Annotated in this window: 48 protein-coding genes and 8 pseudogenes (2 of these 56 only partly in view); 8 read left to right on the plus strand and 48 right to left on the minus strand. The window is 64.1% G+C overall.

Annotated features, from left to right (window positions below; all coding sequences use genetic code 11):
• The 5 genes and pseudogenes from ACVWYI_RS21975 to yajC form a co-directional block, all read right to left on the minus strand.
• A pseudogene (locus ACVWYI_RS21975) lies at positions 1-109 on the minus strand (phytoene/squalene synthase family protein) (it extends 757 nt beyond the left edge of the window).
• On the minus strand, positions 106-489 hold the full coding sequence (locus ACVWYI_RS21980) for an Mth938-like domain-containing protein (RefSeq protein ID WP_247446617.1): 384 nt from the start codon (positions 487-489) through the stop codon (positions 106-108). The pseudogene ACVWYI_RS21975 and the gene ACVWYI_RS21980 overlap by 4 nt, the downstream one beginning before the upstream one ends.
• A gap of 60 nt (positions 490-549) precedes the next feature.
• Positions 550-1,569, minus strand: a complete 1,020-nt coding sequence (gene secF, locus ACVWYI_RS21985; protein ID WP_247349153.1) for a protein translocase subunit SecF — start codon at positions 1,567-1,569, stop codon at positions 550-552.
• A 10-nt stretch (positions 1,570-1,579) separates the two neighbouring features.
• Complete coding sequence (secD, locus tag ACVWYI_RS21990) at positions 1,580-3,184, minus strand: protein translocase subunit SecD (protein ID WP_247349155.1); 1,605 nt, start codon at positions 3,182-3,184, stop codon at positions 1,580-1,582.
• A gap of 47 nt (positions 3,185-3,231) precedes the next feature.
• The gene (gene yajC, locus ACVWYI_RS21995; protein ID WP_247349156.1) at positions 3,232-3,597 is read right to left on the minus strand and encodes a preprotein translocase subunit YajC; all 366 of its coding nucleotides are present in this window, start codon (positions 3,595-3,597) and stop codon (positions 3,232-3,234) included.
• 180 nt (positions 3,598-3,777) lie between these two features.
• On the opposite strand from yajC, the gene ACVWYI_RS22000 reads away from it, so the two are divergent.
• Complete coding sequence (locus ACVWYI_RS22000) at positions 3,778-4,782, plus strand: ATP-binding protein (RefSeq protein WP_456663192.1); 1,005 nt, start codon at positions 3,778-3,780, stop codon at positions 4,780-4,782.
• Positions 4,783-4,917: 135 nt separating this feature from the next.
• Here ACVWYI_RS22000 and ACVWYI_RS22005 read toward each other — a convergent pair.
• Positions 4,918-6,208, minus strand: a pseudogene (locus ACVWYI_RS22005) (peptidoglycan DD-metalloendopeptidase family protein).
• Positions 6,209-6,413: 205 nt separating this feature from the next.
• Positions 6,414-7,064, minus strand: a complete 651-nt coding sequence (locus tag ACVWYI_RS22010) for a protein-L-isoaspartate(D-aspartate) O-methyltransferase (protein ID WP_247349468.1) — start codon at positions 7,062-7,064, stop codon at positions 6,414-6,416.
• 223 nt (positions 7,065-7,287) lie between these two features.
• Here ACVWYI_RS22010 and ACVWYI_RS22015 point away from each other — a divergent pair, with 223 nt between their 5' ends.
• The gene (locus ACVWYI_RS22015; protein WP_008547195.1) at positions 7,288-7,659 is read left to right on the plus strand and encodes a response regulator; all 372 of its coding nucleotides are present in this window, start codon (positions 7,288-7,290) and stop codon (positions 7,657-7,659) included.
• 19 nt (positions 7,660-7,678) lie between these two features.
• On the opposite strand, the gene surE is transcribed toward ACVWYI_RS22015, so the two are convergent.
• From surE to ACVWYI_RS22075, 12 genes and pseudogenes are all read right to left on the minus strand, one after another.
• Positions 7,679-8,446 (minus strand): 5'/3'-nucleotidase SurE, encoded by a 768-nt coding sequence (gene surE / locus ACVWYI_RS22020; protein ID WP_456663193.1) that lies wholly within the window; start codon positions 8,444-8,446, stop codon positions 7,679-7,681.
• Positions 8,447-8,545: 99 nt separating this feature from the next.
• A complete protein-coding gene (locus ACVWYI_RS22025) occupies positions 8,546-8,908 on the minus strand; it encodes a hypothetical protein (RefSeq protein WP_247349160.1) in 363 nt (120 codons plus the stop codon).
• 94 nt (positions 8,909-9,002) lie between these two features.
• Positions 9,003-10,497, minus strand: a pseudogene (gene serS / locus ACVWYI_RS22030) (serine--tRNA ligase).
• A gap of 182 nt (positions 10,498-10,679) precedes the next feature.
• Complete coding sequence (tatC, locus tag ACVWYI_RS22035; protein ID WP_354106499.1) at positions 10,680-11,492, minus strand: twin-arginine translocase subunit TatC; 813 nt, start codon at positions 11,490-11,492, stop codon at positions 10,680-10,682.
• A complete protein-coding gene (gene tatB, locus ACVWYI_RS22040; protein WP_456663194.1) occupies positions 11,489-12,052 on the minus strand; it encodes a Sec-independent protein translocase protein TatB in 564 nt (187 codons plus the stop codon). Before tatB ends, tatC begins: the two co-directional genes overlap by 4 nt.
• 86 nt (positions 12,053-12,138) lie before the next feature.
• On the minus strand, positions 12,139-12,372 hold the full coding sequence (locus tag ACVWYI_RS22045; RefSeq protein WP_247349164.1) for a twin-arginine translocase TatA/TatE family subunit: 234 nt from the start codon (positions 12,370-12,372) through the stop codon (positions 12,139-12,141).
• A 166-nt stretch (positions 12,373-12,538) separates the two neighbouring features.
• A complete protein-coding gene (gene scpB / locus ACVWYI_RS22050) occupies positions 12,539-13,291 on the minus strand; it encodes an SMC-Scp complex subunit ScpB (protein WP_247446608.1) in 753 nt (250 codons plus the stop codon).
• Positions 13,292-13,312: 21 nt separating this feature from the next.
• Positions 13,313-14,152 (minus strand): segregation and condensation protein A, encoded by an 840-nt coding sequence (locus ACVWYI_RS22055; RefSeq protein WP_247446607.1) that lies wholly within the window; start codon positions 14,150-14,152, stop codon positions 13,313-13,315.
• Positions 14,149-15,177, minus strand: coding sequence for a beta-N-acetylhexosaminidase (nagZ, locus tag ACVWYI_RS22060; RefSeq protein ID WP_456663195.1), 1,029 nt, complete (start codon positions 15,175-15,177; stop codon positions 14,149-14,151). Before nagZ ends, ACVWYI_RS22055 begins: the two co-directional genes overlap by 4 nt.
• Before the next feature lie 46 nt (positions 15,178-15,223).
• Positions 15,224-16,793, minus strand: a pseudogene (locus ACVWYI_RS22065) (SPOR domain-containing protein).
• A 142-nt stretch (positions 16,794-16,935) separates the two neighbouring features.
• Positions 16,936-18,727 (minus strand): annotated as a pseudogene (gene argS / locus ACVWYI_RS22070) (arginine--tRNA ligase).
• Positions 18,728-18,736: 9 nt separating this feature from the next.
• On the minus strand, positions 18,737-19,945 hold the full coding sequence (locus tag ACVWYI_RS22075; protein ID WP_456663196.1) for a deoxyguanosinetriphosphate triphosphohydrolase: 1,209 nt from the start codon (positions 19,943-19,945) through the stop codon (positions 18,737-18,739).
• A gap of 149 nt (positions 19,946-20,094) precedes the next feature.
• On the opposite strand from ACVWYI_RS22075, the gene erpA reads away from it, so the two are divergent.
• Entirely contained in the window at positions 20,095-20,424 is a 330-nt protein-coding gene (gene erpA, locus ACVWYI_RS22080; RefSeq protein WP_007610737.1) for an iron-sulfur cluster insertion protein ErpA, read from the plus strand.
• A gap of 9 nt (positions 20,425-20,433) precedes the next feature.
• Here erpA and ACVWYI_RS22085 read toward each other — a convergent pair whose 3' ends face one another.
• Positions 20,434-22,764 (minus strand): ATP-binding protein, encoded by a 2,331-nt coding sequence (locus ACVWYI_RS22085; RefSeq protein ID WP_456663197.1) that lies wholly within the window; start codon positions 22,762-22,764, stop codon positions 20,434-20,436.
• Between the two features lie 134 nt (positions 22,765-22,898).
• On the opposite strand from ACVWYI_RS22085, the gene xth reads away from it, so the two are divergent.
• Entirely contained in the window at positions 22,899-23,696 is a 798-nt protein-coding gene (gene xth, locus ACVWYI_RS22090) for an exodeoxyribonuclease III (RefSeq protein ID WP_354047949.1), read from the plus strand.
• A 15-nt stretch (positions 23,697-23,711) separates the two neighbouring features.
• Here xth and ACVWYI_RS22095 read toward each other — a convergent pair whose 3' ends face one another.
• The 5 genes from ACVWYI_RS22095 to ACVWYI_RS22115 all read right to left on the minus strand — a co-directional run bounded on the left by ACVWYI_RS22095 (position 23,712) and on the right by ACVWYI_RS22115 (position 29,963).
• Entirely contained in the window at positions 23,712-24,536 is an 825-nt protein-coding gene (locus ACVWYI_RS22095; RefSeq protein ID WP_247349174.1) for a tetratricopeptide repeat protein, read from the minus strand.
• Positions 24,523-26,247, minus strand: a complete 1,725-nt coding sequence (ilvD, locus tag ACVWYI_RS22100; protein ID WP_354047951.1) for a dihydroxy-acid dehydratase — start codon at positions 26,245-26,247, stop codon at positions 24,523-24,525. Before ilvD ends, ACVWYI_RS22095 begins: the two co-directional genes overlap by 14 nt.
• 1,333 nt (positions 26,248-27,580) lie before the next feature.
• Positions 27,581-27,793, minus strand: a complete 213-nt coding sequence (locus ACVWYI_RS22105) for a hypothetical protein (RefSeq protein WP_456663198.1) — start codon at positions 27,791-27,793, stop codon at positions 27,581-27,583.
• Between the two features lie 153 nt (positions 27,794-27,946).
• Entirely contained in the window at positions 27,947-28,123 is a 177-nt protein-coding gene (locus tag ACVWYI_RS22110) for a hypothetical protein (RefSeq protein ID WP_247349180.1), read from the minus strand.
• Positions 28,124-28,226: 103 nt separating this feature from the next.
• Entirely contained in the window at positions 28,227-29,963 is a 1,737-nt protein-coding gene (locus ACVWYI_RS22115) for an adenylate/guanylate cyclase domain-containing protein (RefSeq protein ID WP_354047957.1), read from the minus strand.
• Between the two features lie 318 nt (positions 29,964-30,281).
• On the opposite strand from ACVWYI_RS22115, the gene ACVWYI_RS22120 reads away from it, so the two are divergent.
• The gene (locus ACVWYI_RS22120) at positions 30,282-32,471 is read left to right on the plus strand and encodes a lytic transglycosylase domain-containing protein (protein ID WP_456663199.1); all 2,190 of its coding nucleotides are present in this window, start codon (positions 30,282-30,284) and stop codon (positions 32,469-32,471) included.
• A gap of 167 nt (positions 32,472-32,638) precedes the next feature.
• Here ACVWYI_RS22120 and ACVWYI_RS22125 read toward each other — a convergent pair whose 3' ends face one another.
• From ACVWYI_RS22125 to eno, 13 genes and pseudogenes are all read right to left on the minus strand, one after another.
• Positions 32,639-33,607, minus strand: a complete 969-nt coding sequence (locus ACVWYI_RS22125; protein ID WP_456663200.1) for a tripartite tricarboxylate transporter substrate binding protein BugD — start codon at positions 33,605-33,607, stop codon at positions 32,639-32,641.
• Between the two features lie 86 nt (positions 33,608-33,693).
• Positions 33,694-34,935 carry a threonine synthase gene (locus ACVWYI_RS22130; protein WP_354047962.1) on the minus strand — a complete coding sequence of 414 codons (1,242 nt, stop codon included), beginning with the start codon at positions 34,933-34,935 and terminating at the stop codon, positions 33,694-33,696.
• Between the two features lie 45 nt (positions 34,936-34,980).
• Complete coding sequence (lpdA, locus tag ACVWYI_RS22135; RefSeq protein ID WP_354106507.1) at positions 34,981-36,402, minus strand: dihydrolipoyl dehydrogenase; 1,422 nt, start codon at positions 36,400-36,402, stop codon at positions 34,981-34,983.
• A 140-nt stretch (positions 36,403-36,542) separates the two neighbouring features.
• The gene (locus ACVWYI_RS22140) at positions 36,543-37,898 is read right to left on the minus strand and encodes a pyruvate dehydrogenase complex dihydrolipoamide acetyltransferase (RefSeq protein ID WP_456663201.1); all 1,356 of its coding nucleotides are present in this window, start codon (positions 37,896-37,898) and stop codon (positions 36,543-36,545) included.
• A 62-nt stretch (positions 37,899-37,960) separates the two neighbouring features.
• The gene (locus ACVWYI_RS22145) at positions 37,961-38,413 is read right to left on the minus strand and encodes a nucleoside deaminase (RefSeq protein ID WP_247446590.1); all 453 of its coding nucleotides are present in this window, start codon (positions 38,411-38,413) and stop codon (positions 37,961-37,963) included.
• 2 nt (positions 38,414-38,415) lie between these two features.
• Entirely contained in the window at positions 38,416-38,718 is a 303-nt protein-coding gene (locus ACVWYI_RS22150) for a DUF5076 domain-containing protein (RefSeq protein WP_456663202.1), read from the minus strand.
• 3 nt (positions 38,719-38,721) lie between these two features.
• On the minus strand, positions 38,722-40,104 hold the full coding sequence (locus tag ACVWYI_RS22155) for a pyruvate dehydrogenase complex E1 component subunit beta (RefSeq protein WP_456649907.1): 1,383 nt from the start codon (positions 40,102-40,104) through the stop codon (positions 38,722-38,724).
• 29 nt (positions 40,105-40,133) lie between these two features.
• Complete coding sequence (gene pdhA / locus ACVWYI_RS22160; RefSeq protein WP_456663203.1) at positions 40,134-41,156, minus strand: pyruvate dehydrogenase (acetyl-transferring) E1 component subunit alpha; 1,023 nt, start codon at positions 41,154-41,156, stop codon at positions 40,134-40,136.
• 316 nt (positions 41,157-41,472) lie between these two features.
• Positions 41,473-41,791 (minus strand): annotated as a pseudogene (locus ACVWYI_RS22165) (FtsB family cell division protein).
• Between the two features lie 105 nt (positions 41,792-41,896).
• Positions 41,897-42,448: an NADPH-dependent FMN reductase gene (locus tag ACVWYI_RS22170; protein WP_247446588.1), complete on the minus strand. Its 552-nt coding sequence runs from the start codon at positions 42,446-42,448 to the stop codon at positions 41,897-41,899.
• A 176-nt stretch (positions 42,449-42,624) separates the two neighbouring features.
• Entirely contained in the window at positions 42,625-43,623 is a 999-nt protein-coding gene (locus ACVWYI_RS22175) for an MBL fold metallo-hydrolase (protein ID WP_456649905.1), read from the minus strand.
• A 118-nt stretch (positions 43,624-43,741) separates the two neighbouring features.
• Positions 43,742-44,875, minus strand: coding sequence for a zinc-binding dehydrogenase (locus tag ACVWYI_RS22180; protein WP_456663204.1), 1,134 nt, complete (start codon positions 44,873-44,875; stop codon positions 43,742-43,744).
• A gap of 33 nt (positions 44,876-44,908) precedes the next feature.
• Complete coding sequence (gene eno, locus ACVWYI_RS22185) at positions 44,909-46,192, minus strand: phosphopyruvate hydratase (RefSeq protein ID WP_456663205.1); 1,284 nt, start codon at positions 46,190-46,192, stop codon at positions 44,909-44,911.
• 174 nt (positions 46,193-46,366) lie between these two features.
• Here eno and ACVWYI_RS22190 point away from each other — a divergent pair, with 174 nt between their 5' ends.
• A complete protein-coding gene (locus tag ACVWYI_RS22190) occupies positions 46,367-47,344 on the plus strand; it encodes a Vgb family protein (RefSeq protein WP_456663206.1) in 978 nt (325 codons plus the stop codon).
• 51 nt (positions 47,345-47,395) lie between these two features.
• Positions 47,396-47,848, plus strand: coding sequence for a preQ(1) synthase (queF, locus tag ACVWYI_RS22195; protein ID WP_456663207.1), 453 nt, complete (start codon positions 47,396-47,398; stop codon positions 47,846-47,848).
• A gap of 21 nt (positions 47,849-47,869) precedes the next feature.
• On the opposite strand, the gene ACVWYI_RS22200 is transcribed toward queF, so the two are convergent.
• From ACVWYI_RS22200 to ACVWYI_RS22230, 7 genes and pseudogenes are all read right to left on the minus strand, one after another.
• Complete coding sequence (locus ACVWYI_RS22200; RefSeq protein WP_456663208.1) at positions 47,870-49,102, minus strand: HlyD family secretion protein; 1,233 nt, start codon at positions 49,100-49,102, stop codon at positions 47,870-47,872.
• Complete coding sequence (locus ACVWYI_RS22205) at positions 49,095-49,550, minus strand: hypothetical protein (protein WP_456663209.1); 456 nt, start codon at positions 49,548-49,550, stop codon at positions 49,095-49,097. The genes ACVWYI_RS22200 and ACVWYI_RS22205 overlap by 8 nt, the downstream gene beginning before the upstream one ends.
• Before the next feature lie 219 nt (positions 49,551-49,769).
• Positions 49,770-50,978, minus strand: coding sequence for an MFS transporter (locus ACVWYI_RS22210; protein WP_456663210.1), 1,209 nt, complete (start codon positions 50,976-50,978; stop codon positions 49,770-49,772).
• Positions 50,978-51,841 (minus strand): 3-deoxy-8-phosphooctulonate synthase, encoded by an 864-nt coding sequence (gene kdsA / locus ACVWYI_RS22215; protein WP_456663211.1) that lies wholly within the window; start codon positions 51,839-51,841, stop codon positions 50,978-50,980. Before kdsA ends, ACVWYI_RS22210 begins: the two co-directional genes overlap by 1 nt.
• A gap of 124 nt (positions 51,842-51,965) precedes the next feature.
• Positions 51,966-52,292 carry an NIPSNAP family protein gene (locus tag ACVWYI_RS22220; protein ID WP_247349208.1) on the minus strand — a complete coding sequence of 109 codons (327 nt, stop codon included), beginning with the start codon at positions 52,290-52,292 and terminating at the stop codon, positions 51,966-51,968.
• A 232-nt stretch (positions 52,293-52,524) separates the two neighbouring features.
• Entirely contained in the window at positions 52,525-52,848 is a 324-nt protein-coding gene (locus tag ACVWYI_RS22225) for a nuclear transport factor 2 family protein (protein ID WP_456663212.1), read from the minus strand.
• 61 nt (positions 52,849-52,909) lie between these two features.
• Positions 52,910-53,301, minus strand: a pseudogene (locus ACVWYI_RS22230) (RidA family protein); the annotation flags it as partial.
• A gap of 47 nt (positions 53,302-53,348) precedes the next feature.
• Here ACVWYI_RS22230 and ACVWYI_RS22235 point away from each other — a divergent pair.
• Positions 53,349-54,182: an ArsR/SmtB family transcription factor gene (locus tag ACVWYI_RS22235; protein ID WP_456663213.1), complete on the plus strand. Its 834-nt coding sequence runs from the start codon at positions 53,349-53,351 to the stop codon at positions 54,180-54,182.
• 78 nt (positions 54,183-54,260) lie between these two features.
• On the opposite strand, the pseudogene ACVWYI_RS22240 reads toward ACVWYI_RS22235, so the two are convergent.
• The 3 genes and pseudogenes from ACVWYI_RS22240 to tpiA all read right to left on the minus strand — a co-directional run.
• Positions 54,261-55,893: pseudogene (locus ACVWYI_RS22240) on the minus strand (CTP synthase).
• Positions 55,894-56,060: 167 nt separating this feature from the next.
• Entirely contained in the window at positions 56,061-56,447 is a 387-nt protein-coding gene (gene secG, locus ACVWYI_RS22245; RefSeq protein ID WP_247349211.1) for a preprotein translocase subunit SecG, read from the minus strand.
• A gap of 201 nt (positions 56,448-56,648) precedes the next feature.
• Positions 56,649-57,045, minus strand: partial view of a triose-phosphate isomerase gene (gene tpiA, locus ACVWYI_RS22250; protein WP_456663214.1) — the 3' portion only. The gene runs 362 nt beyond the window's last position; 397 of the gene's 759 nt are visible here — the last part of the coding sequence; its start codon lies beyond the right edge, outside the window; its stop codon occupies positions 56,649-56,651.

A 57,045-nucleotide genomic window follows, 5' to 3' on the forward strand; every position in this document is an offset into this window, starting at 1 on the left:
TCGGGGGGGCAGGCGCGAACAGGGCCGCGGCATAACGGGAAAAGTCGTGGCTGCGCACGAGGTCAGCGCAGAAGGCAGCGGAATCCGGCGGCGGCGCGGAACTGCTCATGGCACGGCGATCAGCGCGGCCGCGACGCGGCGCCGTTCGCCCATCATGATGTTGTAGGTGCGCACGGCAGGTCCGGTCTGCATCGTGTCCAGCACCACCCTCACCGCTTTCAGCGCCTGGCGCAGCTCCGGCGGCGGCAGCCAGACACCGGTTCCCGTCCCGATCAGAAGCGTGTCGATGCTATTGGCGGAGGCGAACACCCGCTCAAGCGAATAGCGGTCGATCCGCGCCGGGTCGGTCACGTCCCAGGCCCAGATCGCGTCAGGCAGGCAGAGCAGCGAGCCCCGATGCGACATGCCGGCAAAAGCGAAGCCGCCCTTGCCATAGGCTTCGATCGGCGCCGAGCGCGGGAAATGCGGTGCGTTGGAATCGCCGGCCATGAGCTTCGTCCGAATAGGCCTATCGCCCTCGCAAACGCCCGCGAGGACGTGCGGTTCGGATCATGCCTTGTTTTTCTTCGCCGGCGCAGCCGTATCGCGCGCATCTTCGCGATGCTCGCCGACGCCGAGATAGATCAGGATCGGCGCCGCGATGAAGATCGAGGTGTAGGTGCCAACCAGCACCACGCCGAACATCATCACCGCGGTGAAGCTGTGGATGGCATGACCGCCGAACAGGAGCAGGGCCAGCAGCGCCAGCGTCACCGTGAAGTGGGTGATGATCGAGCGCGACAGCGTCGAGTTAATGGACTCGTTGAGGAGCTGCGGCATCGGCATCTTCTTGTAGCGCCGCAGCATTTCACGGATGCGGTCGTAGATGACGACGGTGTCGTTCAGCGAATAGCCGAGAATGGTCAGAAGTGCCGCGATGCTGGTCAGGTCGAAATCGACCTGGCTGATCGACATGAATCCGATCGTCAGCACGATGTCGTGCACGTTGGCGATCATGGCGCCGAGCGCGAACTGCCACTCGAAGCGGAACCAGAGGTAGACCAGGATCGAGACGATCGCGAGCATCAGGCCGAGCATGCCGTAGGCCAGCAGCTCGCCGGAGACGCGCGGTCCCACCACCTCGACGCGGCGATAGTCGACGGAATCGCCGAGCGCGGAACGAACCTTCTGCACGGCCTCCTGCTGCGCGGCGTCACCGCCCGGCTGCTCCGCGACGCGGATCAGGACGTCGGCCGGACCGCCGAACTGCTGCAGCTGGACTTCGCCGAGGCGCAAACCATCCAGCGTTGTACGCATAGCCGCGATATCGGCGGTGCCGGACTTGGCCTGCACTTCGAGCAGCGTGCCGCCGCGGAAGTCGATGCCGAAATTCAGCCCGTGGGTGAAGAACAGCGTGATCGCGACGATCGACAGCGCTGCCGAGATCGGGAAGCTGATGCGGCGGAAGCGCGTGAAGTCGAAATGGGTATTGTCGGGGACGATGCGCAGCGACGGCAGCCAGCCGAACGCCGCAACCACGGTGAGAATGGCAATGAGGACGCCGAGCCCGATGAGAATGGTATGATTCACGATCAGGCTCCTAGATCGGCACGCTCTGCGGCCGCTTCCACCGCACCCATCCAGCGACGATCAGCCGGGTCAGGGTGAAGGCGGTAAACACCGTGGTGATGATGCCGATGCCGAGCGTCACGGCGAAGCCGCGCACCGGACCGGTGCCGATGTAGAACAGCACCGCGGCGGCAATGAAGGTAGTGATGTTGGAATCGAGGATGGTCGCGAGCGCCCGCTTGAAGCCGGCGTCGATCGCCGAGATCGCGTTGCGGCCGCCACGCAATTCCTCGCGGATGCGCTCGTAGATCAGCACGTTGGAATCGACCGCGATGCCGACGGTGAGCACGATGCCGGCGATTCCGGGCAGCGTCAGCGTCGCGTTGAGCAGCGACAGCAGGCCGAAGATCATGGCGACGTTGATGGCCACCGCGATGTTGGCGAACACGCCGAACAGCCGATAGGTCAGGAGCATGAAGATGATGACCAGGATCGAACCGACATAGGCCGCAAGCTCGCCCTTCTCGATCGAGTCCTGGCCGAGGCCCGGACCGACGGTGCGTTCCTCGACCACGGTGAGCGGAGCCGGCAGCGCGCCGGCGCGCAGCAGGATCGCGAGATCGTTGGCCGATTGCACGGTGAAGCTGCCGGAGATCTGGCCCTGGCCGCCGGTGATGGGCTCGCGGATCACAGGCGCGGAGATCACCTTGTTGTCGAGCACGATCGCGAAGGGCAGCCCGACGTTCTCTTGCGTGGCCTGCGAGAATTTGCGCGCGCCTGACGTATTGAACTTGAAGCTGACGACGGGTTCACTGGTGCGCTGGTCGAAGGTCGCCTGGGCGTCGGTTAGGTCGCCGCCCGCAACCAGCACCTGCTTCTTGACCACGTAGCCGGGCGGCGGCGGCGTGGCGCTCGGCAGGAACTCGGAGTCCGGCGGCAACGCGCCCTGCTGCGCTTGGTCCGGCGGCACCGAAGGATCGACCATGCGGAATTCCATCTTTGCAGTCTTGCCCAGCAATTCCTTCAGGCGGGTCGGGTCCTGGAGGCCGGGGACCTGCACCAGGATGCGATCGTTGCCCTGGCGCTGGATGACGGGCTCGACGGTCCCGAGCTCGTTGACGCGACGTTCGACGATCTGGATCGACTGCTCGATGGTCTTGCGCATGCGCTCGATCATCGCGGCCTGCGGGATGGCGAGCCGGATCAGGCCGCCGCCAGCATCCGTCACCTCGAGGTCGCGCTGACCGCTGGATCCGACCAGTCCGCCCAGCGGCTGGGCCAGCTCGCGCAGCTTGGCGAGCGCGGCCTGCTGGTCGGATTCCTTGGTGATCCGAACCTCGGCCGCGTCGTTGCGCACGGTGACGCCGCCGGTGAACCCGATCTTGGCATCGCGCAGCGTCCGGCGAACGTCGTCGCGGACCTGATCGAGCCGCTCCTTCTTCACATAATTGCCGTCGACCTCGAGCAGCAGATAGGAGCCGCCTTGAAGATCGAGGCCGAGCACGAGTCGGCGCTGCGCCCAGGCGGGCCAGGTCTTGACCTGCGCTTCGGGAAAGAAGTTCGGGACCGCGCAGAGGCACACGATCAGCGCCGTCAGGATAATCCCGAGCGCCTTCCACCGCGTGAAATACAACATCGACTGGACCTGTCAGATCAGGAGATTTGAGGGACTCGCGGAAGCGCTTACTTCGCCGCGGCGTCGTCCTTGGCGCTTTCCTTGGATTCTTTGGCCGGCTCGCCCTTGGCGCGCACGCCGGAGACCATCGAGCGCATCTGCCGCACGCGCACGCCGTCAGCAATTTCGAACTCGATCTGGTCGTCGTCGACGACCTTGGTGACCTTGCCGACGAGGCCGCCCGTGGTCACGACGGTGTCGCCGCGACGGATGTTCTTCACGAGATCGGCGTGGTCACGGACCTTCTTCTGCTGCGGACGCAGAATCAGGAAGTACATGATCACGAAGATCAGAGCGAACGGCAGCAGCGACATCAACATGCCGCTGGTGTCGCCGGCGCCCGCAGCCTGGGCATACGCAGGGGTAATCAGCATTCGGACGATCCTCGAGAGAACGGGGGAAAACCGGTCAGGCCCAAATGGCGACCGGTTCGGTCAAATTCGCGCGGACTATAGCGGTCATTGCCCCAATTGCAACGCTGCCAGACCGTCGATTTGGCCACCTTGCGGAGCGCGCTCAGGCCCGATAAGGCTGCATTCTCAGGAACTTCGGACATGCCCCAAAAACCAAGCAAAAGCCCGGCCGGCAAAGGCCCCCGCACCGCTGCCAGGAAGCCTGCCCGCGTCGCGGCAAAACGTCCCAAGGCGGCCTCCAAGGCAACTGCCAAGGCAGCTTCCAAGGCGACCCCTGACCTCTCCCAGGAGCGCGTCGTTCGCGCGCTGGAGACGATCGCGGCGCACCTCTCCGCCCAAGGCAAGCTCGCCGTCGAACGCGAAGCGTTCAAGCAGGCGGATGCTTTCGTCTGGCACCCGGACGGCCGCCTCGCGGCGGTGCCACGGGTCAGCCGCGTCGAGCTGTTCCTGCTCAAAGGCGTCGATCGGGTGCGCGACATCCTGATCGAGAACACCGAGCGCTTCACCAATGGCCTGCCCGCCAACAACGCGCTGCTCTGGGGCGCGCGCGGCATGGGCAAGTCATCGCTGGTGAAGGCGGCGCATGCCAGCATCAACGCGGGGCGCAAACCGGCCGACAGACTGAAGCTGATCGAGATTCATCGCGAGGACATCGAGAGCCTGCCCGCACTCATGGAGCAGCTCCGCGCCTCGTCCTTCCGCTTCATCGTGTTCTGCGACGACCTCTCCTTCGACGGCAATGATGCATCCTACAAGTCGCTCAAGGCGGTGCTCGAAGGCGGCATCGAGGGCCGGCCCGAGAACGTCATCCTCTACGCCACCTCCAACCGCCGCCATCTGCTGGCGCGCGAGATGATCGAGAACGAGCGCTCGACCGCGATCAATCCCGGCGAAGCCGTGGAGGAGAAGGTCTCGCTGTCGGATCGGTTCGGCCTCTGGCTCGGCTTCCACCGCTGCAGTCAGGACGAATATCTCGCCATGGTGCGCGGCTATTGTAGCCATTTCGGCGTCAAGGTCGACGACGAGGCGCTGGAACGCGAGGCACTGGAATGGTCCACGACGCGCGGCTCGCGCTCGGGCCGCGTCGCCTGGCAGTTCGTGCAGGAGCTTGCGGGACGGCTCGGCGTGAAGCTGACGGCGAAGTAATCAGTCGGAAACTGTCGCCCGGCCCATCGCTGTCATTCCCCGCGCAGGCGGGGAATCCAGTATTCCAGAGACGGTTGTGATTAATCGAGAGGCTGCGGCGTACTGGACGGATTCAGTGCCGAGGCAACGCAGGCCTCACGCCCCATTCAGGAATTGAAGCGGGTCAACCGGGCTCGATCCCTTACGGATCTCGAAGTGGAGCTGCGGCGACGCCACCTCCCCGGATTGACCCGACTTGGCGATGACCTGGCCGCGCTTGATGGTATCTCCGCGCTTCACCATCAGCTCGCTCGCATGGGCATATGCGGTGACGTAGCCGTTGGAGTGCCGAACCAGGATGAGATTGCCATAACCTTTCAGCTCGTTGCCGGAATAGGCAACGACGCCGTCTTCGGCCGCCTTGATGGGCGTCCCCTCGGGCACGGCGAGATTGATGCCGTCATTGGACTTGCCATTGGTCTTGGCGCCGTAAGTCGTGACCACTTTTCCGCGCACCGGCCAGCGGAAGGTCGGCAGCGCGCTGGTGGTCTCCGCAGCTTTCGCCGGAGCTTCCGCGGTCTTCTCTTCGACATTGGCCGTGGCCTGCGCCAGGCGCGCGCTCTGCACCGGCGCGGCGACGGCCGCCATCTTGGTCGCAGGCGCAGGAGCGACCGCGACGGGCTGTAGCGTACCCACGACGGGGGCGGATCCGACCGGAGCCGCGGCAACCGGCGCCGCGAGGGCGGCAGTCCTGGCACCGGGCACGGCCAGCCGGGTGCCGAGCTTGAGCTTTGCAGACGGATTGAGGCCGTTGGCGCGGGCCAGTTCAGCCGCCGAGATGTGGTTCTTGCGGGCGATGCTGACGAGCGTGTCGCCGTGGTTCACGAAGTGCGTGCTCGGCGGCACGGCAACGGCAGCAACCGGCTTCGCAGCAGGCGCCGCCGCAACGGGAGCCATGAGCGGCGCGGGCGCAGCGGCTGTGGCCTGGTGCGGGATGATCAGCTGCTGGCCGGGCGAGAGCGAGCGCGGGCCCTTATAGCCGTTGGCCGCGAGGATCGCCTGCGGCGTGACACGATAGCGTTTGGCGAGCAACTCAAGCGTATCGCTGGTGCCGACGATGATCTTGGTTCCACCGACCGGCTGGGCGGCGGCAACCGAGCGCGGCGGCACGGTGGCCGTGGTCTCCAGATGCGGCTGCGCCGGGGGTGCGTAGGACCCCATGCCACGTCCGCCTCCAGACACACCCGCCAGCTGCCGCAACCGGATAGGATTGCGGCGCGGACACCGCCGGCGGCGACAAGGGCTGCGACTGGTAGTAGCCGGACTGCGTCTGCGGCCGCGAATATTGCGGCAGCTCGCGCTGCGGCGGCGGTGCCTGCTGCACCGAACCGGTCGATTCCTGCGCGAAGGGGTTGGAGAAGTTCGACTGGGACATGCGCGACGACATGTCGGCGCTGCACCCTGCGAAGCTGAAGGAGATCAGCGCCAGCACCGCGACCTGCGGTACGCGGCGCGAGTAAAGCAACTCGGCGACAGCGGACATGGTTACTCACTCGTACGCAACAGAACTGGTCTTTTAAGTAAACACGCGCCGAGTAAATAACGGCTTAACCCTCCCAATAAGATGTTGGCCGCACAGCCAATCCGGAATTCTACAGCTCCCGCGCCACGCCGGGCAGCGCCGGCACGAAGCGGACGTCGACGAGTTCCTTGCGCTCGATCCCGGCCTCGGTCCGGCTCAGGCGGATCAGCGTCTGCACGCCCTGATGCGGGCCGACGGGCGCGATCAGGATGCCGCCCACCTCCAGCCGCTCGATCAGGTTGTCCGGAATCTGCTCCATCGCGGCCGTGACGATGATGCGGTCGAACGGGCCGATATTGGGCGGCAGATTGAGTCCGTCGCCCAGCATCACCTCGACATTATGACAGTTGAGCTTTTCAAGCCTGATACGTGCGGCGTCCGCGAGCTTGCGGTAGCGCTCGACGGTCAACACCTGGCCGGCGAGCCGCGACAGCACCGCGGCCTGGTAGCCCGAGCCGGCGCCGATCTCGAGCACACGGTGCTTCTTCTGGAGCTGGAGCTGCTCGGTCATGTAGGCGACGACGAAGGGCTGGCTGATGGTCTGCCCGCAGGCGATCGGTAGCGCGGTATCGCGATAGGCCCCGTCGCGATCGGCTTCGTCCACGAACTGCTCGCGCGGCACCTCCTCCATGGTCCGCAGGATCGCCTGGTCGCTGATACCCCGGCGCCTCAGCGTGAGCTGAAACATCATCTTTTCCGGCGGGTGCTGATGGGAGGTCATTGCCTGCTTATGCTGTTTTGGGGATCCGGGATGCGAACCCGGGGCGCGAGAATCCTGTTCCGGTTCAGGAACCCGTGATACGCTTCTGCTGGCGTATCTGACCACAAATCGGCTTGCAACGGGCGAGCCTCGATGGCCATTTCAGACATCCGATCGTCGAAACGCGCATTGCGTCGATTCATGTTATCTGCGAACGTTTTTAGCAATGGGCAAGGACTCTACCATGACCGCGACGGGGCTTTCAGGCCGCTCTGTATTCCTCGTCGAAGACGAGGTGATGATCAGGATGATGGTCGCGGATATGCTCGAAGAGCTGGGCTACAAGGTCGCGGCTGAGGCGGGCGACATCACCGAAGCCATGCGGCTCGCCCAGGCAACCGAGTTCGACATCGCCATTCTCGACGTCAACGTCAACGGCAAGGTCATCTCGCCGGTCGCCGATGTCATCAAGGCGAAAGGCTGCCCGTTCATCTTCGCCACCGGCTACGGCTCCTCCGGGCTCCCCGAGCAGTACCGCGATCGGCCGGCGCTTCAGAAGCCGTTTCAGCTCGACGCGCTCGGCAAGACCATCGAAGCCGCGCTTCGCGGCGGCTAGGCCTTAAGTTCCAGCAGACTTACTTCAGCGTCGCACTCAGCGCCTCGGAAAACGCTTCGTTGGTGCGGTCGAGCCTGAGCGGCGTGACGGAGACGTAGCGTCCGCGCAGCGCCGCGAGATCGGTGCCTTCGGCGGGCGTATCAATCATCGCCGCGCGCTCGAAGCCGATCCAGAAATAGGGATTGCCGCGGCCGTCCTTGCGCTCGTCGATCCTGAGGAAGCCGAGATTGCGCTTGCCCTGCCGCGTCACGCGGATGCCCAGCACATCTTCCGGCGCGCAAGCCGGGAAGTTGACGTTGATGACCGTGTCCTTCGGGATGCCGGCGGCGATCACCTTGCGCAGGATGTCGGGGCCGAATTTGCGCGCTGTGTCCCACAGCGGCCGGTCGCGGGTCTCGACGCTGAATTCCTGCGACAGTGCGAACGACGGCAGCCCCAGGATGGTGCCTTCCAGCGCACCGGCGATGGTACCGGAATAGACCACGTCCTCAGCGACGTTGCGGCCCTTGTTGACGCCCGACAGCACGACATCGGGCAGCTTGGCGCCGAGGATATGGCGCGCGCCCATGATGACGCAGTCGGTCGGCGTGCCGCGCACGGCGAAGTGCCGCGGGCCGACTTCGCGCAGGCGCAGCGGATCGTTCAGCGATAGCGAATGCGACACGCCGGACTGGTCGAGCTCGGGCGCGACCACCCAGACGTCATCGGACAATGAGCGTGCGATCTCCTCGAGCACCTTGAGGCCGGGAGCGTGGATGCCGTCGTCATTGGTGCAGAGAATGCGCATGCGAAAGGTCGATTCCTGAAACGGGTCTGATCCGTCTTATCCGGCTGGGGCCGATCAGGCAAACCGGCCGATCGGGGCCGGCGGCCGTTCCCGGTTCTGTTAGCGGCGAACGCGCCATTGCGGCAGGAAGCGCGCCAGCCGGCCCTCCGCGTGCAGCTTCATCGCCGGCACGACCGGGCTCACGATTGGAGCCTCGATGACGCCGAGCGCCTCCAGCTGTTCAACGAACGGGTCCGCCACCGGCGCCTGCGGAAAGCGTTCCCGTGCCATCGTCAGCGCGTTGTCGAAATCCGCCGCATTCACGCCGGGCTTGGCCCGCCGGCTCTGGACCAGATCGTCGTCCCATAGCCGCGCGATCGCGATGTCGAGCACGCCACGCAGCCGCTGATCGACAGCCTGGATGCCGGCCCCTGTCACCGCCCATTGTCTGCCCACCCAGAAGATGTCGCGGTGCAAGGCCATGAACGAGGGGTTCGCGTTGTCGGGTGGCCGGCAGGATAACCGGCCGCGCGATCTTCGCAACCAAACGTTTCTGAGTTTCAGATTGGCAACACGCCTACTCGCGCGCGACCACCTTGATCCCGCCCATATAGGGCTGGAGCACGCTGGGGACCGCGATCGAGCCGTCCTCCTGCTGATAGGTCTCCATCACGGCGATCAGCGCGCGGCCGACTGCGGTCCCGGAGCCGTTCAGCGTGTGCACAAAGCGGGGCTTCCCGTCCGGCCCACGCGAGCGCGCATCCATGCGGCGGGCCTGGAAATCGCCGCACACCGAGCAACTCGATATCTCGCGGAATGCGCCGCCCTCACCTTGACCCGGCATCCAGACCTCGATGTCATAGGTTTTTTGCGACGAGAAACCCATATCTCCTGCGCACAGCGTCATCACACGATAGTGCAGGTCGAGCTTCTGCAACACCTGTTCGGCGCAGGACAGCATCCGCTCCAGCTCGTCCTTGCTCACCTCCGGCGTCGTGATCGAGACCAGCTCGACCTTGGTGAACTGGTGTTGGCGTATCATGCCGCGGGTGTCGCGCCCGGCCGCGCCCGCCTCGGCGCGAGAAACACGGCGTCAACGCGGTGAGCCGCATCGGCAGCTGATTCTCGTCAACGATAGATTCGCGGACGAGGTTGGTGAGAGGGACTTCCGCGGTGGGAATGAGACCAAGGCGCTCGGCGTTAAACAGCTTTCGCAGATGGGCGGTCAACCGACTCATCTGAACATTTAATGCTGCTATCTCGACAGTAAGGTCGCGACGGTTCTCGACCGCTCCCGTATCAAGTACGCCCTGAATCTCTTCCCTTCTCGCCTTCGCTCTGGAAAACTTTCCTAGACATTCCTCAACTTCGACCGACTTGGCGTCGTCAATCTCAGTAGGGCGAGAGACGAAGAACTGGTCGTCCTCGAACTTCGGCAGTTGCCCGGTCCCGAACATCACAGCGTCACGCACCAAGAGCGGCGGATTCACTTCGGCATACCCGTGCTCGGTGGTGTGCAGGTCGAGCATGAACTGCCCGATCGCCCGCTCGAGCCGTGCCAGTCCCTTTTTCAGCACAACGAAGCGCGCGCCCGAGAGCTTTGCCGCCGCCTCGAAATCCATATAGCCGAGCGCGGTGCCGAGATCGTCATGCAGCTTCGGCGCGAAGCCGTAGTTGCGCTTGTTGCCGAACACGTGGCGCTGCACGTTGCCGTGCTCGTCGACGCCATCGGGCACTTCATCGAACGGAATGTTCGGGATCGCGGACAGCTCCATTGTCAGCAACTCGTCGGCAGCCTTCGCGGCCGCCTCGAGCTCCGGCATCGTGGTCTTCAGCTCGGCGACCTCCGCCATCAGCTTGGCCGCGCGCGTCTCGTCCTTGGCCTTCTTGGCATCGCCGATCTCCTTGGAGGCCGCATTGCGCCGCGCCTGCGCCTGCTCCGAGGCCAGGATCGCCGCCCGCCGCTTCTCGTCGATCGCGAGCAGCGACGCCGACAACGGCTTCAGGCCACGCCGGGCGAGGCCGGCGTCGAAGGCTTGCGGATTGTCGCGGATCGATTTGATGTCGTGCATGGCCGTGGTCCTGGATCAGCGCGCAAACATACAACGGTGAACGTTGTAAGTCAGCGCGTCTCCTAGCATGGCTATCATCATCCGCGAAGGCGGATGATCCAGTATTCCAGAGAGGTCAATGATTCCCCGAGAGGCCGCGGCGTACTGGATTCCCCGCCTTCGCGGGGAATGACATCTCGTCCCTACTCCGCCGGATTAGCCGGGGTCGATACGTCAGTGCCGGTGGCCGCCTTTGAAGCTGCCGCCTTCTTCTCCACAATGCTCACCGCGATGATCGAGCCCTCGTAGAGCGCGAGCAAGGGGATCGCGAGCGAGCACTGGCTGAGCACGTCGGGGGGCGTCAGCACGGCCGCGATCACGAAGGCGATGACGATGAAATAGCGGCGCTTCTCGCGCAGCATTTTTGCCGAGACGATGCCGATCCGGCCCAAGAGCGTCAGGATCACCGGGAGCTGGAAAGCGATGCCGAAGGCAAAGATCAGCGACATCATCAGCGACAGATATTCGCCGACCTTGGGCAGCAGCTGGATCTGCGCGGTCTCGTCGCTGCCGGCCTGCTGCATGCCGAGCGAGAAGCGGACCAGCATCGGCAGCACGACGAAATAGACCAGCGCTGCGCCCAGCACGAAGAAGAACGGGGTCGCGACCAGATACGGGACGAAGGCATTCTTCTCGTGCTTGTACAGGCCAGGCGCGACGAATTTGTAGATCTGGGTTGCGACGATCGGGAACGAGATGAAGCCGGCGCCGAACAGTGCAAGCTTGAGCTGGGTGATGAAATATTCCAGCAGCGCCGTATAGATGAATTTGGAGTTCTCGGGGCCCGCGACCCACACGAACGGCCAGACCAGCACGTTGTAGATTTGCTTGGCGAAGAAGAAGCACAAGATGAAGGCCACGCCGAAGCCGAGCAGCGCCTTGATCAGCCGCGACCGCAGCTCGATCAGATGGTCCATCAATGGGGCTTTGCTGGCCTCGATATCGGCGTCGCTCATGACGCTTTGGCGTCCTTGATCGCTTCGGATGGCGCCGTGTCCTGTGCGACCTGCGCCTGCTCGACCTCACGTGTGATGGCGAGCGGCTCGTTCACGGCCGCATCCGCTTCGGCCTCCACGAAGGTCTCCGGCGTCGGCGCTTCCGGAGTGGTCGGGGTGACCGGCGCGTCAGTTGACGTCGTCGACGCGTCACTTGACGTCGTCGGCGCTTCAATCGAAGTCGCCGGCGGTTCGACCGCCGTGGTGGTCGTCTCGGCCGGCTTGTCCAGCGCATCGACGCGGAGTGCGTCGCTCACGTCCTTCTGCAGCGAGGTCATCAGATTGTTGCCGGCAAAACCGGAAGCCGCTTCCTTGACCTCATCGAAGCTCTTCTTGAGGTCGGCCATTTCGGCCTCGCGCATCGCTTCCTGGAATTGGCCCTGGAATTCGGCGGCCATCTTGCGGGCCTTGCCCATCCACTGCCCGACCATGCGCAGCACGCCCGGCAGCTCTTTCGGGCCGATGGCCACCAGGGCCACGACCCCGATCAGGACCAGTTCACTCCACCCGATGTCGAACATGAGGTCTTCCGTTCACGCCAGCCGCGACCGGCCCAATCCCTTGCGCGCAGGATCGGGCGCTACCTGCGTCTCGCGTGCTCTCTGGCTCAGACGGCCTTGCTGCCGACGTCGGACCGTGCCGCGGTCGGCGCGGCAGTGTGCTCGAGGGACTTGGCCGGCTCGGGCTTGTCGGCGACCTTGTCGTCGTCCTGCATGCCCTTCTTGAACGCCTTGATGCCCTGCGCCACGTCGCCCATCAGATCCGAAATCTTGCCGCGGCCGAACAGAAGCAGGACCACTGCGATCACCAGGATCCAGTGCCAAATGCTAAGTGAACCCATCCTGCAATCCTCCAAACGCGTATGGCCGGGGACCGGCCGATCTTCACAGAAACCTAGGCTTGGCAGGTGTCAAAAACAAGGACCAAGGCAGCGCCAATTCGCTGTTGGCGCTACGTAATCTTGCTAGTGTTAACTGGTCGCAGGGGGCCGGTAAAAGGCCGGGACGTCAGTCCGCGCCGCCGCCCTCGCCACCCTCATCGCCGTCTTCCGGCGGCGTCTCGGGCTCGACCGCAGGCGCCAGCGCCAGATCGAGGTCCTCGCCCGGTTCCAACGGATCCTCGTCCTCACGCAGTTGCGGGTCGTCCGACGGCGTCGGCACGCTGAATCCGGTCGGCAGACGCGAATCCAGCAGGCCCGTGCCCTTCAGCTCCTCCAAGCCCGGCAGATCGCCGAGCTGTTCCAGAGTGAACTGCGACAGGAAGTCCTCTGTGGTTCCGAAGGTCAATGGACGCCCCGGTGTCTTGCGACGGCCGCGCGGCTTGATCCAGCCGGTTTCCAGCAGCACGTCCAGTGTGCCCTTCGAGGTGACGACGCCGCGGATCTCCTCGATCTCGGCGCGCGTCACGGGCTGGTGATAGGCGATGATCGCGAGCACCTCGATCGCGGCGCGCGACAGGCGGCGGGTCTCGGTGCTCTCACGGGTCATCAGCCAGGCGAGATCGCCTGCGGTGCGGAAGGTCCATTTGTTGGCGACCCGCACGAGGTTCACGCCGCGCAAGGAATAGTCGGCCTGCAACTGCTCGAGCGCGGCCTTCACGTCCACGCCCTCGGGCATGCGCTTGGCCAGCGTCGCGGTGTCCAACGGTTCATTCGAAGCGAACAGCAGCGCTTCCAGCAGCCGCAATTCTTCGGGACGCGCCTGGGATTCGTTCTCCATCGGCTCGGCCTCATCTACCCGCACTTCAGCCAGGCTTGCCATGGCAGATTCTCCTTGTTGCACTTAAGCGACCGGCGCATCGGGCGCAGGAGCTGCGTCCGCGATCGGCTGAGGGCGCCCCTTCCGGAAATAGATGGGCGAAAACGCCTCTTTCTGGTTCAGCTCGAGCTGACCTTCACGCACCAGTTCGAGCGCAGCCGCAAAACTCGAAGCCAGCACCGTCGCGCGCTGCGTCGGATCGGCGACGTGCCGGAGCAAATAGTCGTCGAGAACGCCCCAGTCGTCCTGTTCGCTGATGCTGCCGACCAGCCGCTCCAGCGTGGCGCGCGCCTCGGCGAGCGACCACACCGTGCGCTTGGCCAGATGCACGCTCGCCAGCACGCGCGACTGGCGCTGCGAGGCATAGGCGGTGAGCAGGTCATAGAGCGTCGCGGTGTATTTCGGATGCTTGATCTCGGCGATCTGCTCGGGCTCACCGCGCGGGAAGATGTCGCGCAGCAATTGTTGCCTGTTCATCAGCCGGTTGGCGGCTTCGCGAATGGCTTCCAGCCGGCGCAGGCGGTTGGCGAGCGCCGTCGCCATCTGCTCCGCGCTCGGGCCGTCCGCACTCGGCGGCTCCGGCAGCAGCAGGCGCGATTTCAGGAAGGCGAGCCAGGCCGCCATCACGAGATAATCGGCGGCAAGCTCGAGCCGGATCTTTCGCGCGGCTTCGATGAAGTGGAGATACTGGTCGGCGAGCGCCAGGATCGAGATCTTGGCGAGATCGACCTTCTGCTGCCGCGCCAGTGCGAGCAGCAGGTCGAGCGGCCCCTCATAGCCCTCGACGTCCACCACCAACGCCGGCTCACCCTCGGCGAGTTCTGCGGGCCGCCCGGTTTCAAACGATAGGATTTCTGCGGTCATGCCGATGCCGTGTTTGCCCGTGCGATCAATGCGTCCAGTTCGGCGCGTGCGGCCGCGCGGTCGAGCGGCTGCGGTGCTTTACGCGCCGCGAGCGCGGCGTTTGCCCGCTCCAGCGCCCTGCCCGCCAATTCAGGTGTCTGGCCGGCGACCTCGCGCATCTCCTCGATGTTGCCGTTGCAATGCAGGGCCACGTCGCAGCCGGCCGCGAAGATGGCGCGGGTCCGTTCGGCGATATTCCCCGACAGCGCGTTCATCGACACGTCATCACTCATTAACAAACCCTGGAACCCAATCACGCCGCGAATCACTTCAGCGATCATTGTCGCAGATGTCGTCCCCGGATGGGCGGGGTCGACCGCGCTAAACACAACATGTGCAGTCATGGCCATCGGCAAATCCGCCAGCGGCTTGAATGCCGCGAAGTCGGTCCGCTCCAGTTCGTCCCTGGATGTATCGACCGTCGGCAGCTTGAAATGAGTATCGGCGGTGGCTCGCCCATGGCCGGGAATGTGCTTGAGGACCGGCAGCACGCCTCCCTGTTCCAGGCCCTCGGTGACGGCCCGGGCAATCGCCGCGACCTTGCCCGGCTCAGTGCCATAGGCTCGATTTCCGATGACTGCATCGGCGCCGGCCACGGGAACGTCGGCCAGGGGCAAACAATCCACGGTAATGCCGAGATCGGCGAGATCGGCCGCGATCAGCCGGGCGCTGAGGCGCGCCGCGGTCAGCCCGAGCGCCGAATCAATGTCGTAGAGGCCTGCGAAAATGGCGCCCGGCGGATAGACCGGCCAATGCGGCGGTCCCAGCCGTTGCACCCGTCCGCCCTCCTGGTCGATCAGGACAGGGGCATCAGCAGAACCCGCAGCCGCTCGCAATTCCACAACGAGTGCAGCAACTTGAGCCGGCGTCTCAATATTGCGCTTGAAGAGGATGAAGCCCCATGGGCGTTCGCTGCGGATAAACTCCCGCTCTACGGCGGTCAGTTCCGTTCCGGATACGCCCGTAATGAAGGCCCGCGTGCTCATAACGGCCGATTAACCCTGACCCGCGAGGGGGTCAAGGAAACGGCCGTTAATTCCTCTGGATGAGACACTGTGGTCCACCGGCAGCCTTCAGGCTGTTGCAGACCTGCGTCGCTTCCGCGGCCGAACCATAGGGCCCGGCGAAGGCGCGGTAGACGATACCCTTGCCCTTGTCAGTCAGATCGGTCCGCTTGATCACCGCCGAGCGCGATCCAAGGATGCTACCATACTTGCCCTGAAGCACCCGGTAAGATGCGGCGGCGCTGTCCTCGTTCTGCTGCGACGAGACCTGTACGATATAGCCGCCGCCACTGCTGGCGGGCGCGAGTTGCGGTCGGGTTGCTCGCAGCCATCCGCTGCGGCGGTTCGGCTGGCGGCGCCTGCGGCGCCAGCGACATCGGCTGGTTGGCACTGGCATTGGCCGAGGTCGGGGGCGTATGCGGGGCGATCGGCGCAGCTGGTGCCGCGAGCGTCTTCGGCGCAGTTGCCGTCCTGGCCGCAGCCGATTGCGGCGCCGCGCTATCGTTCTGATCGCCCTTCACGGCCACAGTCCTGATCGGGCGCGGCGAATTGTTCGGCAGCGTCCCGTTGCTCGGGTTCGGACCCGCACCCGACGGCGGAATACTGGACGGCGACACGCTCGCGACCGGAGGCGGGTTCGCGTTCTGATTCAGCGGCGGGAACACCACACGGGGACCTCCCGCCTTGGCGTTGACGTCAACAGGCGCTTCCTCGCGCGGCACGATCTTCTCGGTGCCATCGCCGGTGACCATGCGGTCCGGCACTTTCGCCGAAGAATCCGACGGCGCCGGCACGACCTTGGTCGGCGTGTTGTCGGCCCTGATGATCGGCGGCTCGCCGCTGCGGGGCGAGCCCACATAGGTCTTGTAGGCGAAAGCAGCGCCGGTCCCGACCACGGCAAGCGTCAGGATCGCCGCGACCGTCATCATGCCGCCGCGCTGCTTTTTCGGCTCGTCGAGATCGGCCTCGGGATAGTCGCTCTGGAACGCGTAAGGATCGTCGGGATAGGCGGGGTCGCGCTGGTAGTCCTGCTCGCCCGCCTCCAGCCGTCCGTAGAGCGCATCGTCGTAGCGCGCCGGATCGGGCTGCTGATAGGCTTGCTCCTGGTAAGCCTGATCGGGCTGCTGGTAGGCCTGATCCTGGTAGGCCTGAGCTTGATAAGCCTGATCCTGGTGAGCGGGATCCTGATGGGCCTGCGGCTGATGAAAATCAGGCTCCGGCGCGGTCGGCTGGGCTGAATAGCGATGCAACGGATGAACCGGGCTTCCGGAAACGGGATACGCAGGCTCAGGGGCTGGCGCGGGCTGCACATTGGCGCGCCGCATCCATGAGGGTGGTCCGGGCGGCGGCGAGGCCTGCTCGGCATGGTCCTGCTGGTAATCGTCCTGCCGGTAGTCGTCGTCCTGATAGCTTTGGGCAGGCGCAGGCGCCGCTGGCGGGTGCGCGCCGGGCCGCCCCTGCGCTGCGAACGGATCGGTCTGCCCGATCAGGCGAGCGAGCTCGGCCAAGGGATCGCCGCTCTCGGCCCTCCCATGCTGATCACCACCGCGACCATAGTCATCGGAAGGAAACGGTCTGTCCTGATATCGTTCGGCCATCGTGATGATGCGTCCCTTCGGGAAAGCCGCACGCCCCCTCGACCAAGGCACGGCTTTCGACCCACAAGGCTTTCAACCAAGTCTAAGCGATCCGGCTTCTGCCGGTTACCCCCAACAATCCCCTTAAGTAGTTCGCCCCAAACTACCGCATCTCGTCCGGAGCATGGACGCCGAGGATGGCGAGGCCCGATGCCAGGACAGAGACGACGCCCTGGTACCATGGCCAGCCGCGCCTTCGTTAGAAGTGCATCATTATTGATAATGAAGCGTAAATAGGGCAAATCGCGCCCCTTCGTCCAAAGTGCATGAAATTCGCTGGCTAAATCATAGAGATAGAAGGCAATTCGGTGCGGCTCGTGGGCGCTTGCGGCCGCTTCCAGCATGCGCGGAAAAATTGCGAGCCGCTTGAGAAGGTCGAGCTCAGCCGGGTCCGACAGCCGCTCTACCGCCGACTCGGCGAGCCATGCGATGCGCTTTTCCGTATCCTCGGGGAGTTCCGGGAACACCTCCGCGCGTGCGTTGCGGAAGATCGAGTGGCCACGGGCGTGACCGTACTGCACGTAGAACACCGGGTTGTCGCGCGACTGTTCCATGACCTTGGCGAGGTCGAAGTCGAGCACCGCATCGTTCTTGCGATAGAGCATCATGAAGCGGACGGCGTCCTGGCCGACCTCATCCACCACCTCACGCAAGGTGACGAAGTCCCCGCTCCGCTTCGACATTTTCACCGGCTCGCCGTTGCGCAGCAATTTCACGAGCTGGACGATCTTGACGTCGAGCGCCCCCTTGCCGGAGGTCGTCGCCTTCACCGCCGCCTGCATGCGCTTGATGTAGCCGCCGTGGTCGGCGCCCCAGACGTCGATCATCTCGGCAAAGCCGCGGTCGAACTTGTTCTTGTGGTAGGCGATGTCGGAGGCGAAGTAGGTGTAAGAATTGTCTGACTTGATCAGCGGACGATCGACGTCGTCGCCATAGGCCGTCGCCTTGAACAGCAGCTGCTCGCGATCTTCCCAATCCTCGGCCGGAGCGCCCTTAGGCCGCGGCAGGCGGCCCTGATAGATGTCGCCCTTGGCGCGCAGGAAATCGATCGTCTCGGCGACCTTGTTGTTGCCGGGGTCCAGCAGCGAGCGCTCCGAAAAGAGCACGTCGTGGCGGATGTTCAGCGCGCCGAGATCGCCCTTGATCTCGTCCATCATCATTGCGATCGCCTTGGCGCGCACCGTCGGCAGCCATGCGGCCTCGCTCATTGCGAGGAGCTTGTCGCCATGCTCCTTCACCAGCGCTTGCCCGACTGGCTTCAGATAGTCGCCGGGATAAAGGCCTTCCGGAATCGCGCCGATGTCCTCGCCGAGCGCTTCGCGATACCGGAGGAACGCCGAGCGGGCGAGCACGTCGACCTGCGCGCCGGCGTCGTTGATGTAGTATTCGCGCGTGACGTCACGGCCTGCGAACTCGAGCAGGCTCGCCAGCGCGTCGCCGAACACGGCGCCGCGGCAATGGCCAACATGCATCGGCCCGGTCGGATTGGCCGAGACGTATTCGACATTGACCTTCGAGCCACCGCGGGCGCGGCCGTAATCGGCGCCCTCGCGCAGCACCGTGCGTAGCGCTTCCGCCCAGGCAGCCGGCTTCAGCGTCAGGTTGATGAAGCCTGGGCCGGCGACGTCCACCTTGGCGATCAGGGTATCCGCGCGCAGCCGCTTGGCAATCTGCTCGGCGAGATCGCGCGGCTTTGCCTTTGCCTCTTTCGCAAGCACCATGGCGACGTTGGTCGCCATGTCGCCATGGGTGGCGTCGCGCGGCGGCTCGACCACCACGCGCGAGAAATCGATACCCTCGGGCCAGTTGGCTTCCGTCGCGAGCGCGCGGCAGACCGCGTGCACGCGTGCGAGCACGTCGGCGAACAGGTGCAGTGCTGAGGATGTGTCGGGCATGGGCGCCGCCTAACGCAAATCCGGGGTCGAGTCAAAGAGCCGCTGGTGCTCGGTCAGAGCGAAACGGTCGGTCATTCCAGCAATGAAATTGCCGATCCGCCGGGCCCGGTCGCCTTCATTGTCCGCCTCCGCCCCGACCAGCCATTCCGGCGGCAGCTCGCCGGGCGATTTGAGGTATTTGGCGAACAGGTCGAACAGGATCTGTTCCGCCTCGCCCATCACCCGCATGACCCGCTTGTGGCGGTACATGTGCTGATAGAGAAAGCGCTTGATGGCGGCCTCCTCCTCGGCGACCGCGGCGGGGAACGCGATTAGAGCCCGGCTCTGCTGGCGCACGTCCTGGGCGGATTGCGGTTTGACGGCAGCGAGGTTCTTCTGCGCCTCGGCGAATACCGCGCCGATCAGGTGCGAGATCAGCTCGCGCACCAGTTCGGCGCCCCGCCTGACGTCTTCGAGGTCGGGGTAATGCGCGGAGGTCTCGGCGATGATCTCCGCGGTCAACGGCATCACCTTGAGGTCGTCGAGGTGAAACAGGCCGGCGCGCAGGCCGTCGTCGATGTCGTGGGCATCATAGGCGATGTCGTCGGCAATCGCGGCGACCTGTGCTTCGAGCGAGGCGAAGCTCCACAATTCGAGATCGTAGATCTTGATGTAGTCGGCGATGCCGACGGGAATGCCGTGCTCGCGATAATGCCCGACCGGCGCGCCGCTGCGATCGGTCAGCGGGCCGTTGTGCTTGACGATGCCCTCCAGCGCCTCCCAGGTCAGGTTGAGCCCGTCGAAATCAGGATAGCGGTGCTCCAGCGCCGCAACGACGCGCAAGGTCTGGGCGTTGTGGTCGAAGCCGCCAAACTCCTTCAGGCAGGCGTCCAGTGCCCGCTCGCCCGCATGCCCGAAGGGCGGATGGCCGAGGTCGTGGGCGAGCGCGAGGGTTTCCGTGAGATCCTCGTCCAGCCCGAGCTGCCGGGCCAGCGCGCGGGCGATCTGCGCCACCTCCAGCGAATGGGTCAGCCGGGTGCGGTAGTGGTCGCCCTCGTGGAACACGAACACCTGGGTCTTGTACTTCAGCCGGCGGAACGCGGTGGAATGGATCACCCGGTCGCAATCCCGCCGGAACGGGCTGCGGGTCTGGCTCGGCGGTTCCGCAACCAACCGGCCGCGGCTGCGCTCGGGATCGCAGGCATAGGACGCGTGGGGGGCAGCCATTCCGACGGACACGGCGAATTTAGTCTCTATCCATTTGATTCTGCGTATGGTGGTACTTAACTATGCCGCACCCGGGATACCAAATGAATTGGGCAAGTGACCTTCAAGTGCCCTTCCTTCAAGTGCCCTTGGTGTGACCGCGGGACTATCGGAGACGAACGATGACGACTGACGTGACCATCAGTGACAAGGCCGCACGCCGGATTGGGGAGATCCTCAAGGGCGAAGGGTCTGGCGCGATGCTGCGGATCTCGGTCGAGGGCGGCGGCTGCTCCGGCTTCCAGTACAAGTTCGACATTGACCGTGCCCGCACCGACGACGATCTCGTGATCGAGCAGGACAATGCGGTGGTGCTGGTCGATTCCGCCTCGCAGCCGTTCCTGGCAGGCTCGCAGGTCGATTTCGTCGACGATCTGATCGGCGCCTCGTTCCGCGTCAACAATCCGAACGCCACCGCGTCCTGCGGCTGCGGGACCAGCTTCTCGATCTGACGTCGCCGGCTATGCGCCGGTGATCTGCCTTTCCTCGTCCGTCCAGTCCGCCTCGACCGGCATCTGCTCCGGCTGAAGCGGTGCGTCCTCCGACACCAATTGGCCGTCCAGCGCGCGCAGCAGTGCCGCGACCAGCGCGGGCTTGCGCAACGGTTTTGCCAGGAAGTCGGACATGCCCGCCTCGCGGCAGATCTTGATGTCTTCGGCGAAGGCGTTGGCGGTCAGCGCGACGATCGGCAGGGCTTCGAAGCGCCCGCCCTGTGCGCGGATCGCACGCGTCGCAGCAAGGCCGTCCATCTCGGGCATGCGCACGTCCATCAGCACGACATCATAATTGCTCTCGGCAACCGTCTCGACGGCCTCGACGCCGTCGGCCACGACGCGCAGCTCGACGTCGAAGGCGCCGAGCATCTTGCTGACGACCATGCGGTTGACGGCATCGTCCTCCGCGACCAGCACCTTCAACGGCCGGTCGAGTTCGGCGATACGCGCCTTCAGATCGTCGGCTTCGTCGCGGTCTGAATTGTGGTCGGATGCCTGCGCCTGGCTCCAGGGCAGCACCAGCGTGAAGCGGAAGGTCGAGCCCTCACCCGGCGTCGAGGTGACGCCGATGGTGCCGCCCATCTGCTCGATGATGCGCCGGGAGATCGCCAGGCCCAGCCCGGTGCCGCCGAAGCGGCGGCTGATCGAGGCATCGGCCTGCGCAAAGTCAGAGAAGAGCTGGCCGAGCTTTTCGGGGGCGATGCCGATGCCGCTGTCGGTCACGCTCCATTCGACAGTGGCGAGCAGATCGCGGCGCGCCTGACAGACTGCTGCGATCGTGACTTCGCCTTGGTCGGTGAATTTCACCGCGTTGGAAGCGAGGTTGAGCAGCACCTGCCTGATGCGCGCGACGTCGCCGCGCAACGTCGGCGGCAGGTTCGGATCAAGCTCGACCTTGACCGTGAGCCCCTTGCTCTTGGCGCTCGCGCGCACGACGGTCGCGACTGTCTCGACCAGCGCCTGCGGCGCGAAGTCGATCGCCTCGAACGCGAAGCGTCCGGCCTCGAGCTTGGAGAGATCGAGGATGTCGTTGAGGATGCGCTGGAGATTATCGCCGGATTCGCGGATCGACGTGACGGCCTCGTGCTGCTCCGGATCGAGCTTCGTCTCCAGCAACATGCTGGCGAGCCCGAGCACACCATTCATGGGCGTGCGGATCTCATGGCTCATCACCGCCAGGAAATCCGATTTGGCGCGGCTCTCGGCCTCGGCCTTTTCCGCGCGCCAGCGCTCGGTCACGTCGCGGCCGAAGCCGCGATAGCCGAGGAATTGGCCGTCGCGGTCGTGGGCTGGATTCGCAGTAAGCGACCACAGCCGCGCCTCGCCGCCGGCAACGACCTTGAGGTTCATCTCGTGCAGCGGTTCGGCGTGCTCCATCAGTCCGACGACGTTGTAGGCCGCGCTTTTGTCCTCCGGGCACAGCATGTCGAGCACGTCGGCGAAATGCGAGCCCTTCAGCAGCTGCAGCGGCAGCTGCGCGACGGCGGCGAATCGCTCGGGCACGTCGACCAGATGCCCTTCGGCATCGGTCTGCCACAGCCAGTCGCTGGCGTTCTCCTGAAAATCCTTCAGCAGCAGCGAAATTATCTCGGTCTGGCGCTCGAGCTCGAGCTGGGCCTTGAGATTGCCGAGGAACAGATTGCCTTGCGAGACGATGTTGCGCGCCATGAAGAACGCGAACAGCAGCAGGAACACCGCGGTCACGAGGTAAGGCCCGGTGCCGCACAACAGCAGTGCGCCGGCGCAGGCGATCGTTGTCGTCGCGAGATAGACGAGGCCGGCGCGCGGGAAGGTCGAGAGCGTGAAGGCGCCGCCGGACATCATGCCGACCATCAGGCAGGCCAGGACGAGCTGGCTGGTCGGCTCGATGCGGCTGAACAGGGCGAGCGGCAGCGTGCCCCAGATAGCGGCCAGGAAAAATGCCTGCCGCAGCATCTGCCGCGCGGCGCACGCGGTAGCCTCTTGCGGCGGGTTCCGATGCGAACGCCGCCACGCGCGCACCGCGAGCGAGGCGGTGGCGGCGAGGGTCATGCCCCAGATTGCGAGGAAATCGTTCCAGCCCCGGCCCCAGAACAGGACCAGCACGACCGCAACATTGAGCATGGTGACGGCCATCGTCATCGGGATCAGCCGGGTCACCGCGTCGATCTGCTTGGCGCGGATGCGGCGCAGCTCGCGCTCGCTGAGATCGGCAGTCAGGCCGTCCTCGATCTCGAAGCCGCCGAGCCAGTACAGGAACGCGCCGATCAGGCCGTCGCGCGGCTCGGTTCGCTTCATGGATTTGTCCGGCCATCCCATTCGAAAAACCTTTTCAGTATCAATGGCCCAGGGCCGGCTTAAGCCGGGTTAATTTTGTGGGAGATTTTGCGGGCGCCTTGACGGGCGCGTTTGCAGTTTGTTCTAACCATGGCCCCTGCCCGGAGCCCGCCGACATGCCCATCAGAATTGCCACCTGGAACGTGAACTCGGTCCGGCAGAGGATCGATCTCCTCCTGACCTGGCTGAAGGAGTGCCAGCCGGACATCGTCTGCCTCCAGGAGATCAAATGCGTCGACGAGGCCTTCCCGCGGCTGGAGATCGAGGCGCTCGGCTACAACGTGGTCACCCATGGGCAGAAGACGTTTAACGGTGTCGCCCTGCTCTCGAAGCTCCGGTTCGACGAGACCAAGTCGGGGCTGACCGGCGACGACGAGGATGCGCACGCTCGCTTCCTCGAAGGCGTGGTCACTCTGAAGCGTGGGGTGCTGCGCGTCGCCTGCCTCTATCTGCCCAATGGCAATCCGGTCGGGACCGAGAAATATCCCTACAAGCTCAAATGGATGTCGCGGCTTCTTGAGTATTCGAAGGAGCGCCTCAAGTCCGAGGAGCCACTGGTCCTCGCAGGCGACTTCAACGTCATCCCGCATGCCCGCGACGTCCATAACCCCGCCGCCTGGACCGAGGACGCCCTGTTCAAGCCTGAGACGCGGGAGAGTTTTCAGTCCCTGCTCGGCCTCGGCCTGACCGATGCGCTGCGGGCGGTTACTGACGAGCCCGGGCTCTACACCTTCTGGGACTACCAGGCCGGCGCCTGGCAGAAGAACCATGGCCTGCGGATCGACCATCTGCTGCTGTCGCCACAGGCCAGCGACCGGCTCGCCAATGTCGGCATCGACAGCTATGTGCGCAGCTGGGAGAAGCCGTCGGACCACGTGCCGGTGTGGGCGGATCTGGATCTCGAGGCGGCGTGAGGCCGCCTCAACCAATCACTCCCGGCGGCCCTGCACCCACTGCTCCAGCATTTGCAGGCACATGGCGCGGTCGTCGTCGGACGATTTTGCGAAGGCGCGGTTGTAGTTTTCCTTGATCCAGGTCTCGTCGCTACCTGCGCTGTCACGCGCCAGCGTCAGCCACATCAGGCCCCGCGCGGCCTGCCGCGGCAGGCGGTCGCCGTTGAACAGCATCTGACCGAGCAGCGCCTGGGCCTCGTGCTGGCCCTTCTGCGCGGCGAGCCCAAGCCAGCGCGCGCCGTAGCGGAAATCCTCGCGCGAGGCGTCCGGTGTCTTCAGGTACAGGCGGGCGAGGTCGTATTGCGCATCCGCGTTGCCGAAATAGGACGCGGCATAGGAGAACATCTCCCGCGCGCGCTCCTGGTCCGGCTTGACCTTCGAATTCGGGATGCCGCTCAGATAATAGCGACCGAGCGCGACAAAGGCGTTGGCGACGATCTGCGCCTGCGGCGCCGAGGGGCTGTCCTCGGCATGTGCGTTGGCGATGCGGCTGAAATACTCGAACGCGCGCACATCGTCCTGAGCAACGCCGTCGCCATTGGCGTACATGCGGCCGAGCCTCCACTGCGCGATGGGGTGGCCACCCTCGGCGGCATATTGCAGGGCGCTGAGCGAGCTTTCCTGGGTCGCGACCGCCGGCGGCACATTGCGCACCTTGCCCGCTGCGCCCGGCAAGGTCGTCACCACCGGGATGGTCGCATCCTTCGGGCTGACGGGCGCGCCGTCGAAGGCGAGCGCCGGCGCGCCTAGCGCGGTAGCCCCAAACACAAACGCAACTATGATACGCCTAGATGTCCGCATAGCACTGTTTCTCGTGCGCGCCGCCCGGATGGGTCACTGCCCCCCCGACCGCCGGTCCAACCTGCTGAGCATATTTCCAGAGCGCGCCCGTCGTGTGGTTAGTCGCGCGAGCGCTCCATTTGGTCTTGCGCTGTGCAAGCTCCTGGTCGCTCAATTTTACGTCAAGTGTCCCGGCGACCGCATCGATCTCGATGATGTCGCCGTCCTCGAGCAGCCCGATCGGGCCGCCGATGGCGGCTTCAGGCCCGACATGGCCGATGCAGAAGCCGCGGGTGGCGCCGGAAAAGCGGCCGTCGGTGATGAGCGCGATCTTGCCGCCCATGCCCTGGCCGGTCAGCGCCGCGGTGGTCTGGAGCATTTCCCGCATGCCGGGACCGCCCTTCGGCCCCTCGTAGCGGATCACGATGACTTCGCCTTCGCGGTAGGTACGCTTCTGGACGGCCTCGAAAGCATCCTCCTCACGGTCGAAGCACCTGGCCGGACCGGTAAACCTGAGGTTGGACATTCCCGCGACTTTCACGATCGCACCTTCTGGCGCCAAATTGCCCTTCAGACCGACCACACCGCCGGTGACGGTGATGGGCTTGTCTGCCGGGTGCACCACGTCCTGGTGCGGATTCCATTTAACGCTTTTGAGATTTTCGGCGATCGTTCGACCGGTAACCGTAATGCAGTCACCGTGGAGAAATCCGTTGTCGAGCAGCGTCTTCATCAGAAGCGGTATGCCACCTACTTCAAACATGTCTTTGGCGACATAACGGCCGCCCGGCTTCAAATCAGCGACATATGGTGTCTTTTTGAAGATTTCAGCGACGTCGAACAGGTCAAACTTGATGCCGCACTCGTGCGCGATCGCCGGCAGGTGCAATGCAGCATTGGTCGAGCCACCGGACGCGGCGACCACGGCGGCCGCATTCTCCAGTGCCTTGCGGGTGACGATATCGCGCGGCCGGATGTTTTGAGCGATCAAGGCCATGATCTGCTCGCCCGCGGTCATGCAGAAGGCGTCGCGAATTTCATACGGTGCCGGAGCACCAGCCGAGTACGGCAGCGCCAGGCCGATCGCCTCGGAGACGGTCGCCATCGTGTTGGCGGTGAACTGCGCGCCGCAGGCACCCGCCGAGGGGCACGCCACGCGCTCGATCTCGTCGAGATCCTCGTCCGACATCGCTCCGACCGAGTGCTTGCCGACGGCTTCGAACATGTCCTGCACGGTGACCTGCTGGCCCCGGAAATTGCCGGGCAGGATCGAGCCGCCGTAGATGAAGATCGAGGGCACGTTGAGGCGGACCATCGCCATCATCATGCCCGGCAACGACTTGTCGCACCCGGCGAGGCCAACGAGAGCGTCATAGGCGTGGCCGCGGATCGTCAGCTCGACGGAATCGGCGATGCATTCGCGGGACGGCAGCGAGGAGCGCATGCCGTCATGGCCCATGGCGATGCCGTCGGTCACGGTAATGGTACAGAACTCGCGCGGCGTGCCGCCGGCGGATACGACGCCCTTCTTCACCGCCTGCGCCTGGCGCATCAGGGAGATGTTGCAGGGCGCGGCCTCGTTCCAGCACGAGGCGACGCCGACGAACGGCTGGTGGATCTGCTCGGTGGTGAGACCCATGGCGTAGAGGTAGGAGCGATGGGGCGCGCGCGCAGGGCCTTCCGTCACGTGACGGCTCGGCAGCCTCTGCTTGATGTCGGTCTTTGCGTCCATCGCAAACCAGTTTCCCCGGCCAACCCTTTCAGACCCGAAAAATCAGAGCCAAGATTTGAATCGACCTTGGGATTTCCCGTCGCCTTTCAGGACCACCGCTGCCGCTAAAACATTAGAGTGATTTTATTCAAGTTCAGGTGTGGCCAAAAAGCGGCGTTGATGCGAACGGACAGAGATGAGGGTTAGATCCGGGATGAGTGTTGCATGGACGGCACAATCGTGGCCCGAAGGACACGGGAAAGCCTACAGTGATACCCTCGCTGGAAAGGCGGTCCACAACCTCAGATTTTGCGGCGGGTGACGCGCGCGGCTCACCTCGGCAGATGACGGCGCGCAGCTAGGGTGAGTCGGCGCCGAGTGTCCCGGACGCGCTGCAACGCGCAGCGTTGCTGCGCAGAGCCGGGACCCAGAAGGCGACACGTTACAATGCGGCGACATGGGCCCCGGCTCTGCAGCGCACCGCAAGGGCGTTGCGCAGCGTCCGGGGCATGAGAGCGAATTGTGGCGCACGCTCTCTCAAGTCGTCATTGCGAATATGAGGCGGCAGCGCCACTCTCCAGCTGCATTTTTGATTGCAGACACACCTTCGCATCCTCGCGGCGCATTCCGCCCGAGCTCTGCTTCGTCGCTCCACCCTCTTGTCCAGGAGGGCGCAGGGAAGGCCGGGTGCCGGCTGGCACCCACGGTCCGCTGCGCGAAAGGTAGCGCAAAAGAACCGCACAGCAGCATACAGGTGTAGCCAATCACTCGGCCTTCCCTGCGCAGTGGCTTTACGGCTTATGCCGTGCTCTCCCGGGAGCCGAGTTCCTTTTGGCCTCCCTCGTCTTCACGAAAGTCGCGGACACCGCGCCGGTTGACGCGAATGTCGCCTCCGCAAAGGCTTGACCGTAGCAACGACGGCCAGGACCACACGGTTTTGCCGTACGCACGGCTCGCTTGTCGCCACCGGTTTCGACGACGTTGTGCACGTTGCCGCCGACCTGATGACGAGACGAACCTGACAGCGCCGCTCGTCGACACGAAGCCTCGGGCTCACGGAGAGCAATCCGCCCCGCCCGCACTTTCGCGCCCGACGCTGTCGCGTCCACCGCACGCCCGGCTCGCGAAACGTGACGACACAAGATCGCCCCTCTTGGGTGAGCCGGGATGGGCGACACATACGCCAATTCCGAATTTCGGTAAAGTGGAATATTTTGGATGCGCCGGCTTGACAGAGGGGCGAAACAGCAAGGTCCGATGGGACGCAAGCGTGATCCGGCAAGTGCCCGACGACGGGCGAGCGGCCCCGGATTGCGCTTTCGCTCCATCGGGCTACGAGACCCCGCCGAGCAGCTCAGCGCGCACCCTTGATGGTGCAAGAGGTGCTGCAAGTGACCGTGTTGCCGTGGTCGCACGCCTTGCAGGCGGCAACGCACTGGTTCATGTCGCGGGAATTGTAGGAGGTGTAGTTCCGCATCGCGCAGACCGGGGTCGAGCCGGTGATGTCCTGCTCCTGATTGCAGGCAGCCGTCATGAGCGCAAGGATCATCACCGCAAGGAGCCGCATGGGATCGCCCTGTGAGACACGACAAAACAATGTTTACAAGGCGCGCTGCATCGCAGCGTGCCCCGGCATTCCCACAGCGGAGAAGCACAGCAAGCGTCCCCGCATCGACATGTAGGATGCGCGCCAAGTGTTAAGAACGGATTGCAGCCGGCGTCAGGCCGCAGCCTTGGTCGCGATCGCCTGACGCATATCCAACGCCAGCTGGCGATACTGCTCCGAAAGCTTCAGATAAAATTCCCGCTTGGTGCGGTCCGTGGCGAGCTTGGCGATCAACTCGCATTCCGCGGTGAGCGTCTCGAACCGCTCCAGCCTGTCCTCAAGTTCTGTCATCGGCGTATCCCCATCAAACGCCTCAAGGACATCAAACCTAGGCCCGGGAAATAGGTCACGGCGAACATCGTTATCGAGTAGAAACAATTTTTCCCGCGGCCGGCTATTTCTGCTGCAGCCGCCAGGCGCCGTTCCAGCCTTCGTCCGGCGGATTAACCTCGAACTGCGCCAGGCGGGCGAGCAGTGCGCGCGCGGGGCCATCGCCGGGGACGGCTTCGAGCGCCGCGTTGAAGGCGGCACGCGCCTCGTCGAAGCGCCGGGCGCGATAGGCGGCGAGGCCTTCGGCGTAGTGCGAACGCAGGCTCTCATGCGCGGCAGTGAGCGCGCCTGCGCGGCCCATCACCTCGAAGACCGATTGCGGCGCGCTCTGGCCGGCGACTGCAAGACGATCGACCTCGCGCAGCTCGAGATGCGAGCCGATCGCATCCGCCGTCGCCTGCGAGATCAGGATGCGGGTGCCATAGGTCTTGTTGACGGCCTCCAGGCGCGAGGCGAGGTTCACGGCATCGCCCATCACGGTGAAGCTCATCATCAGCTCGGAGCCGATGCTGCCGGTCAGGACTTCGCCGGTGGCGATGCCGATCCGCAAATCGCACAGCGCCGGCATGGCGCGGATACCCAGCAGATCCGGCAATTGCTTCTGCAGCGCGGGCACCTGGTCGGCCATGTCGATGGCGGCAAGGCCGGCGAGCAGCGCCGGCTCGTCCTCCTCGATGAAGGGCGGGCCCCAATAGGCCATGATGGCGTCGCCGATATATTTGTCGATGATGCCGCGGTTGCTCCTGATCGGGCCGGACATCAGCGTGAAATAGTGGTTCATCACCTTGACCAGGCCGCGCGGGGTCATGCCCTCGCTCATCGAGGTGAAGCCGCTCATGTCGCAGAACATGATGGTCATGACCCGGCGCTGGCCGTCGATGGCGACTTCCGGCCGGTCGATCAGGCCCTGCACCACCTTGGGATCGATGTAGCGGCCAAAGGTCTCGCGAATGCGCTCGTTGTGCCGCAACTGCTCGATCATGCGGTTGAAGGCGGCGGCGAGCTCGCCGATCTCGTCCTGGGTCGAGACAGTGATGGTCTTGTCGAACCGGCCCGCCTCGACCTCGCGGGTGCCAGCCAGCAACAGCCGCACCGGACGCGTGATGCCGCTACTGACCAGCAGCGCAAAAGCGAATCCGACGATCGCCGCGAGCAAGGTCACGATGCCCGAAATGATCATCGCCTGACGCTGACGACCGATCACCTGCGATGTGCTGGCAAATACCTGCTTCAGCATGTCGGCGCGGATCGCATCGATCTGCTGATTGAACTGATCGCGCAACAGATCGAGATGTTCCAGCGTGCCGCGCGCTTCCGTCATCTGTTTGCCATCGACCTGCTTAAGGAGTTTTGCGTGGTCCTCGTTCAGGTCACGGCGCAGCTCGGCGACGGCGGTCTCGATGCGGGTCTCGATCCGCGCCAGCGCGGCATTGTCGGAGGCCGTTCTGGGATCGTCGATAATCGCGTTGATGAGCTTGCGCGCGCTTTCGGCCTCCTCCTCGATCCTACGGTCGGTTTCCTCGAACTCGCGAAGGCGCGCCGCATAGGCCTCTTCGTCCGACGGCGACTGCATCTTGGTCATGACCATGCGCCGCAATGCAAGTGCCCGTTCCAGCGAGCGGATGTTGGCGCGTGCCAGATGGCCATAGGCCGGGATGTAGCGATCGGTCAGCTCGTTGAGCAGGACACCGACCTGGCCCGACATCACCATCGACAGGATCGAGGTGACCAGCATCAGGACGATCAATCCGAGGGCGATGCCGACGATCTTGCGCCGGATCGACTGGTTGAAAAGTGGCATGGGTACGGAGCAAAGGCTGAAAGGATGGCTTGAGGGAACTCAGTACACCGGATTTGACGGGGGAACACGCGCAATCTGGCCATTCGCGCCGCCGTGAGCTGTGCGCAACCCTCACGCGAACCCCGAGAAGGTTAAAAAAGCGGCCTTTTCCGGCGTTTCGGAAGTTCCCGCGTTCCCGATCCGTATTTTGCCGCATTGTTGAACGAGCGTGAGGAATGCGAAACGATGTGGTGGCATCGTTTTGGTGTCGTCCTTGATTCTCAAGCCGCATGTCGTCGCGGACCTTGGTTTGTAGTGGTTTCGCGGGGGGACCATCGAATGAACCAGTGCCTACGCTCGCTCGCGTGTGTCGTTGCCGTGGCCGCTTTGGCCTTCATTCCTAATGAGCTGGCAGCGAAGAGCAGTCACAAATCGTCCGCGCCGAAGAAGACGCATGAGGCGAAAGCCGGCAAGCAGCGCCATGCCTCCGCCGGCAAAGCGCGGCACGGCAAGCATGCCGAGGCCAAGCGCAAGTCCAAGAAGTCCGACGACGAGCCCTCGGACAAGCAGGCAGCCCCGCCGCTGACCGGCGATCTCGCCGCGTTGAAGGACGCCATCGACCTCGCGCGAAAGGGCAAGACGGACGATGCGAGCGCGGCGCGCGACCGCATCATTGACCCCGCCGGACAGAAACTCGCCGACTGGTTCATGCTGCGCCATTCCGAGAGCACCGCGAATTTCAAGCGCTACGCCGCCTTCCTGGCCGCCAATCCGGACTGGCCGAGCAGCGCCCTGCTCCGCCGCCGTGCCGAGGCCCGGCTGTGGCAGGAGAAGGCCGACGCGGCGACGGTGCACAAATTCACGATGGACCGGCCGACCAGCGCCAAGGGCAAGTTCGCGCTAGCCCGCGTGCTGGTGACGGAGGGCGACAGCGACAGGGCCGCACGTCTGGTGCGCGAGGCCTGGCGCACGGATGAATTGTCCGAGCGCAGCGAAGAGGATTCCTACGAAGCGTTCCGCGATCTCCTGACCGCTGAGGACCATCGCGCCCGCATGGACAAGCGCCTCGGCGCCAAGGACTACGCAGGGGCGCGGCGCGCCGCCAAGCGGCTCGGCGAGGATGCGCTCGCGATCGTCAAGGCCTGCGCCGCCGTCACCGGCAAGGTCACCAAGGCCAAGGACTATCTCGAGGACGTTCCGGCCGAGGCGCGCCGCGATCTCGGCTATGTGCTGTGCCGCGCGCAATGGCATCTCCAGAACGACCGCATCGACGACGCCGCCGAGGTGATCCTGGCCGCCGCGCCCGATACGATGGCGGCTCAGGACACCGACGCCTGGTGGCGCGAGCGCCGCCTGCTTGCGCGAAAGCTGCTCGACCAGGGCAAGTTCAAAACCGCCTATGACGTGGTGCGCTCGGCGGCGGTGCCCGCGATGGAAGTCTATCGCGTCGACTATCACTTCATGTGCGGCTGGATCGCGCTGCGCTACCTCGACGATCCCAGGGCGGCGATGATGCACTTCGCCGCGATCGACGAAGGTTCGGCCAATCCGATCGCGCTGTCGCGGGCCAACTATTGGCGCGGCCGCGCCGCCGAGGCGATGAACGCAACGGCCGATGCGCGCCTGAGCTATCAGACGGCGGCGCGCTATCCGACCGCCTATTACGGACAGCTCGCCCGCGCCAAACTCGGCCTCGACCGGATCGAGCTGCGCGCGCCCTCGCCCGTGCTGGCCGCGGCTGATACACCGCCCACGGACGAACGCGTGCGCGCCGCCGACATGCTCTACGGCGTCAATGAGCGCGACATGGTGTATTACTACGCCGAGGATTTTGCCAAGGAGAGCAACGACGTCGTGGCGCTCGAAGCGCTCGGCGAGCTCGCCGGCCGGCGCAACGACGCGCGGGTCATGCTGGAGGTCGGCAAATCAGCGCTGGCGCGCGGGCTTGCGCTCGACCACTACGCCTTCCCCACCATCGGCATTCCCGAGCACAAGCAGGTGGCGCCTGCGATCGAGACCAGCGTGATCTATTCGGTGGCGCGCACCGAAAGCTCGTTCGACCAGCGCGACAAGTCGGCGGCCAACGCAGTCGGGCTGATGCAGGTGACGCCGGAAGCCGGCCGCGATACCGCCAAGCGGTTCGGCGTGACCTATGACTGGGACAAGATGGTCTCCGACCCCGTCTACAACACGCAGATGGGCGCGGCCGAGCTCAGCGCACTTCTCTCGGAATACCGCGGCAACCAGATCATGACCTTCGCCGGCTACAATGCCGGCCGTGGCCGCGTGCGCGAATGGGTGCAGGCACGCGGTGATCCCCGCGACCCCAAGGTCGATCCGGTCGACTGGGTCGAGCGCATCCCGCTGTCGGAGACGCGCAACTACGTCCAGCGCGTGATCGAAAACGTGCTGGTCTATCGCGCACGGTTCGAGGGCAGCGGCATGGTCGCCGGCAAGAGCGATCAGCGCGTCGTGACGAAGGATGCGGCGGCCGTGGCGACGCCGGTGGGATTTACGGGAACGGAATAATCTCAGCCTGCGTCCGTTCTATCTCCTCATCCTGAGGAGCCTGCGCAGCAGGCGTCTCGAAGGATGAAGGCCCCGCTCTCGGTTGCGGCGCATCCTTCGAGACGGCCGCGATGCCTCCTCAGGATGAGGTCTGTGGGTGTTGCGCTCGGAACGCAGACACCGCCGCCTCACTCCACCTTGATGTTCGCGGCCTTGATGATCGGCCACCATTTCGCGATCTCGGCCTTCTGACGCGCGCCAAGCGCTTCGGGCGTGAGCTGATCCTGCGGCGTCATCTCCAGGCCCTGACTTTCCAGCTGCTTCTTCACGGCGGGATCGTTCAGCGCTTCCACGGCTGCGGCATTGAGCTTGGTGACGATCGCCTTCGGCGTACCCTTCGGCACCCACAGGCCGGACCACAGCGTCATGCTAAAACCCTTCAGCCCGGCCTCCGCCGTGGTCGGGATGTCGGGTGCCGACGACAGGCGCTTGTCGTCGGTGATGGCGTAGGCGCGAATGGTGCCGGCGCGGACCTGGTTGATGGAGTTGGAGGTCTGGTCGACGATGACGTCGATCTGGCCGGCGATGAGATCGTTCAGGGCGGGCGCGGTGCCGCGATACGGCACGTATTGCAGCTTGATACCTGAGACGCTCTCGAAATAGACCCCGGCGATGTGACTGCCGGACCCCGCGCCGGCCGTGCCCGCGGTTGCCGGCGACGGGCGCGACTTCAGCCATTCAACCAGCTCTTTCAGCGAGGTCGCGGGCACCGCGTTCTTGCTGACGACGATCATTGGGTTGCTCGGCAGCAGCACCACGGGTTCGAGGTCAGTGACGAGATCGTAGTTGAGCTTGTAGACGGCGCCGTTGGCAACGTGGGTGCCGAGATGGCCGAAGGAGATCGTGTAGCCGTCCGGCGGCGATTGCACGGCGCGGCCGACGCCGATCGACCCGCCGGCGCCGGTGACGTTCTCGATCACCAGGGCCTGGCCGAGCGACGTCCGCATCCGCTCGGCAAGCACGCGCGCCATGGCATCCGACGGCCCGCCGGCGGCGAAGGGAACGATGATGGTGATGGGACGTGAAGGATAATCGTCGGCGCGCGCGGCGCCTGCAACAGCGAGAATAGCAACCAGCGCAGCCCAAGTGGCCTTCATTGTGTTCTCCCAGCGATGACATTGTTATTTTTGTCTCTTCCCGCGTACGGGAAGAGGGCTCGTTCGCAAAGAGACGAAATGACGCGCTAGAACTGCGAATAGTCGATCGGCTTGTGGCGATCGAGCGTGCGGTCGACCTTTGGCAGCGGGTATTTCAGGCCGGTAGCGCAGTTGAACAGCATCACGCGGTCGGTCTTGCTGACACGGCCGTCGGCGAGGCTCTCCTTGTAGGCGGCGTAGGTCGCGGCGCCTTCGGGGCACAATAGCAGCCCCTCCTCGCGCGCGACCTCGTTCAGGGCCGACGAGATCTTGTCGTCGTCGACCGCGATCGCAAAGCCCTTGCTCGCGCGCACCGCGCGCAGGATCAGGAAGTCGCCGATCGCCTGCGGCACGCGGATGCCCGAAGCGATGGTGTGAGCATCCTCCCAGCGCGTCGCATGCTCGGTACCGGCCTCGTAGGCGCGCACCATCGGCGCGCAGCCCGACGCCTGCACCGCGACCATGCGCGGGCGCTTGCTTCCGATGAAGCCGATCTTCTCGAGCTCGTCGAACGCCTTCCACATGCCGATCAGGCCGGTGCCGCCGCCGGTCGGATAGAAGATCACGTCGGGCACGTCCCAGCCGAGCTGCTCGGCGAGCTCGAGGCCCATCGTCTTCTTGCCTTCGATGCGGTACGGCTCCTTCAAGGTCGAGGTGTCGAACCAGCCGACTTTCGCCTTGCCCTCGCCGACGATCTTGCCGCAATCGTCGATATAGCCGTTGACGCGGTAGACGGTCGCGCCCTGAAGCTCGATCTCGCTGACATTCACCTCCGGCGTATCGGCCGGGCAGAAGATCGTGGTCTTGATGCCGCAGGAGGTCGCATAGGCCGCGAGCGCCGCGCCGGCGTTGCCGTTGGTCGGCATCGCCATGTGCTTGATGCCCAGCGCCTTGCCCATCGACACTGCCATGACCAGGCCGCGCGCCTTGAACGAGCCGGTCGGCAGCCGCCCCTCGTCCTTGACGATGATCTCGCCGCCGCCGAGCTTGGCGCCGAGCTTGGGCAGCCGGATCAGCGGCGTCGTGACCTCGCCGAGCGAGACGATGTCCTTGCATTTGCGCACCGGCAGCAGCTCGCGGTAGCGCCACATGTCGGCGGGGCGCTGGGCGAGCGCGTCCTTGGTCAGCGCCTTCTTCACGCCCGCGAGATCGTAACGCACGAGCAGCGGCTTGCCGGCCTTGGAGAGATTGTGGACCTGATCGGCGGCGTAATGATCGCCTTCCATCGCGCATTCGAGATGGGTGACGAAGCTCGGGCGCTCGATGGTGAGGTTGTCGTTGTCCTGCATGGGCTGGTTTCCTTCTTATTTTGCGAACGGTCTCTTTGGCGGCAGTCAGATATTCAACACCCTGCCATAGGCATCCAGCACGGCTTCCTTCATCATCTCCGACAGCGTCGGATGCGGGAATACCGTGTGCATCAGCTCTTCTTCCGTGGTCTCCAGATTCATAGCGACGACGTAGCCCTGAATCAGCTCGGTGACCTCGGCACCGACCATATGGGCGCCGAGGAGCTGGCCGGTCTTCTTGTCGAAGATCACCTTGACCAGGCCCTGGTCCTCGCCGAGCGCGATCGCCTTGCCGTTACCAACGAAGGGGAAGCGGCCGACGCGGATCTCGCGGCCACCCTCCTTGGCCTTGGCTTCGGTGAGGCCGACGGAGGCCACTTGCGGCTGGCAATAGGTGCAGCCCGGGATCAGGTTCTTGTCCATGGCATGCGGGTGCAGGCCCTTGATCGCCTCGACGCAGATCACGCCTTCATGCTCGGCCTTGTGCGCGAGCATCGGGGGACCCGCGACGTCGCCGATGGCATAGATGCCAGGGACGTTGGTCTTGCCGTAACCGTCGATCACGATGACGCCGCGATCGGTTTTGACGCCGAGCTTTTCCAGACCGAGATTCTCGATGTTGCCGACGACGCCGACCGCCGAGATCACCCGCTCGAACTCGGTCGTGACCGGCTTGCCGTTGCCGTCGTCGATGGTGGCGACGACGCTGTCGGCCTTCTTCTCCAGCTTCGTGACCTTGGTCGAGGACATGATCTTGATGCCCTGCTTCTCGAAACGCTTGCGGGCAACGCCGGCGATCTCGGCGTCCTCGACCGGCAGGATCTGCGGCAGCACCTCGACCACGGTGACCTCGGAGCCCATGGTGTGGAAGAACGAGGCGAACTCGATTCCGATCGCACCGGAGCCGACCACCAGCAGCGACTTCGGCATCCGCTCGGGCACCATCGCCTCGAAATAGGTCCAGATCAGCTTCTTGTCGGGTTCGAGCCCCGGCAGCACGCGCGGCCGCGCGCCGGTCGCGACGATGATGTGTTTTGCCTGATAAGCCCCCTCGCCCAGCGTGCCCTTGGGACCCTCGACGTCGGACTTCTTCACGGTGACCTTGCCTGGCGCGTCGATCGAAGCCGCGCCCCAGATCACGCTCACCTTGTTCTTCTTCATCAGAAAGCCGACGCCATCGTTGAGCCGCTTCGAGACGCCGCGCGAGCGCTGCACCACCGCCTTCGGGTCGAACGACACTTTCTCCGCCGACAGGCCGTAATCCCCGGCGTGCTGCATGTAGTGGTAGATCTCGGCCGAGCGCAGCAGCGCCTTGGTCGGGATGCAGCCCCAATTCAGGCAGATGCCGCCGAGATAGGATTTTTCGACGATCGCGACCTTGAAGCCGAGCTGGGCGGCGCGGATCGCGGTGACATAGCCGCCGGGACCGGAGCCGATGATGATGATGTCGAAGGATGTATCGGCCATGCTTTGCGTTCGTTCCCGTTCAACCGGCCTCAATGTTCGAGACCGTCATTGCGAGGAGCTCGTGCGACGAAGCAATCCAGTCTGCCGGTCACGTCCTGGATTGCTTCGCTTCGCTCGCAATGACGACGCGAATTTTCTCGTCACACCATCATCATGACGGGATTTTCGATCAGTTGCTTGAAGGCACCGATCAGCTCGGCGCCGAGCGCGCCGTCGATGGCGCGGTGATCGCAGGACAAGGTCACGCTCATCATGTTCGCGATCTCGATCTTGCCGCCGCGCACCACAGGCCGCTCCTCGCTGGTGCCGACCGCGAGGATGGTCGCATGCGGCGGATTGATCACGGCGGTGAAGTGGCTGATGCCGAACATGCCGAGGTTGGAGACAGCCGTGGTGCCGCCCTGGTACTCCTCGGGCTTCAGCTTGCGCGAGCGGGCGCGTGTCGCAAAATCCTTCATCTCGTTGGAGATGGTGGAGAGCGTCTTGGTCTCGGCCTTGCGGATGATCGGCGTGATCAGGCCGCCGGGCATCGCCACCGCAACGCCGACGTCGGAATGGTGGTGCTTGACCATGCCGGATTCGGTCCAGCTCACATTGCAGTTCGGGATTTTCTGGAGCGCGACCGCCATCGCCTTGATGACGAAGTCGTTGACCGAGATCTTGTAGAGCGGCTTCTTCTCCTTGTCCTTCGGCGCGGCGGCGTTGATCTGCTCGCGTGCGGCGAGCAGCTTGCCGATGTCGCAATCGATGGTGAGGTAGAAGTGCGGGACGTTCTGGATCGACGCGGTCAGACGCTGGGCGATCGTGCGGCGCATGCCGTCATGCGGGACGACCTCGTAGGAGCCCGGCTCGAACAGCGACAGGATCTGTTTGTCCGACATGGTCGGCGCGCTCGAGGGCGCACCTGACGACGCCGCCGCTTGTGCCTTGAGGCCCTTGCCGGACTTGGCCAGTTCGACGTCGCGCGCGACGACGCGACCGTGCGGGCCGGTGCCGGTCACCATGGCAACATCGACGCCGGCGTCCTTCGCGAGCCGGCGCGCCAGCGGCGAGGAGAACACGCGGCCGCCATGGCCGTTGCCCTGCGCGGCCGGTGCGGCGGTAGCTTTCGCCGCGGGAGTAGCGGCGGGCGGCGGCGCAGCCTTGGGCGGCGCAGACTTGGGCGCGACAGGCGCTGGCGCCGGTGCTTCGGCAGCTTTCGGAGGTGCGGCCGACGCGCTGGGCTTGGCGGCACCTGCCGCCTTCACGTCCTCGCCCTCGCCGGCCAGCACCGCGATCACGTCATTGACGGGGACATCCTGCGTGCCCTCGGGCACCAGGATCCTGGCGATCGTGCCCTCGTCGATGGCCTCGACCTCCATGGTCGCCTTGTCGGTCTCGATCTCGGCGATGATGTCGCCGGATTTGACCTTGTCGCCTTCCTTCTTCAGCCATTTGGCGAGGTTGCCCTTCTCCATCGTCGGCGAAAGAGCGGGCATCAGGATGTTGATGGGCATGCTGACCTCACGAAGAACTTCTCAAAATGCCGTCCCCGGAAGCGAGGACGAACAGACCAGGTTTAGTTGCCGATGTCGCCCTGCCACAGGCGCTCATTGGCAGGATTGGAACGCCAATTCTTCATCATGGTGATGGAGCGGTCGTCCGCAAGATCAATCCAGGGGATGCCGAACTTGTCGAGGATGTCCTTGGAGCCCGGGAAGGTGACGGATTCCCCGATGACCACCAGTTGGACCTTGAACAGAGCGAGCGCGCCGGCACACATCGAGCACGGCGACAGCGTCGTGTACATGACGGTGTCGTGGAACGAGATCACGCCGGCTTGGCGCAGGCAGCTCATCTCGCCGTGCAGGATGACGTTCTTTTCCTGCACGCGGTTGTTGTGGCCGCGGGCGATGACCTTGTTGTCGCGGGTCAGCACGGCGCCGATCGGCAGGCCGCCTTGCGCGATCGAGGCTTCCGCCTCGCGGATCGCCTCCAGCATGAAATCGAAATGATAGGATTCGATCGCCACGGTCAGTGTCCCTTTCCGCGCGGCGTCGTGGTGCCGGTGTCGGTGGGACGCTCGATTTCGGCCTGGAACATCTCGATGATCCGGTTCAGCGCGTCCTCCTCGGTGTATTCGCTCTCGCGCGCATAGGCGCGCGCGGCGTGACGGGCGAGATCGACGAGCAGCAGGCCCCACATGTCGGGCTCCTCGAAGGCCCGCTGGAACGCCATCGACAGCCCGCCGTCCAGCACGAACACGCGCAGGATCTCGACCGCATCATCGCGGACGAGGACGTCGGGTGGCAATGGCTGCTCCTTCGGGCCCGCCATGGTCTACCTGTAGCAGACGGCTTTGGCGGCCTCGACCACTTCGGCCGCCGAAGGCAGCGCGAGCTTTTCCAGGTTCGCGGCATAGGGCATCGGCACGTCCTTGCCGGAGACCCGGGCGACCGGCGCATCCAGATAGTCGAATGCATGCTCCATGATCCGCGCGGCGATCTCGGCACCGACACCGCTCTGGGCCCAGCCCTCTTCCACCGTGACGGCACGTCCCGTCTTCTTGACGGAGTTGACGATGGTCTCGGTGTCCATCGGACGCAACGTGCGCAGGTCGATCACCTCGGCCTCGATGCCATCCTTGGCGAGCTCGTCGGCGGCCTTCAGCGCGTAGCTCATGCCGTTCGACCAGGAGATGATGGTGACATGGCTGCCGGAGCGCACGATGCGCGCCTTGCCGATCGGAATCACGAAATCGTCGAGCTTCGGCACCTCGCCGGTGTGGCCGTAGAGCATCTCGTTCTCGAGGAAGATCACCGGATTGGGATCGCGGATCGCAGCCTTGAGCAGGCCCTTGTAATCAGCGGCTGAGAACGGCGCGACGACCTTGAGGCCCGGGACGTTCGAATACCAGGAGGAATAGTCCTGGCTGTGCTGGGCGGCGACGCGGGCGGCGGCGCCGTTGGGCCCGCGGAACACGATCGAGCAGCCCATCTGTCCGCCGGACATGTAGAGCGTCTTGGCCGCGGAGTTGATGATCTGGTCGATCGCCTGCATGGCGAAGTTGAAGGTCATGAACTCGACGATCGGCTTCAAACCGGTCATCGCGGCGCCGACGCCGATGCCGGCAAAGCCGTGCTCGGTGATCGGCGTGTCGATGACGCGCTTGGCGCCGAATTCCTGAAGCAGCCCTTGCGTCACCTTGTAGGCGCCTTGGTATTCGGCGACCTCTTCGCCCATCACGAAGACGTCGGCGTCACGGCGCATCTCTTCGGCCATGGCATCGCGCAGGGCTTCGCGGATGGTCTGCGTCACCATCTCGGTGCCGGCGGGCACTTCCGGGTCGGGTTCTGCGACGGCCCGCGGTGCCGGCGCAGCTTTGGGCGCGGGCGCTTCGGCTTTTGCAGCGGCGGGGGCTGCGGATTCGGCTGCCTTCTGCTGCGGAGCGGGCGCCTTCGCGAGATCGGCGGCACTCTCGCCATCAGCCAGAATCGTCGCGATCGGCGTGTTCACGGCCACGTCGGCTGTGCCCTCGGGGATCAGGATTTTGCCGAGCGTACCTTCATCGGTCGCTTCGACCTCCATGGTCGCCTTGTCGGTCTCGATCTCGGCGATGACGTCGCCGGACTTGATCGTCTCACCCTCTTTTTTCAGCCATTTGGAAAGGTTGCCCTTCTCCATCGTGGGTGACAACGCGGGCATCAGCACTTGAATTGGCATATCGACTCCAAAAGAAAGCTTGCGCGCGTTCAGCGGTAAATATCGGTCCAGAGCTCGGCGGCATCCGGCTCGGGATCATGCTGGGCGAAATCGGCGGACGCGTTGACGATCTCGCGCACCTCGGCGTCGATCGCCTTCAGATCCTGCTCGCTGACCTTGGCGGCCAACAGGCGGTTGCGCACCTGCTCGATCGGATCCTGGTCGTGGCGGACTTTCTCGACCTCCTCGCGCGTTCTGTACTTTGCGGGATCGGACATCGAGTGGCCGCGATAACGGTACGTCTGCATCTCCAGGATGAAGGGCCCCTTGCCGGCGCGGCACCATGCCGCCGCCTCATCGCCGGCGGCCTTGACGGCACGGACGTCCATGCCGTCGACCTGCTGGCCGGGAATGTTGAAGGAGGCGCCGCGCTTGGAGAAATCCTGCTGCGCCGACGCGCGCGAGACCGAAGTGCCCATGGCATAGCGGTTGTTCTCGATGACGTAGATCACCGGCAGCTTCCACAGCTCCGCCATGTTGAAGCTCTCATAGACCTGGCCCTGGTTGGCCGCGCCGTCGCCGAAATAGGTGACGCTGACATTGTCGTTATCGCGATAGTGATTGGCGAAAGCGAGCCCGGTGCCGAGCGAGACCTGCGCGCCGACGATGCCGTGGCCGCCGTAAAAGTGCTTCTCCTTGCTGAACATGTGCATGGAGCCGCCCTTGCCCTTGGAATAGCCGCCGCGACGGCCCGTGAGCTCGGCCATGACGCCGTTGGCTTCCATGCCGGTGGCGAGCATATGGCCGTGATCGCGATAGCCGGTGATGACCTGATCACCCGGCTTCAAGGCCATCTGCATCCCGACCACCACGGCCTCCTGGCCGATATAGAGGTGGCAGAAGCCGCCGATCGCGCCCATGCCGTAGAGCTGGCCGGCCTTTTCCTCGAACCGCCGGATCAGGAGCATGTCGCGGAGCGCCTTGAGCTCCTGCTCCCTGCTGAATTCCGGAGGCGAACCGCCGTCGGTCTTGTCCTGTGCAGTGCTTGCGGCGGCTTTCTTGGGTGCGGCCATGGGAATTCCGGGTCAGAGAAAACTTCAGCCCTCTCTAACCCAACTCAAACGCCCTTGGAAAGCACCGCGGCGATGCGGCGCAAGTTTCGTTATGCCGCACCGCAACGTGGTCGAAATATTGCACAATGTTTGGCGCTGATCGGGCAACATTAGCTCCGGTCACTCACGCTATGGTGTGTGGAGTACCAGATAGCAGACATGCTGACGTCATCCGCACGACGGCAACGCGCTTCGCGCTTGTCCCGATCGCGCCGGATCGATGGAATCAGTGACAGGCTGCGTGCTCGCGAAGGCGCGTCGCCAGCGCCGACGCGCGTTAGTTCGCCGGAATCATCCGGACGAGATCGCGCGGATTTGACGTAGTCGAGCTGGAAGCGCGCCCGCTCGTCCAGCATGTCGGGATCGATTTTCGCAGAGCGCAGCAGCGAAACGCGCTGCTCGCTCCTGGCGCGCTCGCGCTTGAGCTGCGCCAGCTCGCTGGTCAGCGCGACGATCTCCTGGTCGAGCTCCTGGCGGGCGTTGAGGCCGTATTTGCCGGTATAGGCGTTGACGCCGAAATAGCCGACGATTGCGGCCGCCATCGCATAGAGGGCGAGACCGGTCAGGATCGATTTCAGGCGCGCGCGGGAGACCATCCTGGGAAGATGGGTCAGGTTGGTTAAGGGCGTGCTAATTGCCGCCACTCCCACCGCCAATTGGCATGCCCGGGCCTGTCCGGGCATGCCAAGGATCGAGCGGCCTCAGCCGTGATGCTTCGCCACGTGTACCGCAAACGCGTCGATATAGGCCTGGAGCACGGGCTTCAGGGAGTCCTTGGTCAAATTGCCGTCGGCATCGAAGGCGTCGCCGACCGCGTTCAAATAGGCTTCCGGTTGCTGCATGATCGGGCCGGAAATACCCGGCAGGATGTTCTGGAGCGTCTTGGCGGCGCTGACGCCGCCGAGCGGGCCTGGCGAATTCGAGATGATGCCGACCGGTTTGCCGTTGAACGAGCTTTTGCCATAGGGCCGCGAGGCGACGTCGATCGCGTTCTTCAGCACGCCCGGGATCGCGCGATTGTATTCCGGCGTGACGAAGATAACGCCGTCCGACTTCTGGATCTTTTCGCGGAAAGACAACCAGTCGGCCGGCGGCGCGCCCTCGAGGTCCTGGTTGAAGAACGAGACGCCAGCCGGCGTGATGACCTCGAGCTTGAGGGAGGCCGGCGCCAGCTTGGCAAGCGCATTGGCGATCTTCAGCGAAAAGCTGTCCTTGCGCAGGCTGCCGGCGATCGTGACGATATTGTAGGCCATGGAATGTCCTCAGAGCTTGAGCGGGAGTGCCGGGGCGGCACTTAAGCCATCTCGCGCGATGGATGCAAGTGCATGGACCAGATCGATTTGGAAACGCTGAGTTTCTGAAACAGCCGCCCAAAACAATCAGGCCGCCAAGTGGCGGCCTGATCTTTCGTACAAATCTGCAACCCGGCTCAGATCGTCGGGTTCCACGCCGACGGGATCAGGCGATATTTGGCGCCATCCTTCTCGACATGACCTACCGAGGGGAAGGTGAAGTGGAAGCCGATCACGGTCGCCTTCTCGGCCGCCGCCATGTCGTAGAATTTGTGGCGGGTTGCTTGTGCCAGCGGGCCATCCGTGTCGAACGCGACATGCCAGTCCGGATTGCGAACGAAGAATTCCGGAATGTTGGTGACATCCGACTGGATCAGCACCTTGGCATCGCCGGACGCCACCGCGAACGAGGTGTGACCCGGCGTGTGGCCGGGCGTCGCGATCGAGGTGATGCCGGGCGCGACCTCCTTGCCCCAATCGTACTTCGTCACCTTGGATTCGAGGCCGGCAAACGTCTTCTTCACGTTGGCGAAGTAGTTCTTCATCATCGGATTGGACTCGGCCTTGGCGGCGTTGTCCTCGCTGGTCCAGAACTCCCAATCCTTGCCCGGCACCATGATCTCCGCATTCGGGAAAGCGAGCGCGCCGTCGGCGAGACGAATGCCATTGGTATGATCAGGATGCAGATGCGAGAGCAGCACGACGTCGATGCTCTTGGGGTCGATGCCGGCGGCCTGGAGGTTCTGCAGCGTGCGACCGACCGCGCCCTTGCTCGGCTCGAGATTGGCAACGCCGTTGCCGGTATCGATCAGCACGAGCTTGGAGCCGGTGTTGATGAGCTGCGGATTGAACGGCACCGTGACCATGCCCTTCGGCATGTAGGCAGCCTCGCCTGCGGCCAGCGCTTCCTCCTTCGGCGCGTTGACGACGAACTTGTCCGGCATCGGGAACGTGCGCGCGCCGTCATTGATCGAGGTGCACTCGTAGCTGCCGACCTTGTAGCGATAGAAGCCCGGCGCCTGCGTCCCGGCTTGCGGCACTGCGGCATTGGCAATGGTCGGCCGGAGGCCGGTTACGGCAGCCGCACCGACGGCGGCGGCGCCTGCGAGCAGATGACGGCGATTGAGATCGGTCATGGAGAGGTCCCCTTCTGAGCGCCTTGCGGTTTTCCGCTTTCAAATGGCGGCGGAATAATCTCCCGCTTCGCTCAGAAGGCAAGACCTTCTTTCGGTGACGTGCCGTCGCACGTCGCGATTATTTATTTGGGTTGATGAGGAATTTTTCGCCGGTGGCGCGTTTGGCGTAGACCGCGATATTGGCGGGATCGAGCGCCTCCTGAAGCGACACCACCTTGGTGTAGTGGCTGGCGAAAGTGGTCTTCAGTTCGTCGACCACGCGCTGGCGCAGCTTGGCCCCGTCCGCCTGCCCGATCTTCATCAGGAACGGAAACAGCAGCCAGCCGCCGACGCCCCAGGCCATGCCGAAGCCGCGCGGCAGTTCGATCGGGCGGATGTCGAGCCCACCGTAGACATAGACCTGCTTGTGCACGTTGGAGCCGTAACGGCTGTATTCCTTGGCGGTCTTGTTGATCGCGATTTCCATGCAGTTGAGGATATCGCCGGCGAGCTTGCCGCCGCCGATGGCGTCGAAGGCAATGGTGGCGCCGGTCTCGACCAGCGCATTGGTGAGATCGCCGAGGAAGCTCGGCGCGGTGGAATCGACGACGTATTTGGCGCCGATCCTGTGCAGGATGTCGGCCTGCTCCTTGCTGCGCACGATGTTGACCAGCGGGATGCCGTCCTTGATGCAGATCTTGTTCAGCATCTGGCCGAGATTGGAGGCGGCCGCGGTGTGCACCAGCGCCTTGTGACCTTCGCGCCGCATGGTCTCGGTCATGCCGAGCGCGGTGAGCGGATTGACGAAGCAGGAAGCGCCTTCCGCCGGCGTGGTGCCTGATGGCAGCGGCAGGCACTCGCGCACTTTCAACGTGCGATATTGGGTGTACATCGCGCCGCCGATCATGGCGACGGTCTTGCCCATCAGCGCCTTCGCTGCATCCGACGAGCCGGTCCTGATCACGACGCCCGCGCCTTCGTTACCGACCGGCATGGACTCGTCGAGCCGGCCTGCCATCGGTCGCATCGCGCCTTCCGGCACCTTCGCGGTGATGACGGGGGCATCCTTGCCGCCAGAAGCCTTCGCCGTGCTCATATCGGCTGCCCCGATCAGGAGCCCGAGGTCGGACGGATTGATCGGCGCCGCCTCGACGCGGACGACGACTTCGTCCGGGCCGGGTTCGGGGGTTGGCACGTCCAGAAGCGAGATCTCGAGTTCACCGCTCTTCTTGATCAGCGAACGCAGTTGCAGGCCGGTGTTGCCGTCGCTCATGTCGATCCTCCCCTGTTTTGTCGAGACGCTGGCTTATGCCAGCGCCTTCAATGCCGCCTTGCCGCCATAGAGCGCCTGCTTGCCGAGTTGCTGCTCGATGCGCAGGAGCTGGTTGTATTTGGCGGTGCGATCTGAACGCGCAAGGGAGCCGGTCTTGATCTGACCGCAATTGGTGGCGACCGCGAGATCGGCGATGGTGGAATCCTCGGTCTCGCCGGAACGGTGCGACATCACCGAGGTGTAGCCGGCCTTGTGCGCCATCTCGACGGCGGCGAGCGTCTCGGTCAGCGTGCCGATCTGGTTGACCTTGATCAGGATCGAGTTGGCACGTCCCGCCTTGATGCCTTCGGCGAGGCGCTTGACGTTGGTGACGAAGAGATCGTCGCCGACGAGCTGGCACTTCTTGCCGACGAGGTCGGTGAGTTCCTTCCAGCCGTCCATGTCGTCTTCCGACATGCCGTCCTCGATGGTCACGATCGGATAGCGCGAGACGAGGTCGGCAAGGTACTTGGCCTGTTCGGAGATCGAACGGGTCTTGCCCTCGCCTTCATAGACGTATTTGCCGTCCTTGAAGAACTCGGTCGAGGCGCAGTCGAGGCCGATGACGATGTCGGTCCCTGCCGTGTAGCCGGCCTTGCCGATCGCATTCATGACAAACTCGAGCGCGGCATCCGCCGACGGCAGGTTCGGGGCAAAGCCGCCCTCGTCGCCGACATTGGTGTTGTGGCCGGCCTTCTTGAGCTCCGACTTCAGCGTATGGAAAACCTCGGCGCCGTAGCGCAGGCCCTCGGCGAAGGAGGACGCGCCCACGGGGAGGATCATGAACTCCTGGAAGTCGATCGGGTTGTCGGCATGCATGCCGCCATTGATGATGTTCATCATCGGCACCGGCAAGAGCCGCGCCGAGGTGCCGCCGACGTAACGGTAGAGCGGCATGTCGAGCGAGTTTGCGGCCGCCTTGGCGCAGGCGAGCGAGACGCCGAGGATGGCGTTGGCGCCCAACCGGCTCTTGTTCTGCGTGCCATCGAGGTCGATCATGATCTGGTCGAGCTGGGCCTGCTGCTCGACATCGAGGCCGCTCAGCGCCTCAAAGATCTCGCCGTTGACGGCGCCGACCGCCTTGGTGACGCCCTTGCCGAGATAGCGGGTCTTATCGCCGTCGCGCAGTTCCACCGCCTCATGGGCGCCGGTGGAGGCGCCGGACGGCACGGCAGCACGGCCAAGCGCGCCATCTTCCAGCACGACGTCGACCTCGACCGTGGGATTGCCCCGGCTATCGAGAATTTCGCGGCCGATGATGTCGATGATGGCGGTCATGATGTGCACTTCCGTTCGTTAGGGCTGATCGGTGCCGCGGGTCTTACACGGAGCGCAAGCAAATGTGAACGCTTGGAGGGCCGGCTTCGACTAGCGTGTGGGGCGTCCGGGACTAAGCTTGACGGCACCTGATCCGCGCGCAAACCCTCAATCTGAAACAGTCGGGGTAACGCCATGAATCGCCGCCAGTTTCTTGCCTCGAGCGCCGCCCTATTCGCGGCCCGCCCAAGTTTTGCGCAGGAAGGCCCGTTCCGGACAAAATACTACCCCATCAGCCCCGGCATCGGTCTGCACGACCTCGCTCCCGCCCCTGATGGCACGGTCTGGTTTACGGCCCAGGGCAAGGGCCTGCTCGGCAGGCTCGATCCGAACGATGGCAGCTATAAGACGGTCAGCCTCGGCGAGCGCGCCGCTCCGCACGGCGTGACCATCGGCCCCGACGGCGCGCCCTGGATCACCGAGAGCGGCCAGAATGCGATCGCCCGCGTCGACCCTTCCGACCTCAAGGTCACGCTGTTCCGCCTGCCCGAAAAGTTCGCCTACGCCAATCTCAACACCGGCGTGTTCGACAAGGACGGCACCTACTGGTTCACCGGCCAGTCCGGCTATTACGGCCGGCTCAAGCCGAACTCGGGCGGCATGGACGTGTTCAGGGCGCCCAAGGGCCTCGGCCCCTACGGCATCACCGTCACGCCCAAGGGCGACGTCTGGTACGCCTCGCTCGCCGGCAGCTACATCGCGAAGATAGATCTTGCGACCGGCAATGCCGCTGTCGTCGAGCCGCCGACGCCGAGCCAGGGCTCACGGCGCGTCTGGTCCGACTCGAACAGCCGGATCTGGGTCAGCGAGTGGAACAGCGGCCACGTCTCGGTGCACAATCCCGCGGAAGCCTCCTGGAAGACCTGGAAGCTTCCCGGCGAACGTCCCCGCACCTACGCGGTCTATGTCGACGACAAGGACAAGGTGTGGCTGACCGATTTCTCCGCGAACGCCATCGTCCGCTTCGATCCGGCCACCGAAAAGTTCAACCTATTCGCCAGCGACAAGGCCAATGCCAATGTGCGCCAGCTCGACGGCAGGCCTGGCGAGGTCTGGGGCTGCGAGTCGGGCAACGACCGGATCGTCATGATCCAGACGATCGCCGCCGGTTGACGGCCGCGGCGTTTGCGTCCATCCCGGCATCCGAAACAGGATGTGACGACGATGGCGAAAAAATCCCTTCAGCTCGGCCGTGCGGTCGAATGGCCGCACACGCCGGAAGAAGCTCAGCTCGACCGGGTGCCCAATCCGCAAAAGAGCACGGACTATCTGGTGCGCTTCACCGTGCCGGAATTCACCTCGCTCTGCCCGGTCACGGGACAACCGGATTTCGCACATCTGATGATCGACTACGCCCCCGGCCAATGGCTGCTGGAGTCGAAGTCGCTGAAGCTCTACATCGCGAGCTTCCGCAATCACGGCGCCTTCCACGAGGACTGCACCGTGATGATCGGCAAGCGCATCGCGAGCGAGATCAAGCCGAAATTCTTGCGCATCGGCGGCTACTGGTATCCGCGCGGCGGCATCCCGATCGACGTGTTCTGGCAGACCGGCCGCGCGCCGAAGGGCCTGTGGCTGCCCGAGCAGGGCGTCGCGCCCTATCGCGGACGGGGCTAATCTTTGGCCGCTGCGGGCGGGTCAATGCCCGCTCAGCACCAGCGTCTGGATCGGCAACAGCAGGGCCTGAATCCGCAACAGCATTGCGTGCACAAGCCCGGTCGCATCGACGACATGCAATCCGAAGCTCTTGAACGAACCGAGCTTCCCTGACGAGATCAGTTCGTGATTGCTGGTGTAGGCGTTGGCGACACAACTGCTGCCGGGCGTCACGCCCTCCAGCCCGCCCTTGTAGATCGGCTCCATGAAAACGAGAATGGTGCCGGGCCGCACGACCTGCTGCGCCTCGACCAATTGTTCACCGCCCCTGAACTGGCCGGCCGCGATGTAGTCCTGCACACCGGTAATCACCATCGGGATGATCGTCCACGGCTTGGAAATGCAGGTGGCCTCGGCCACCATTCCGACCTTCAAGACCTGAGCCTCGATCTGCCCAAACCCTGCCATGAGAGCACGCCGTCCTGCACCCTGCGGGATCAGGACGCCGGCCGTGCGCATATTTGGCGTAACGATGTCACCTGGCTTCAGTCCAAATTGCTCTACCCGCCCGTCGACGCCGGCCCGAATGAAGGTTTTGTCCAGATCGACCTGCGCTTCGGCCAATGCGGCCTCGGCGCTTGCCTTCTCCGCCGGTAGCAGAGCGCTCAGCCGCGTCGTCGCGGATTGCTTGGAAGCGGTCGCCGCGTCTAGAGTGCCCTGGCGACCCGCAACGGCCACACCGAGCTTTTCGATGTCGCGCTGCGGAACGATTCCGGGGTTGCGCTTCTGCAATTCAGTCTTGGTATCGAGTTCGTCCTGAGCCTGCTGCAGCGAACCCTTTGCCTCCTGAAGCTGGCCTTCCGCCTTCATGACATCGGCCTGCGCGGCCAGCATGGCGGCGTCGATTTCGGCGATCTTGCGCTTGGCCGTCAGGAGCGACGCTTCCTGCTTGGCGCTGTCCAGCCTGAAAATCACCTCGCCTTGCTTGACGTCCGCACTGACGTCGACATGAACCTCGGCAACCCGGCCGCTGACTTCGGTCATGATCGGGACAGTCCGATAGAACAACGTCGCCGACGAGGTCGACGGATGAAAATAGAAGATCATCGTGATGAGCGAGACCGTAAGCATCAGGCAGGCGATGATGCCAAATCGAAGCTCGAACCAGACCGAATAGAGCGTGATTTCGTGCCCGATGCGCTTTCCCTGCCGATAACGGCGATAGAGATAGTCCGGAAATATCGTCAGGAGGGAACAGAGAAGCAGCTCAAGCATGGCTGGCCACTTCGCTCTTGGCGCTCCCGGCCTTGGCATTGCTTCCTGCGGAAGGCTGCGCGGCAACGGTTTCACCTGGCGGCTCGGTCGGATCCTGCCCGGGCGCGACGCCGGCCATCTTCTCGACCGACCCGGCAATCTTGCGTAGCGGCGTGCTGAAGTCCGGCAGATCGATCATGGCGAGGAACAGGCCGATCACCCAGAACAGGTGGTTATGCGTGAACAGCGCCAGCAGCCCCAGCACGGCCACGATTTCAAACTGGAATTTCTGCGACTTGTGGGCCATTCGTTCCGGCATCGTATGCAGGTGCAAATAGAGATTCCCGACCGCGAGAACGGCGCCGATCAGGACAATGCCGACGACGACCATCAGGACGTCGGTTTCTCCAGGCGCGGTGATGAAGGAAGGCAGGTGATGGGGGGCCGCGGGATGTAGCAATTCACTCACGCGCCTCTCCCTGAAATTGCATTGGGCGCTGGTCGTCCCAACTTCATTCTTTCACATTGCGGGAACTTGGCAAGCGCAAAGCCGGCATTGTGCGTAGAGGCGCGCACGGTGGTGTCGGAATCCTTGACCTCGCGGCCGCCTGTTTGGTGACGCGGCTCGGATGCTCGAGCTGGAGCTTGATGTGGCGGAAGTACGAAAGTCGGACATCCGATACTTCCGTCAGGTCGGCGCGTCGGATGGCGCGCGCTGCTTGAGCAGCCGGGCGCAGACGAAGCCCAGCACCACCATGATCACGGCGCTCGCGAACAGGGTCGGCATCTTGCCGCCATGCTGGAGACCAAGGCCATAGGCGAGCGGCCCCACCGTCTGCCCCATGAAAAAGAAGAACGAATGCAGCGACAGCGCGGTGGCACGTGCCTCGACCGAGAGCTCGCTGGCGAACATCTGGAGGCAACCATGGGCGATGTAGAAGCCCCATCCCATCACGATGAGATTGAGCGCCTGCACTTCCCAGCGTGGGCCGAAGGCGACGACAACGAGCTGCGAGGCCACCAGCGTCATGCCTGCGATCATCATTCCCTTCATGCCCAGCCATGGCAGCAGGCGCGACACTGTCAGCGTGTAGAACAAGCCGCCGACCGCAAAGCCCGCGATGACAATGCCCGCGATCGAGAGCGAGGTCTGGCCGAGTTCGAACAGGAACGAAGCGAGGTAGGGAAACAGGCCGAGCACGCAACAGCCTTCGATGAACACCGCCGAATAGCAGACATAGGCGTTCGGATTGGTGAAGATGGTGCGATAGCCGGCCTTCAGCGCCGACAGGCTGGTCTTCGGCGGATGCTTGACCTTGGCGCCGCGAAAACCGGCGGCGACCGCGATCGATGCAACGATCACGAGCACGCCGAGCACCGCCAGCACGCCGCGCCAACCGAGGAGGTCGCCGATCAGGCCGGAGGCCGAGGCGCCGAGGAGATTGCCGGTCATCGCGCCGGCGAGCGTGCGGCTGATCGCGACCTGGCGTTTCTCCGGACCGACGAGATCGCTGGTCAGGCTGAGCGCGACCGGAAACACGCCGCCGGAGCCGATGCCGGCGAGGACGCGGGTCGCGAACAGAACCGAGAACGAGCTCGAGAGCGCGCCCAGGATGTTGGCAAGGCCGAGCAGCGCGAGGCAGCCGATCATCAGCCGCGTCTTGCCGAACAGATCGGCGGCGGCGCCGACGATCGGCTGGATGATCGAGAAAGTGAAGGCGAACACCGCGGCAAATCCGGCTGCGGTCGCGATGCTGACGCCAAAATCCTCGGCGACGTGCGGCAGCACCGGGTCGAGCGCACGCGCGGAGAGCGCTGCGGCGAAGCTTGCACCGGAGATGACGTAGAGCGCGGCCGGCAGGCCGTGATCGTGCGGCCGCGCCTCGCCTTGCTGCATCAGCGCGGGCCGGTCCTGACAGATTCCTTGGCGAGCGCGTCGAACGCCATCAGCTTGCGGATCAACCCTTCGAACTCGCGCAGCGGCACCATGTTAGGTCCGTCGGACGGCGCGCTATCAGGGTCGGGATGGGTCTCGATGAAGACGCCGGCAACACCGACAGCGACAGCCGCGCGTGCGAGCACCGGCACGAATTCGCGCTCGCCTCCGGAGGACGTCCCCTTCCCGCCCGGCTGCTGCACCGAATGAGTGGCATCGAAGATCACGGGCGCGCCGGTGGTACGCGCAAGAATCGGCAACGCGCGCATGTCGGAGACCAGCATGTTGTAGCCGAAGGACGCACCGCGTTCGGTGACGAGCACGTTCGGATTGTTCGCGCTCGTGATCTTGGACACGACATTGGCCATGTCCCAAGGCGCGAGGAACTGGCCCTTCTTGACGTTGACGACCTTGCCGGTCGCGGCGGCCGCCAGCAGCAGATCGGTCTGCCGGCACAGGAAGGCGGGAATCTGCAACACGTCCACCGCCTGCGCCACTTCGGCGCACTGCGCCGCGTCATGCACGTCGGTCAGGACCGGCAGGCCGAGCGACGATCGGATTTCGGCAAAGATCGGCAGCGACTGCGTCAGCCCAAGACCCCGCGCAGCCGACGCGCTGGTGCGATTGGCCTTGTCGAACGAGGTCTTGTAGACGAGGCCGATCTTCAGCCGCGTGGCGATTTCCTTCAGCGCGGAGGCCACCTCCAGCGCATGCTGGCGGCTTTCGAGCTGGCACGGCCCGGCAATGATCGAGATCGGCAGATCATTGCCGAATTGGACCGTGCCAATGGTGACGACCGGCGCCGCTGACGTCGAAGAGCTCAAGGCAAATCCCTCGTTTCGGCGCGACCATAGCCGCGATGAAGGGCGGATCAACCCCATTCGGCCCGGGCCCCCAGAATATCAGGGTTGCGCCCGGGCTCCCCACGATGCCCCTCGCCGGCGGCCGCTACTTCACCGCCGAGAAGGCGGTCGGCGCCATGATCTGGCTGATGATGTTGCCGACGATCTGGCCGTCCGCCTCGCTCTCGGCGCGCGCTTTCATCCAGTCCGGATCGGTCATGAAGCCGGCCCACTTCTTCTCGCGCTCGGCAAGCGAGTCCCAGGCCAGAAAATAGGTCAGCTCCTGGTTGGATTCACCGATCAGCGTCGTGAAGAACCCGGCCTGCTTGATGCCGTGCTTTTCCCACAGCTTCAGCGTAACGGTCTCGAACCGCTTGAGCAGTGCCGGCAGGCGGCCGGGCACGCAGCGATAGATGCGCATTTCGTAGATCATTTGTTATCCTCCCTGACATTTCCCGTGATCTATAGCGGCTGCGTCTGAGACTGTCTTGTAGCTGGGCACACATGCCTCCCCTGCGAGCGATTGACTGCAAGGTCGGACTTTGGCAGTCGAAGGTCGACGCCGCGTTGCGCAAGTGCACGCCGATGAACCTGGGTGATCCTCGTATTCGGCGATCTTCGGCAGCAACCACGAACTCGGGTTGCCGCCAAATCCGGGCCTATGCTCATCCCCGGGTGACGTGAGCGGCAACACAAACCCAGACGCCCCCGCGACGTGCCCAACTGTCGGTATATCGTCCGAGGCTGGCCGACCCATCGGCTCTGGTATAGGTCGTCCGTGCATGGATAATCGCCATATCACCCATGATCCGGATCCGCTCGTCCTCGTATCCCAAATTCGATATGGTTGCCGGCTTCGCGATTTGTTCAATGAACCCGGCACGATCAACCACTGATCCGTCGGGGTTGCTGTTGAGGAAGTCATCGCTCAGATGTTCGCGAAACCAATCGACATCCTTCAAGGCAACCGAGCGCATATAAGCCCGCATTGAGATGCCCTAGTTCGTTCATGTCCCTTGCGGACGCCGACCGATCTTCCAGGTCGGATTTAATCGCAACACAATCGACCTCCACATCAAATTCACCCGGCCAGGAAGGCACCGTTAGAAAGATGCGCGCAGGTGGCGAAACGGGAAATAGCGTTGGTAGACGTCATTGAACGCATCGAAATTTGAGCTATCAGGCGTGCAGTAGACATTGCATTTCACGACCTCCCGCAACGACGAGCCGGCAACCTCCAGGCAAAGTTTCATTTGGTCGAGCACGATCTCGGTTTGCCGCACGAACGGCAATCGCTTGACCTCACCGGTGACCGGATCAAATGGCGGGAGGCCTGAGACATAAACCGTCTCACCGGCGACAATGACGGGACAGATCGGTCCCTTCCGCCGTCGCTCCAAATACGTGGAAATGGGTTCAACTCTGATGGATTCGCGTTTCACGGCCGCCTCCTGCAAGACATATCGATCAAGTGGACTCAACACTTCCCATGCTGTCGCATCCGACGCGCTCATTGTCTCCAGTCGTGAGTTTGGTGCATGCCGAACTCACGTCGCTTGTTGATCCGATGCGGACGATGGTAGAGGAGCCTATGGTTGCAGCGGCGAATATGGTCGAGGTTGCAGCGCTCGTTGGCGATACGGCGCGCGCGACCATGTTGTCAGCCCTCATGGGTGGACAATCCTTGACCGGAAGTGAGCTGGCGTTTCTCGCGCGAATTTCGCGACCGACGGCCAGCGAGCACTTGTCCAAGATGGTCGACGCCCGGCTTATCTCGGTAACCAGGAAGCGCAGCTACCGGTACTACCGTATTTCCTCACCACTGGTCGCCAGCATGCTTGAGAGCATCAAGTTGGTGGCTGCTCTCGAGGTTCCTCAGCGATATCAACCTCGATCCGCGCGTGACTCTGCGTTGCGGTTCGGTCGGACCTGCTACGATCATTTGGCGGGTCGATTGGGCGTTGCGATCGCGGACTCTTTGGTCGCCAGCGGCTGCATCGTTCTGGGTGAAGATGGTGGAGATGTCACCGATGCCGGCGCAAAGATACTGACAGAATTTGGCGTCGACCTGAGTCGAAAGCGCCAAAACAAGCGCATCTTTTGCAAGCCGTGCCTCGACTGGAGCGAGCGCCGATATCACATCGCCGGCCATGTCGGAGCCGAGATCCAACGATGCTGTATGGAGCTGAATTGGCTGGTTCGAATGAATCATACACGGGCTGTGCAATTGACAACTGCTGGCCAGACCGGGCTTCGCGACACCTTTGGCTTGGACAAGTTGAATCTTCAGATCGACCCGCCGAACGTCAGGGTTGGAGTGTGAGCACCCTGCTCCGCTGAACCCAAGACTAGCCGTTGGCATTCCGGGCGAGAACGGGTCAATCGTTCCGCGTGACAGTTGCTAGACGAGACGCGACCGCACCATCGCCGCCTGGATGAAGGAGGCGAAGAGAGGATGCGGCTCGAACGGCCGCGATTTCAGCTCGGGGTGGAACTGGACGCCGATGAACCAGGGGTGATCCTCGTATTCGACAATCTCCGGCAAGATGCCATCGGGCGACAGGCCGGAGAATTTCAGCCCGTGCTGCTCGAGGCGGTCCTTGTAGGCGGTGTTGACCTCGTAGCGGTGGCGGTGGCGCTCGGAAATCTCGGTCGCGCCGTCATAGACCTGCGAGACCCGGCTGCCGCGGTTGAGCGCGGCCGGATAGGCCCCGAGCCGCATCGTGCCGCCGAGATCGCCGGCGTTGGAGCGCTTCTCGAGCTCGTTGCCGCGCAGCCATTCCGTCATGAGGCCGACGAGCGGCTCCTTGGTCGGGCCGAACTCGGTGGAGTTGGCGTCCTCGATGCCGACAAGGTTTCGTGCGGCCTCGATCACCGCCATCTGCATGCCGAAGCAGATGCCGAAATAGGGCACGCGGCGCTCGCGCGCGAACTGCGCCGCGCGGATCTTGCCTTCGGCGCCGCGCTGGCCGAAGCCGCCGGGCACCAGAATGCCGTTGACGTGCTCGAGGAAGGGGGCCGGATCTTCCTTCTCGAAGATCTCGCTCTCGATCCAGTCGAGATTGACCTTCACCTTGTTGGCGATGCCGCCATGCGAGAGCGCCTCGATCAGCGACTTATACGCATCCTTCATGCCGGTATATTTGCCGACGGATGGCGATGGTGACGTCGCCTTCGGGATTGCGGATGCGCTCGTTGATCTGCTGCCAGCTCCGCAGCTCCGGCGGAATCCGCGAGCCGATGCCGAAGGCGGCGAGCACTTCGTCGTCGAGGCCTGCGGCATGATAGGCCTGAGGGACGGCGTAGATGCTGTCGGCGTCGCGCGCCTCGATGACGGCGCTCTCGCGCACGTTACAGAACAGCCCGAGCTTGCGCCGCTCCTCCTTCGGGATCTCGCGGTCGGTACGGCAGAGCAGGATGTCCGGCTGGATGCCGATCGAGCGCAACTCCTTGACCGAGTGCTGCGTCGGCTTCGTCTTCAACTCACCGGCGCTCGGAATGTAAGGCAGCAGCGTCAGATGAATGTAGATCGCGTGATCGCGCGGCAGTTCGTTCTTGAGCTGGCGGATCGCCTCGAAGAACGGCAGGCCCTCGATGTCGCCGACGGTGCCGCCGATCTCGACCAGCACAAAGTCGTAATCGTCGTTGCCGTGGAGGACGAAGTCCTTGATGGCGTTGGTGACATGCGGAACCACCTGGATGGTCGCGCCGAGATAATCGCCGCGGCGCTCCTTGGTGATGATGTCCTGGTAAATGCGCCCGGTCGTGATGTTGTCGGCCTTGGTCGCAGGCCGTCCGGTGAAGCGCTCATAGTGACCGAGATCGAGATCGGTTTCCGCGCCGTCATCGGTCACGAACACTTCGCCGTGCTGATACGGCGACATCGTTCCGGGATCGAGGTTGAGATAGGGGTCGAGCTTGCGGAGGCGGACCTTGTAGCCTCGGGCTTGCAACAGGGCACCGAGTGCCGCTGAAGCCAGACCTTTGCCGAGCGAAGAAACCACGCCGCCGGTGATGAATATGTACCGCGCCATGGGGCTTAACCTCTAATCCCTCGAATTCGATTCGCCAAAGCGATTCGTATTCCGCCCCAAAGATTCTGCGGGCCTGTGGGTGAGCCAAAAACTAAGAGTGGTGACAAAGCCTTGATGGGGATTGTTGATGCAGGACGGTAGAAGCCGCCCTGCATGGCCCCCCTGCTTTATTGCGAACGCGGTACCTGCGGGCCGCTCGGTGCCGGAGCCTGCTGCTGCTCATCCGCCTTCTTCAGCGAATCCAGGATACCGCCCGAGGTCGGCGGCGCGATCGGCCCGCCGCCGGCCGGCTGGCTCTGCGACGCCGGTGTACCGATGATCGACGAAGGCGCACGGTCGTAGCCCGCGTGCCAGGACAGGAACAAGCTGGTCAGGAAGAAGCCCGCGGCCAAGATCGCGGTGGTCCGCGACAGGAGGTTCGCGGTGCCGCGGCTCGACATGAAGCCTGCGCCACCTCCCATGCCGAGGCCGCCGCCTTCCGACTTCTGGAGCAGCACGGCGCCGATCATGACGCTGACGATCATGAGGTGAATGACGATGACAACGGTCTGCATAGTGTCCTTCCGTCACAAGCGCGACAGCGCCGAGAGGCGGCCGATCGTGCTTCGCGGGTTTTCCTGAAGTTGCGCGGTGTTACACGATCGGAAGGGGCATTGCCACCCCCGATCGGCCGGGTCCTAAGGTTTGGAATTAGCCAGGGGCAGCCCTTAGTTGGAACAGCCTTTAATTGGGACAGCCTTTAATTGGGACAGCCTTTAATTAGGGCAGCCTTGGGCGATCGCAAGGAAATCGGCCGCCTTCAGGCTGGCCCCGCCGACCAGCGCGCCATTGACGTTCTTCACCGCCATCAGCTCAGCCGCATTCGAGGGCTTGACCGAGCCGCCATAGAGGATGCGCATTTTAGCGCCGTCGGCTCCAAACCTGGAGGTCAGGAATTCCCGAATAAAGCGATGAATTTGCTCGACATCCTGGGCCGTCGGGGTCAGGCCGGTGCCGATCGCCCAGACCGGCTCATAGGCCACGACCAGATTGGCGGCGGTGGAGCCGTCGGGCAGCGAGCCGCTGAGCTGGCCGCGCAGGATGTCCAGGGTCTGGCCGGCATCGCGCTGGCCCTGCGTCTCGCCGATGCAGACGATCGCCGTCACCCCCGCG

The organism is Bradyrhizobium sp. LB13.1 (genome assembly GCF_054056815.1).

Excerpts from the sequence above, each read along its gene's own strand:
- nagZ (WP_456663195.1), bottom strand. The coding sequence starts at position 15,177 with ATGAGCACGCGGGCCTTCATTACGGGCGTATCCGGAACGGAACTGACC.
- ACVWYI_RS22095 (WP_247349174.1), bottom strand. The coding sequence starts at position 24,536 with ATGCGGACATCTAGGCGTATCATAGTTGCGTTTGTGTTTGGGGCTACC.
- tatC (WP_354106499.1), bottom strand. The coding sequence starts at position 11,492 with ATGAGCGACGCCGATATCGAGGCCAGCAAAGCCCCATTGATGGACCAT.
- ACVWYI_RS22015 (WP_008547195.1), top strand. The coding sequence starts at position 7,288 with ATGACCGCGACGGGGCTTTCAGGCCGCTCTGTATTCCTCGTCGAAGAC.
- surE (WP_456663193.1), bottom strand. The coding sequence starts at position 8,446 with ATGCGCATTCTCTGCACCAATGACGACGGCATCCACGCTCCCGGCCTC.
- ACVWYI_RS21980 (WP_247446617.1), bottom strand. The coding sequence starts at position 489 with ATGGCCGGCGATTCCAACGCACCGCATTTCCCGCGCTCGGCGCCGATC.
- secD (WP_247349155.1), bottom strand. The coding sequence starts at position 3,184 with ATGTTGTATTTCACGCGGTGGAAGGCGCTCGGGATTATCCTGACGGCG.
- ACVWYI_RS22025 (WP_247349160.1), bottom strand. The coding sequence starts at position 8,908 with ATGGCCTTGCACCGCGACATCTTCTGGGTGGGCAGACAATGGGCGGTG.
- ACVWYI_RS22235 (WP_456663213.1), top strand. The coding sequence starts at position 53,349 with ATGCTGTCGCATCCGACGCGCTCATTGTCTCCAGTCGTGAGTTTGGTG.
- ACVWYI_RS22190 (WP_456663206.1), top strand. The coding sequence starts at position 46,367 with ATGAATCGCCGCCAGTTTCTTGCCTCGAGCGCCGCCCTATTCGCGGCC.
- ACVWYI_RS22010 (WP_247349468.1), bottom strand. The coding sequence starts at position 7,064 with ATGACCTCCCATCAGCACCCGCCGGAAAAGATGATGTTTCAGCTCACG.
- eno (WP_456663205.1), bottom strand. The coding sequence starts at position 46,192 with ATGACCGCCATCATCGACATCATCGGCCGCGAAATTCTCGATAGCCGG.
- ACVWYI_RS22140 (WP_456663201.1), bottom strand. The coding sequence starts at position 37,898 with ATGCCCATCAACATCCTGATGCCCGCTCTTTCGCCGACGATGGAGAAG.
- ACVWYI_RS22180 (WP_456663204.1), bottom strand. The coding sequence starts at position 44,875 with ATGAGCGACGGCAACACCGGCCTGCAACTGCGTTCGCTGATCAAGAAG.
- tatB (WP_456663194.1), bottom strand. The coding sequence starts at position 12,052 with ATGTTCGACATCGGGTGGAGTGAACTGGTCCTGATCGGGGTCGTGGCC.
- pdhA (WP_456663203.1), bottom strand. The coding sequence starts at position 41,156 with ATGGCCGCACCCAAGAAAGCCGCCGCAAGCACTGCACAGGACAAGACC.
- ACVWYI_RS22170 (WP_247446588.1), bottom strand. The coding sequence starts at position 42,448 with ATGGCCTACAATATCGTCACGATCGCCGGCAGCCTGCGCAAGGACAGC.
- ACVWYI_RS22120 (WP_456663199.1), top strand. The coding sequence starts at position 30,282 with ATGAACCAGTGCCTACGCTCGCTCGCGTGTGTCGTTGCCGTGGCCGCT.
- ACVWYI_RS22155 (WP_456649907.1), bottom strand. The coding sequence starts at position 40,104 with ATGCCAATTCAAGTGCTGATGCCCGCGTTGTCACCCACGATGGAGAAG.
- ACVWYI_RS22105 (WP_456663198.1), bottom strand. The coding sequence starts at position 27,793 with ATGCGGCTCCTTGCGGTGATGATCCTTGCGCTCATGACGGCTGCCTGC.
- ACVWYI_RS22175 (WP_456649905.1), bottom strand. The coding sequence starts at position 43,623 with ATGACCGATCTCAATCGCCGTCATCTGCTCGCAGGCGCCGCCGCCGTC.
- ACVWYI_RS22150 (WP_456663202.1), bottom strand. The coding sequence starts at position 38,718 with ATGGCGGGCCCGAAGGAGCAGCCATTGCCACCCGACGTCCTCGTCCGC.
- ACVWYI_RS22110 (WP_247349180.1), bottom strand. The coding sequence starts at position 28,123 with ATGACAGAACTTGAGGACAGGCTGGAGCGGTTCGAGACGCTCACCGCG.
- secG (WP_247349211.1), bottom strand. The coding sequence starts at position 56,447 with ATGCAGACCGTTGTCATCGTCATTCACCTCATGATCGTCAGCGTCATG.
- yajC (WP_247349156.1), bottom strand. The coding sequence starts at position 3,597 with ATGCTGATTACCCCTGCGTATGCCCAGGCTGCGGGCGCCGGCGACACC.
- lpdA (WP_354106507.1), bottom strand. The coding sequence starts at position 36,402 with ATGGCCGATACATCCTTCGACATCATCATCATCGGCTCCGGTCCCGGC.
- ACVWYI_RS22200 (WP_456663208.1), bottom strand. The coding sequence starts at position 49,102 with ATGCTTGAGCTGCTTCTCTGTTCCCTCCTGACGATATTTCCGGACTAT.
- ACVWYI_RS22225 (WP_456663212.1), bottom strand. The coding sequence starts at position 52,848 with ATGCGGGCTTATATGCGCTCGGTTGCCTTGAAGGATGTCGATTGGTTT.
- ACVWYI_RS22000 (WP_456663192.1), top strand. The coding sequence starts at position 3,778 with ATGCCCCAAAAACCAAGCAAAAGCCCGGCCGGCAAAGGCCCCCGCACC.
- erpA (WP_007610737.1), top strand. The coding sequence starts at position 20,095 with ATGACGACTGACGTGACCATCAGTGACAAGGCCGCACGCCGGATTGGG.
- ACVWYI_RS22220 (WP_247349208.1), bottom strand. The coding sequence starts at position 52,292 with ATGATCTACGAAATGCGCATCTATCGCTGCGTGCCCGGCCGCCTGCCG.
- ACVWYI_RS22130 (WP_354047962.1), bottom strand. The coding sequence starts at position 34,935 with ATGCAGGACAACGACAACCTCACCATCGAGCGCCCGAGCTTCGTCACC.
- ACVWYI_RS22125 (WP_456663200.1), bottom strand. The coding sequence starts at position 33,607 with ATGAAGGCCACTTGGGCTGCGCTGGTTGCTATTCTCGCTGTTGCAGGC.
- queF (WP_456663207.1), top strand. The coding sequence starts at position 47,396 with ATGGCGAAAAAATCCCTTCAGCTCGGCCGTGCGGTCGAATGGCCGCAC.
- ACVWYI_RS22115 (WP_354047957.1), bottom strand. The coding sequence starts at position 29,963 with ATGCCACTTTTCAACCAGTCGATCCGGCGCAAGATCGTCGGCATCGCC.
- scpB (WP_247446608.1), bottom strand. The coding sequence starts at position 13,291 with ATGGCAAGCCTGGCTGAAGTGCGGGTAGATGAGGCCGAGCCGATGGAG.
- ACVWYI_RS22055 (WP_247446607.1), bottom strand. The coding sequence starts at position 14,152 with ATGACCGCAGAAATCCTATCGTTTGAAACCGGGCGGCCCGCAGAACTC.
- ACVWYI_RS22210 (WP_456663210.1), bottom strand. The coding sequence starts at position 50,978 with ATGCAGCAAGGCGAGGCGCGGCCGCACGATCACGGCCTGCCGGCCGCG.
- ACVWYI_RS22045 (WP_247349164.1), bottom strand. The coding sequence starts at position 12,372 with ATGGGTTCACTTAGCATTTGGCACTGGATCCTGGTGATCGCAGTGGTC.
- ACVWYI_RS22085 (WP_456663197.1), bottom strand. The coding sequence starts at position 22,764 with ATGGGATGGCCGGACAAATCCATGAAGCGAACCGAGCCGCGCGACGGC.
- ilvD (WP_354047951.1), bottom strand. The coding sequence starts at position 26,247 with ATGGACGCAAAGACCGACATCAAGCAGAGGCTGCCGAGCCGTCACGTG.
- xth (WP_354047949.1), top strand. The coding sequence starts at position 22,899 with ATGCCCATCAGAATTGCCACCTGGAACGTGAACTCGGTCCGGCAGAGG.